The sequence below is a fragment of the Maribacter forsetii DSM 18668 genome (genome assembly GCF_000744105.1).
In the GTDB taxonomy this organism is placed as follows: domain Bacteria; phylum Bacteroidota; class Bacteroidia; order Flavobacteriales; family Flavobacteriaceae; genus Maribacter; species Maribacter forsetii.
The window spans coordinates 634,387-692,057 of sequence record NZ_JQLH01000001.1 but is presented as its reverse complement, the minus strand read 5'-3'; the positions used below and the strand labels follow the sequence as shown (position 1 = coordinate 692,057).

General features: G+C 34.1%; 40 protein-coding genes (2 of these 40 only partly in view). 22 read left to right on the top strand and 18 right to left on the bottom strand.

The window, feature by feature from the left end:
• The 12 genes from P177_RS02890 to P177_RS02835 form a co-directional block, all read left to right on the top strand.
• Window positions 1-938 carry the 3' portion of a GumC family protein gene (locus tag P177_RS02890; RefSeq protein WP_036151642.1) on the top strand. The gene continues 1,363 nt to the left of window position 1, outside the view, so 938 of the gene's 2,301 nt are visible here — the last part of the coding sequence; its start codon lies off the left edge, out of view; it ends in the stop codon at window positions 936-938.
• Between the two features lie 67 nt (window positions 939-1,005).
• Entirely contained in the window at window positions 1,006-2,379 is a 1,374-nt protein-coding gene (locus P177_RS02885; RefSeq protein WP_036151637.1) for a lipopolysaccharide biosynthesis protein, read from the top strand.
• A 48-nt stretch (window positions 2,380-2,427) separates the two neighbouring features.
• Window positions 2,428-4,059: a hypothetical protein gene (locus tag P177_RS02880; protein ID WP_157486435.1), complete on the top strand. Its 1,632-nt coding sequence runs from the start codon at window positions 2,428-2,430 to the stop codon at window positions 4,057-4,059.
• Between the two features lie 257 nt (window positions 4,060-4,316).
• Window positions 4,317-5,558: a WcaI family glycosyltransferase gene (locus P177_RS02875; protein WP_036151633.1), complete on the top strand. Its 1,242-nt coding sequence runs from the start codon at window positions 4,317-4,319 to the stop codon at window positions 5,556-5,558.
• A 21-nt stretch (window positions 5,559-5,579) separates the two neighbouring features.
• The gene (locus P177_RS02870; protein ID WP_036151632.1) at window positions 5,580-6,560 is read left to right on the top strand and encodes a glycosyltransferase family 4 protein; all 981 of its coding nucleotides are present in this window, start codon (window positions 5,580-5,582) and stop codon (window positions 6,558-6,560) included.
• On the top strand, window positions 6,561-7,229 hold the full coding sequence (locus tag P177_RS02865) for an acyltransferase (protein ID WP_036151631.1): 669 nt from the start codon (window positions 6,561-6,563) through the stop codon (window positions 7,227-7,229). It abuts the gene before it with no gap.
• Between the two features lie 16 nt (window positions 7,230-7,245).
• On the top strand, window positions 7,246-8,424 hold the full coding sequence (locus tag P177_RS02860) for a glycosyltransferase (protein ID WP_036151628.1): 1,179 nt from the start codon (window positions 7,246-7,248) through the stop codon (window positions 8,422-8,424).
• Window positions 8,421-9,560: a polysaccharide pyruvyl transferase family protein gene (locus P177_RS02855; RefSeq protein WP_036151626.1), complete on the top strand. Its 1,140-nt coding sequence runs from the start codon at window positions 8,421-8,423 to the stop codon at window positions 9,558-9,560. Before P177_RS02860 ends, P177_RS02855 begins: the two co-directional genes overlap by 4 nt.
• 4 nt (window positions 9,561-9,564) lie before the next feature.
• Entirely contained in the window at window positions 9,565-10,974 is a 1,410-nt protein-coding gene (locus P177_RS02850; protein WP_036151624.1) for a Coenzyme F420 hydrogenase/dehydrogenase, beta subunit C-terminal domain, read from the top strand.
• Complete coding sequence (locus tag P177_RS02845) at window positions 10,971-11,525, top strand: LbetaH domain-containing protein (RefSeq protein WP_245232994.1); 555 nt, start codon at window positions 10,971-10,973, stop codon at window positions 11,523-11,525. Before P177_RS02850 ends, P177_RS02845 begins: the two co-directional genes overlap by 4 nt.
• A complete protein-coding gene (locus tag P177_RS02840; RefSeq protein ID WP_036151622.1) occupies window positions 11,525-12,430 on the top strand; it encodes a glycosyltransferase family 2 protein in 906 nt (301 codons plus the stop codon). Before P177_RS02845 ends, P177_RS02840 begins: the two co-directional genes overlap by 1 nt.
• A gap of 198 nt (window positions 12,431-12,628) precedes the next feature.
• On the top strand, window positions 12,629-13,543 hold the full coding sequence (locus tag P177_RS02835; protein ID WP_036151620.1) for a hypothetical protein: 915 nt from the start codon (window positions 12,629-12,631) through the stop codon (window positions 13,541-13,543).
• 58 nt (window positions 13,544-13,601) lie between these two features.
• Here P177_RS02835 and P177_RS02830 read toward each other — a convergent pair whose 3' ends face one another.
• Complete coding sequence (locus P177_RS02830; protein WP_157486433.1) at window positions 13,602-15,869, bottom strand: hypothetical protein; 2,268 nt, start codon at window positions 15,867-15,869, stop codon at window positions 13,602-13,604.
• Window positions 15,870-16,337: 468 nt separating this feature from the next.
• Window positions 16,338-17,129 carry a WecB/TagA/CpsF family glycosyltransferase gene (locus tag P177_RS02825; RefSeq protein ID WP_084684614.1) on the bottom strand — a complete coding sequence of 264 codons (792 nt, stop codon included), beginning with the start codon at window positions 17,127-17,129 and terminating at the stop codon, window positions 16,338-16,340.
• Window positions 17,130-17,631: 502 nt separating this feature from the next.
• Here P177_RS02825 and P177_RS19285 point away from each other — a divergent pair.
• A complete protein-coding gene (locus P177_RS19285) occupies window positions 17,632-19,026 on the top strand; it encodes a right-handed parallel beta-helix repeat-containing protein (RefSeq protein ID WP_167333090.1) in 1,395 nt (464 codons plus the stop codon).
• 46 nt (window positions 19,027-19,072) lie between these two features.
• Here the strand turns inward: P177_RS19285 and P177_RS02815 are convergent, their stop codons facing one another.
• The 8 genes from P177_RS02815 to P177_RS02780 all read right to left on the bottom strand — a co-directional run bounded on the left by P177_RS02815 (window position 19,073) and on the right by P177_RS02780 (window position 35,116).
• Window positions 19,073-20,008 carry a hypothetical protein gene (locus tag P177_RS02815; RefSeq protein ID WP_051941686.1) on the bottom strand — a complete coding sequence of 312 codons (936 nt, stop codon included), beginning with the start codon at window positions 20,006-20,008 and terminating at the stop codon, window positions 19,073-19,075.
• Window positions 20,005-20,889, bottom strand: a complete 885-nt coding sequence (locus tag P177_RS02810) for a glycosyltransferase family 2 protein (RefSeq protein ID WP_036151615.1) — start codon at window positions 20,887-20,889, stop codon at window positions 20,005-20,007. The genes P177_RS02815 and P177_RS02810 overlap by 4 nt, the downstream gene beginning before the upstream one ends.
• Window positions 20,890-20,912: 23 nt before the next feature.
• The gene (locus P177_RS02805; protein ID WP_036151613.1) at window positions 20,913-22,280 is read right to left on the bottom strand and encodes an oligosaccharide flippase family protein; all 1,368 of its coding nucleotides are present in this window, start codon (window positions 22,278-22,280) and stop codon (window positions 20,913-20,915) included.
• On the bottom strand, window positions 22,280-23,542 hold the full coding sequence (locus P177_RS02800; protein ID WP_036151611.1) for a hypothetical protein: 1,263 nt from the start codon (window positions 23,540-23,542) through the stop codon (window positions 22,280-22,282). Before P177_RS02800 ends, P177_RS02805 begins: the two co-directional genes overlap by 1 nt.
• A gap of 44 nt (window positions 23,543-23,586) precedes the next feature.
• The gene (locus tag P177_RS02795) at window positions 23,587-25,902 is read right to left on the bottom strand and encodes a GumC family protein (protein WP_036151608.1); all 2,316 of its coding nucleotides are present in this window, start codon (window positions 25,900-25,902) and stop codon (window positions 23,587-23,589) included.
• 117 nt (window positions 25,903-26,019) lie between these two features.
• Complete coding sequence (locus P177_RS02790; protein WP_084684612.1) at window positions 26,020-26,808, bottom strand: polysaccharide biosynthesis/export family protein; 789 nt, start codon at window positions 26,806-26,808, stop codon at window positions 26,020-26,022.
• Window positions 26,809-27,009: 201 nt separating this feature from the next.
• On the bottom strand, window positions 27,010-27,702 hold the full coding sequence (locus P177_RS02785) for a 4'-phosphopantetheinyl transferase family protein (RefSeq protein ID WP_051941684.1): 693 nt from the start codon (window positions 27,700-27,702) through the stop codon (window positions 27,010-27,012).
• A 40-nt stretch (window positions 27,703-27,742) separates the two neighbouring features.
• Window positions 27,743-35,116 carry a hybrid non-ribosomal peptide synthetase/type I polyketide synthase gene (locus tag P177_RS02780; protein ID WP_084684610.1) on the bottom strand — a complete coding sequence of 2,458 codons (7,374 nt, stop codon included), beginning with the start codon at window positions 35,114-35,116 and terminating at the stop codon, window positions 27,743-27,745.
• Between the two features lie 526 nt (window positions 35,117-35,642).
• On the opposite strand from P177_RS02780, the gene P177_RS02775 reads away from it, so the two are divergent.
• Together P177_RS02775 and P177_RS02770 are read left to right on the top strand one after the other, a co-directional pair.
• Complete coding sequence (locus P177_RS02775) at window positions 35,643-35,810, top strand: hypothetical protein (RefSeq protein WP_157486432.1); 168 nt, start codon at window positions 35,643-35,645, stop codon at window positions 35,808-35,810.
• A gap of 228 nt (window positions 35,811-36,038) precedes the next feature.
• Window positions 36,039-36,470: a hypothetical protein gene (locus P177_RS02770; protein WP_036151605.1), complete on the top strand. Its 432-nt coding sequence runs from the start codon at window positions 36,039-36,041 to the stop codon at window positions 36,468-36,470.
• 7 nt (window positions 36,471-36,477) lie between these two features.
• On the opposite strand, the gene P177_RS02765 is transcribed toward P177_RS02770, so the two are convergent.
• Together P177_RS02765 and P177_RS02760 are read right to left on the bottom strand one after the other, a co-directional pair.
• A complete protein-coding gene (locus tag P177_RS02765; protein ID WP_036151603.1) occupies window positions 36,478-40,434 on the bottom strand; it encodes a non-ribosomal peptide synthetase in 3,957 nt (1,318 codons plus the stop codon).
• A 421-nt stretch (window positions 40,435-40,855) separates the two neighbouring features.
• The gene (locus P177_RS02760) at window positions 40,856-41,110 is read right to left on the bottom strand and encodes a hypothetical protein (RefSeq protein WP_157486430.1); all 255 of its coding nucleotides are present in this window, start codon (window positions 41,108-41,110) and stop codon (window positions 40,856-40,858) included.
• Between the two features lie 952 nt (window positions 41,111-42,062).
• Here P177_RS02760 and gmd point away from each other — a divergent pair.
• From gmd to P177_RS02745, 3 genes are all read left to right on the top strand, one after another.
• Complete coding sequence (gene gmd / locus P177_RS02755; RefSeq protein WP_036151599.1) at window positions 42,063-43,175, top strand: GDP-mannose 4,6-dehydratase; 1,113 nt, start codon at window positions 42,063-42,065, stop codon at window positions 43,173-43,175.
• A gap of 44 nt (window positions 43,176-43,219) precedes the next feature.
• Window positions 43,220-44,311, top strand: a complete 1,092-nt coding sequence (locus tag P177_RS02750) for a GDP-L-fucose synthase family protein (RefSeq protein ID WP_036151598.1) — start codon at window positions 43,220-43,222, stop codon at window positions 44,309-44,311.
• A gap of 121 nt (window positions 44,312-44,432) precedes the next feature.
• Window positions 44,433-45,779 carry an undecaprenyl-phosphate glucose phosphotransferase gene (locus P177_RS02745; protein WP_036151595.1) on the top strand — a complete coding sequence of 449 codons (1,347 nt, stop codon included), beginning with the start codon at window positions 44,433-44,435 and terminating at the stop codon, window positions 45,777-45,779.
• 21 nt (window positions 45,780-45,800) lie between these two features.
• Here P177_RS02745 and P177_RS02740 read toward each other — a convergent pair whose 3' ends face one another.
• The 4 genes from P177_RS02740 to P177_RS02725 form a co-directional block, all read right to left on the bottom strand.
• Complete coding sequence (locus tag P177_RS02740; protein WP_036151593.1) at window positions 45,801-46,667, bottom strand: DUF808 domain-containing protein; 867 nt, start codon at window positions 46,665-46,667, stop codon at window positions 45,801-45,803.
• 616 nt (window positions 46,668-47,283) lie between these two features.
• Window positions 47,284-47,904, bottom strand: a complete 621-nt coding sequence (locus P177_RS02735) for a DDE-type integrase/transposase/recombinase (protein WP_084684608.1) — start codon at window positions 47,902-47,904, stop codon at window positions 47,284-47,286.
• Window positions 47,905-48,072: 168 nt separating this feature from the next.
• Window positions 48,073-48,267 carry a transposase gene (locus P177_RS02730; RefSeq protein ID WP_084684606.1) on the bottom strand — a complete coding sequence of 65 codons (195 nt, stop codon included), beginning with the start codon at window positions 48,265-48,267 and terminating at the stop codon, window positions 48,073-48,075.
• 63 nt (window positions 48,268-48,330) lie between these two features.
• Window positions 48,331-48,666: a transcription termination/antitermination NusG family protein gene (locus tag P177_RS02725; protein WP_036151589.1), complete on the bottom strand. Its 336-nt coding sequence runs from the start codon at window positions 48,664-48,666 to the stop codon at window positions 48,331-48,333.
• Window positions 48,667-48,687: 21 nt separating this feature from the next.
• Between P177_RS02725 and P177_RS20180 the strand changes: the two genes are divergently transcribed.
• The gene (locus P177_RS20180) at window positions 48,688-48,825 is read left to right on the top strand and encodes a hypothetical protein (RefSeq protein WP_036151586.1); all 138 of its coding nucleotides are present in this window, start codon (window positions 48,688-48,690) and stop codon (window positions 48,823-48,825) included.
• A 221-nt stretch (window positions 48,826-49,046) separates the two neighbouring features.
• Here the strand turns inward: P177_RS20180 and P177_RS02715 are convergent, their stop codons facing one another.
• Together P177_RS02715 and dinB are read right to left on the bottom strand one after the other, a co-directional pair.
• Complete coding sequence (locus P177_RS02715; RefSeq protein WP_051941931.1) at window positions 49,047-52,094, bottom strand: DNA polymerase III subunit alpha; 3,048 nt, start codon at window positions 52,092-52,094, stop codon at window positions 49,047-49,049.
• A gap of 772 nt (window positions 52,095-52,866) precedes the next feature.
• A complete protein-coding gene (gene dinB / locus P177_RS02710) occupies window positions 52,867-54,081 on the bottom strand; it encodes a DNA polymerase IV (RefSeq protein ID WP_036151583.1) in 1,215 nt (404 codons plus the stop codon).
• A gap of 364 nt (window positions 54,082-54,445) precedes the next feature.
• Here dinB and P177_RS02705 point away from each other — a divergent pair, with 364 nt between their 5' ends.
• The 3 genes from P177_RS02705 to P177_RS02695 form a co-directional block, all read left to right on the top strand.
• A complete protein-coding gene (locus P177_RS02705) occupies window positions 54,446-55,381 on the top strand; it encodes a hypothetical protein (RefSeq protein ID WP_036151582.1) in 936 nt (311 codons plus the stop codon).
• Window positions 55,382-55,426: 45 nt separating this feature from the next.
• Window positions 55,427-56,788 (top strand): hypothetical protein, encoded by a 1,362-nt coding sequence (locus P177_RS02700; protein WP_036151580.1) that lies wholly within the window; start codon window positions 55,427-55,429, stop codon window positions 56,786-56,788.
• Window positions 56,789-56,962: 174 nt separating this feature from the next.
• Window positions 56,963-57,671, top strand: partial view of a DNA cytosine methyltransferase gene (locus P177_RS02695; RefSeq protein ID WP_036151578.1) — the 5' portion only. 317 nt of this gene lie beyond the right edge of the window; only the first 709 of its 1,026 coding nucleotides appear in the window; its start codon is at window positions 56,963-56,965; its stop codon lies off the right edge, out of view.

The window sequence follows — 57,671 nt, the reverse complement described above, 5'->3', positions numbered from 1 at the left end:
TTTATCTATATCTCTTACAAAAAAGAGAAGAAGAAGTGTTGTCATTAGCTACACCAGTGTCTTCTACAAGAATTGTCAGCTACCCAAAAGCTGGAAAGTTTCCTATTAGTCCGAATAAAAAAATACTCTATTTAACAGGATTATTATTTGGCTTTGTTGTTCCTATTTCACTAATATTTATAAAGGATTCTTTAAACAATAAAATCGTTAAAGCTAGTGACATTACTGAAGTTGTTACTGCACCTTTTCTAGGTGAGATATCTGAAAATAACGATAAGCAAGACTTTAGCACTTATGAAAGTTCATCATCATCAACAGTTGAACTATTTAGACTACTTTCTTTTAATTTAGATTATCTAAAAAAGAAAGAAAACAATCAAACCATTTTGGTGACATCAACGGTTAAAGGAGAAGGCAAAACATACATTGCTTCTAATTTAGCGGTAACCATGGCATCTAACGGCAATAGAGTCGCATTGCTTGCATTTGATCTTCGTGAGCCGCAACTTATGTCCAATTTTGATTTACCAAATTCACCTGGTCTTGCAGATTTTATTATTAAGAAAGGAATGGACGTAAGCCAAATCATACAGCAGCATCCTACTATAGATGGCTTATACTTAATTGGGCCCGGTATGACCAATACCTTTGTTGGACGTTTGCTGCTAAATGACCGCAATGACCTTTTAATGGAAGTTTTAAAAAAACAATTTGATAAAATTATTATAGACACACCACCTATAGGTCTCATATCTGATGCTTTTGCCCTTAATAAGTATGTAGATAGTACCATTTATGTGGTGCGTAAAGATGTCACCAAAAAAGAGCATTTAAGTAAAATAGAAAGTATCTATACCAACCATAAGCTCAACAATACCATGGTATTACTAAACCATACACCAGAAACAGAATCATACGGTTATAGCAATAAAATTTAGTATAGAACAACTATTTTATTCCGTACCGCTATTAAGATTAGTTATTCCCATCATTCTAAAATAATTCATGAGCTTAAAAAAGCGTTTACTAAGTAATGGTATAGCTTCAATTTTTCAGAAAGTTGTCCGTGTACTTGAACAATTATTTCTTGTTCCTTTCTTTATAACTGCCTGGGGTGCTGCATACTATGGAGAATGGCTTACTCTTACAATTATACCAAGCGTCATGGCATTTTCTAACTTAGGCTTTGGCTCTGCAGCAGGTAATAGTTTTGTTTTAACCTATACTTCTGGCGATAAGCAAAAAGCCGCCAATATTAGCAAAACAGGATTACATATAATCACTATAATGATTCTTGTAGCAATTGCAATAAGTGCAATGGTTATTGTTGTTTTAAATTACTTTCATGTATTTGACAAGTCACTAATTGACGGCAAAGAAGCTATTATTGCGGTATCCATTATGATCCTATCTCAGTTGTTAATGTTTTATCTTCAGCTGTTTGAAGCTTTTTATAGAGCTGCCCAAAAAGCGGCCCTTAGCATAAATCTAATTACTACTAAATCAGCAGCGTCTATTGGTTTTGGATTACTGGTTCTGCTTTTAGGCTATGGTATCGTAGAATTCGCCATATCACAATTACTGGTAACTGTCATTTTTATAATTTTCTATGGATTAAAAGGAAGGCAAATTATAGGGTTACACAAAACTTTTAAAGGAGTAAAGGATAAGGTTATTTTAAAATCAATAACCACCAAGGGTTTAAGTTATTTAATGCTACCTATGTGGCAAATCATTTATTTTCAAGGCACCACTTTTGTAGTCAGAATCGTGTTAGGTGCAGAAGCAGTCGCAATTTTTAATACTACACGTACACTAAGCCGATCGGTAAACCAAATTCTATATATGATAGAACCAACGGTATTTCCAGAACTTCAAAATCAAATAGGAAAAGCCAATTGGAAGATGGCCCAGAAAATTTTTAGAATTTCACTCATTGGAGTTTTTCTAGTTTCCCTTGTAGGTTTTATAGGTTTAGCACTATTTGGCTTATGGTTTTATAATATTTGGACACAGAACCAACTTGAAGTTCCCACAACCATGTGGTATATAATGATTTCAGCCATGCTGTTTAACGCGCTGTGGTATGTTACCGAAATGGTTTTTAGGGCTTTTAACGAACCCAAGTTAATGGGTTGGATTGGTATGGGGAGTGCACTGGTTTCCGTGCTTTTTACTTATATATTATCGAACTACATGGGGCTTATTGGTGCCGCTATAGGTGCTGTGCTATTAGATGTTATTTTGGTGTTCTTAGTATTACCGCATGGTTGTAAATTATTAAAATTACCATTGAAAGAATTGGTAAGTAATGGTATTTTAGATTTCAAAGAATTGTATGTCCTGTTAACCAACAAAATTCAAGCACTAAAAAACTAAAGTCTACTTGTAACAAAGTAATACCAGCTTAGCTTAGCCTAAATAAATATGCTTAAAGAAAAAAATCATACCATACGGCAAATTAAAACGCTTCTTATAGCTGTTTTAATGATAGCTGTTATTGGTGAAATGATCTTTTTTCCTTCAACTGCGAATCTATTTGGTTGCATTATGGCAATGATAGCATTAACTGTGTTTCTATTGTTCTTTAACGAACGCTTTATACGTTTATATCCATTTGTGTTTTGCATTTACCTTTCCATGTTCATGTATAGGTTTCTGCCATTGATAGCTACCCTTATAGAAAACAAGCCTATTACTTTTGGTTTTGAAAGACCTTACGAAACTTTTTTTTATGAAATTGTTTTGTTTTTGGTATCATCATTAGCCGTATACCTCGCCTGCCCTATAAACATACATAAACCAAAAAATAACATTATAAAGGAAGGTTTATACAAATTGAAATTTTTTGAAATTACACCTGCAATTTTATGGAGCATGGGTTTTATCGGCTTATTATCAATGATTTATAATATTAGTAAAGGAGATGCTCAAATTGGTGACACATCCGGTAGATTTATTGCAGGATTAACTTATTTAATGTTTGCACCTGTATGTTTATTTTTTCCTTTTTTATTAAAAGTAAACTATACAAAGACTAAATATGTTTTTCTGTACACTGCATTTATTATACTTATAAATTTAGCTTCTAATAAACGACACCTTATAATAACACCCATTGGCACCATAGGTATTCTATTTATACTTCAACTTATTTTTAAAAATATTAGAATTACCCAAATCATATCCCCTATTAAAATAATGGTTGTTGGGGTCTTCATATTTTTAGGTTTAAATCTTTTAAATACAGTATCTACTGCTATGCTGTATACCAGACAAACTCTTTTATATACAGAAGAATTAAGGGATAATGCAGATAAGATGGAGACGTTTGCCTTTACCATGGAAACCCTTCAGAACGAACAGCTCATGCAGCGATTGAAAGATAATAAAAATGAAAATATTCATGGCAACAGTACAATTACCTATGCCCAAGGTTGGACAGAACAGTATGTAGATAATTTTTTACTTGCTAGATATGCGAATATGCGTATAACCGATGAAACCATATACTATGCCCATAAAAGAGGTTTTTCAAATGTCGCGATGCAAGAATCACTAATAAATTCAATTTTATATTTATTACCGTCACCAATTCTAAATTTTTTTGGCATACGACTTGATAAAACAGAAATGGATTATTCAAGGGGAGATTTTCTGCATGGTACAGGCTACGGAAACTATGTGGTAACCAGCCATGTAGGAGATGGTCTTGCTACGTTTGGTCATTGGTATTTTATAGTACAATTGGCTGTTTATTTTTTAATGTTCAAAACAATAAATTGTTTCAGCTATTATACTTCCCAAGGCATATTATATGCACCATTTGCCGTAATGGATGTGTTTGGATTTTTGGGTAGATTTAGAAATGCCCAAGGTATTTTTGGGGACTTAGGTTTTTTAATAAGAGGATTTTTACAAGGCGTTATCACCTATTTGATAATATACCATATTATACGCTTTGTACTTAAAATGATTAATCCTATATACGTACACAACGAACTTTCTACTGAGGTAGAAAACCAAAAAACAGATAAAATGAATTACTCAAGTCTTTAATTATCATTGACATTTCATTTCCCTAAGAACGTATTAAGACTAGATTGTACGTCAATATTTAAAAAGCTAACCCTGCGTATCTTAAAAACGGGTTTTACCACAACTGTAATACGCGTTAAGCATAACATAACTACCAAATTACAACTGCCGATATCTATTTAACTATAAGAATTTAGACCTAAAATCTTATTGAAACCATAATAATTTATTTTTCCACAACTCATTACTATCTCCCCATAACCAATAGAAAAATTAAAATGAAAAAACTACTATTTATAGGTTATAATTTTTCTCCAGAATTAACCGGTATCGGTAAATATTCTGGAGAGATGATGCATTGGCTTGCAGAAAAAGGTCACGATTGCACCGTATTAACGTCATATCCATATTACCCTTATTGGAAAATTCAAGAACCTTATAGAAAAAATCGCTTTTGGTTTAAGAAAGAGGTAATTAACTATAAATCTGAAGGTAAGCTTACCGTTGTGCGTTGCCCTATGTATGTACCCAACAACCCAAGCGGTTTAAAACGAATTATATTAGATACTACATTTAGTGTTTCTGCATTTCTAGTGATTATTCCACTTTTATTTTGCAAATCTTTTAATAAAATAATCACGGTAGCCCCTTCTTTTCAATTCGGTTTACTTGGCGTTCTATATAAAAAAATAAAGGGAGCCAAACACATTCATCATGTTCAAGACATGCAAATTGAAGCTGCACAAGATTTAGGTATGATCAAGTCACCAAAACTATTAAAAGCACTGTACGGAATTGAAAAATATATTTACAACAACACTGATACCATAAGCAGTATTTCTGATGGTATGATAGACAAAATTGAACAAAAAGCTAATAAACCCATTTCCTTTTTCCCTAATTGGACAGAGACCAATACCTTTTACCCTATTAAAAACAGAAAAGATTATAAAAAAAATTGGGGCTTTAAATCATCTGATTTTATAGTACTATATTCTGGAGCAATAGGTGAAAAGCAAGGCTTAGATGCTATTTTAACTTCTGCAAAAAATTTAGTAGCCCATCAAGATTTGCAATTTATAATTTGTGGAACCGGACCCTATAAAGAAGTTTTAAAAGAAAAAGCCAAAAGCATGAATTTGAACAATGTTCATTTTATGCCTTTACAACCTAAAGACAAGTTTAATATATTTTTAAATATTGCAGATATACATTTGGTCATCCAGAAAGAAAAAGCCAGTGATTTGGTAATGCCCTCAAAATTAACTACCATACTATCAGTGGGTGGTTTAGCACTAATAACGGCAAACCCCAAATCTACTTTACATCGCGTAGTTAGTAAACATAACATGGGTATTTTAGTAGCGCCAGAAAATCAAGAAGCTCTAGACACCGGTATTTTAATAGGTCTTGGTGAATTAGACAATCAAGATATTAAAAATGCAGCTCGTGCCTATGCTGAACAATATTTAGCCATAGATACTATTATGGATAATTTTAACCAAAAAATAACAGCATAAGTAGTAGCTAAATATTGATATATGAAAATAACCTATTTCTTTAGACACCCAAAAATTGGTTTTTCCATACAACGTGTATTTCAGACCGTCAACAAAGGTGTTTCACAATCTCAAGAAATTGAAGAGATTTTTCTCCCTGAACAAAAATCAGATATACTTTCTATAATAAAAAATGGACTATATGCTAAAAAAAGACAGGGTAATATAAATCATATTACCGGAGATGCCCATTATCTTTTATATTTTCTAAAACAAAACAATACAATTGTAACGGTACATGATATTATGTATTATTCTTACTTGTCCGGTTTCAAAAAAAAAATATGGAAATTACTATATATAAATTCTTTAAAGAGAGCTGCCAAAGTAGTTTTCATTTCTGAGTTTGCTAAAGAGCAAGTTTTAAATGAGATTAAGTTAAAACCTAATCAATACTGTGTAATTCCAAATCCGGTATCTACGGATTTTCAATATTCCCAAAAAACTTTTAATGAAGATAAGCCAGTGATATTACACATAAATGGGAACCTAGAACGAAAGAACTTAGCTAGAACCATTCAAGCATTACACAACATACCATGTCATTTAAGAATTGTGGGGAAATTAAGTGAGCGTAATACTGCTTTATTAAATCAAAGTAATATAGATTATAGTAATGTTTTTAATTTAAGTAATGAAGAGGTAGTAAAAGAATATGAGAACTGCGACATTATTAACTTCCCATCCCTTTTTGAAGGCTTTGGTATGCCCATTGTTGAGGGGCAAGCAGTAGGTAGACCAGTATTAACCTCTAATATTTTACCTATGAAATCTGTTGCAGCTGAAGGTGCAGTCTTGGTTGATCCAAAAAGTGTAGAATCCATTAGAAAAGGTTATGTAAAAATTATAGCTAACGAGGGTTTCAGAAACAGCTTGGTAGAAAAAGGTTTGTTAAATGTAAAAGCTTTTCAATTGAACACAGTTACTGCTATGTATCTTGATCAATACAAAAATTTGAATTAAATGAAGAAAATTCTAAGTCTAATTATAGTCGTATTACCTTGGAAATTAAAAAGATTTCTACTGATAAAAATATGGAAATACGAAATTGACCCTGCAGCTAAAATCGGTTTGGCCTATATATTCCCAAAACATTTAAAAATGGCAAAGGGTAGTAAAATTGGACACTTTACCGTTGCCATCCATTTAGATTTACTTACAATGGAGGAAAACGCCTCAATCAGCCGTTCTAATTGGATAACTGGTTTCCCAAAAAATTCAAAATCAAAACACTTCCAACATCAGATAAATAGAAAATGTGAGTTGATTATTGGTAAAGAATCTGCTATTACCAAACACCATCATATTGATTGTACCAATCAAATAAAAATTGGTAACTACACTACCATTGCCGGTTATTATTCACAATTTTTAACCCACTCTATTAACATTTATGAGAGTAGACAAGATAGTGCCCCCATACAAATAGGGGACTATTGTTTTGTAGGTACCAATAGTGTTATTTTAGGTGGTTCAATTTTGCCTTCATATTCGGTTCTTGGAGCAAAATCAATGCTGAATAAAGTTTATTCAGAAGAATACAATCTATACGGTGGTTCACCAGCAAAAATAATAAAACCTATATCACAATCTGCCAAATACTTTCAACGAAAGAAAGGCTTTATTGTTTAGACCTATATATTAAGAAATGAATATATTACAAGTAGTACCAGGTATGGACCCAAAAGGGGGAGGAGTCTGTCAAGGCATTAGAAATACCTTACCAGAGTTTACAAAGCACGGAATACATAACGAGGTTGTTTGTTTTGATGATTCAAATGCTCCATTTATAGCAAAAGACCCTTTTAAAATTCATGGATTGGGCAAAGCCAATAATCCATGGGGTTATAACAAAAAATTTATTCCATGGATGCTCGATAATTTTGAACGTTTTGATGTTGTAATCGTTCATGGCTTATGGCTCTATCAAAGCCAAGCTGCCATAAAAGCCATGTTGACCTACAGAAAAACCAACGGGTCAAAGCCAAAAGTTTATGTAATGCCACATGGTATGCTAGACCCTTATTTTCAAAATGCCGATGATAGAAAACTAAAGGCATTTAGAAATACAATTTATTGGAAATTATTTGAAAATAAAGTAGTCAACCAAGCTGATGGAATTTTATTTACTTGTGAAGAAGAACTATTATTGGCAAGAACCACCTTCCCTAATTACAAGCCTAAAAAAGAAATTAATGTAGGTTATGGTATTCAACCACCGCCCGTTTTTCATGAAAACATGAAAAAAGCATTTGCGAGTAACGTACCCCAATGGAACGGTAAACCTTTTCTTTTGTTTTTAAGTAGAATACATCCTAAAAAAGGGGTAGATATGCTTATTACTGCTTATCTAAAGCTAGAAAATGAATTGGACGATCTACCGCAACTGATTATAGCCGGACCTAATGATCATTCTTATGCCAAAGAAATGCAAAACATGACAAAACCTTCAAAGAATATATTATTTGCAGGTATGCTCAGTGGTGGCGCAAAATGGGGCGCATTTTATGAAAGTGAAGTTTTTGTTTTGCCAAGTCATCAAGAAAATTTTGGTATTGCCGTAGTTGAAGCCTTAGCCTGTAAAACACCTGTTTTAATAAGTAATAAAGTAAACATTTGGCGCGAAATTGAAAAAGGAAAAGGAGGTATAGTTAAAAATGACTCAGCTTTAGAAACTTTGAACTTATTAAAAGAATGGCTTTTACTAGACGAAAAAGCGAAACATCAAATGACCATTAATGCTGAAAGTATTTATAAGTCTCACTTTACCATTGAAAATGCCGCCAAGCAATACTTAAACGGAATAAATATTAAAATTACCAAATGAAAAAAACTGGAATTATTACCATTTTAAATGTTAACAACTATGGTGCAGAACTACAGGCATTTGCCTTACATCATAAACTCAAAAAAATGGGATACGATAATGAAATCATCAATTATCTATACTACAAAAACCCCTTATATAAGAGCGAAGTAAAATCAAGTCCATTAATAAAAACATCATTTAAAAATAAATTGAAGGATCTTGCCATTAAATGGATAGATAAATATAGTGCCTATAGATATCCTGAAATTGCAAAAAAAAGAAAAGAGCGTTTTTTTAATTTTCATAAAGAGCACACCGCATTATCAATAACATATAAAAGTTACTCCGATCTGTATAGTGCAAAACATGAGTATGACAATTATATAGTTGGTAGTGACCAAGTCTGGAATCCAAACAACGGCACTAATTTGGAACCATATTTTTTGACTTTTGCACCAAAAAAAGCCAACAAAATTGCTTTTGCATCTAGTTTTGGGGTAGGAGATATCAATGAAAGTTATTTTCCAAAATATAAAGAATGGTTAAATAATTTAACTCATATAGGTACTAGAGAAACGAGTGGAGTTACACTGATTAAAAAAATAACAGGAAGAAATGTTGCCCACGTTGTTGATCCAACCTTACTATTAACAAAGAAAGATTGGGAAAGCTTAATGGTACCTTATAAACATGAAAAACCTTACATCTTGTTATTCATATTTAAGAAAAATAGATATGCCGAAGAATTAGCATATAAAATACAGAAAAAAACAGGTTTCAAAATTATTCGTGTTTGTAAAAATGAGATGCCCTTAGAGTCTGATGATAAAATATTAAATATAAGAGATTTTGGACCACTAGAGTTTTTAGGCTTATACAGTAGTGCAAGTGTAGTTCTTACTACTTCTTTCCATGGCAGTGTTTTTTCTTTAATTTTTGAAAAACCCTTCTATACTATTACTCCAGCTAGTAAAAACAATAATAGTAGACAGGAAAGTTTGATGAAGGTAGTTGGACTCGAAAATCGTCTTTTGAGAGAGGGTGATACTATTAATTTAGAAAAGTTAACTGATATAGATTTCGAATATGTAAAAGAAAAATTAGGTGAACAAATTAACTTTTCAATAGATTATTTAAAGAAATCTCTAAAATAATATTATGAGTTCAGATACTAGAATTAACACCTTAGAAAATGTTGTTGATGGAGGTTTTTGTGTAGGATGTGGGGCATGTGCCTATAGTGCCGGCACAGGTATGAAGATTAATAAATATGGTGAATATACACCTGATTTAGACGCGATAAATGAGAAAGATCAAAAAACTCTAGAAAAGGCCGAATTTGTATGCCCATCTTTAAATCCTTCCTATAATGAAGATGTATTAGCCACTGAATTTTTAGCTAATGAAAACTCAAATAAGAGTGAATACATAGGATACTATGAGAACGTATACGGAGGTTTTGTTAAAGAGGCCGATTATAGGAACAGAGGGACATCGGGTGGTTTTGGAACTTGGATTGGTGCGGCATTGTTTCAAAAAGGTATGATAGATGGCGTTATTCACGTAAAAGAAACTAAGAGAGAAAATCCTTTAGATCCATTTTTTAAATATGGTATAAGCACGACTTTAGATGAAATTCAAAATGGTGCAAGAACAAAATATCATGTAATTGAGCTTTCTGAAATTTTAAATTTAATTCGGGAAAAACCTGGGAAATATTTACTTATTGGAGTGCCCTGTATGATAAAAGCTGTTAGAAGGGTACAATTAACGGATCCATTCGTTAAAGAATCTATTAAGTATACTTTGTCATTGGTTTGTGGTCATTTGAAGAGTATCAATTGGACCTTATCATTGGCTTGGGGAAAAGGAATAGTACCGGAAAAGGCAACGAAGTTCAAATATAGGACAAAAGGAGAAGGTATATCAGCTAGAGCATACGTCTTTACCGCGTATAGTGATTCTCAGGAAATCGCGGAAGATTCAGCAAAAGTAATCGGAGGGAAGTTTAATCAAGGAGCACTTATGTTAGAGGCATGTAACTTTTGTGATGATGTAGTAGGTGAAACTGCGGATATAACTGTAGGTGATGCTTGGTTACCACAATTTGAGATTGATGCTCAGGGAACTAATATGCTAATTGTAAGAAATCGAGAAATAAATAAACTCTTACAACAAAGTATAAATGAAGATAGAGTCAATTTAGTAGATTTAACCGAGGCGGATGCTAAATATGCACAGGCTGGAGGATTTAGACAACGTAGAGAAGGATTATCTTTCCGTCTAGGGAAAATGGACAAGCAAAACAAGATGCGCCCTGAAAAAAGAATTAAAGCAAACTCACACGCATTAACAGAATTGCGAAAGACAATCTATACAATGAGGGAAGGCGTTACCACGGTATCAAGAGAAAGCTTTGTAAAAGCACTAGAGAATAACGATTATAGTATATATAATAAGAGATTGAAGATTTATCTTAAAAGACTTCGATTATTAGAGGTTGCAAGTTCTGCTCCTAGATATATAAGCAAAAAAATAGCTACGCTGCGTTTAAAAAATAACATATGAGTGATTTGCATAATATGACGGATACGCGGCATAAATTTTCTCTATCCAATAAAATTGGTAGAATAATTTGGGCAATTATTTGTTTTATATTATTTAAACCTTTTTCAATTCGTATTTTCCGTAAATGGAGAATTTTTATTCTCAGAATGTTCGGAGCTAAGGTATCTTGGAAATCAACAATTCATTCAAGTGTAAGAATTTGGGCACCTTGGAATCTTGAGGTTGGAGACTATTCATGCATTGGGCAGAGAGTTAATTGTTACAATCAAGGTCGAATAACATTAAAGAATAATGTTACTATTTCTCAAGACAGTTCGTTGTGTGCGTCAAGTCATGACTATACTAAAAAATCACATGCTTTATTCTTAGCGCCAATTATAATAAATGATTCTGTTTGGGTTGCGGCAGAGGCTTTCGTTGGCCCAGGAGTAACATTGGGTTCTGGTGCACTGGTTGGAGCTAGGGCTGCAGTTTTTAAGAATGTAGAGCCGTGGTCAGTAGTAGGAGGCAACCCTGCAAAATTGATAAAAAAACGCGAAATTAAAGCCTAATGAATTCTATAGCAACAATTATACTGACTTACAACGAAGAACAACATATTGAACGTTGTATTAAAAACGCGCAGCAATTTTCTGAATCTATTTTTCTAGTTGATTCTTTTTCTTCTGATCGAACTGTTGAAATTGCAGAATCTTTAGGAGCCAAGGTTTACCAGAATAAATGGGAAAATAATTATGCCAAACAATTTAATTGGGGGCTTGAAAATTTACCTATTACTACTGAATGGGTTTTTCGTTTAGATGCCGATGAGTATTTAATGGGTGACCTTATTGCTGAAATCAATACACAGTTACCCGTTTTAGAACCTAGTGTATCAGGTGTTGTTTTTGAACGAAAAATGTTTTTCCTAGATACATTGATGACCAAGGGAATGTTGCAAATGAATATGTTGCGTTTGTTTAAGTATCGACATGGTTTTTGTGAAGAGCGCTGGATGGATGAGCACATTATACTTACAGAAGGAGAAAGCATATTATTTAAAGGTTATTTCGTAGATCATAATCTAAACCCCTTAGGCTGGTGGATTCAAAAGCACAATAATTACTCCATTAGGGAAGCCGTAGATTTATTGGATTTAGAATTTCAGTTATTGGAACCAAAAACCGAACAAGCAGCAAAATACGCCTTGTCTTCTGATGCACAATCTAAACGAAACAAGAAAAAGAAGTACGCTAACATGCCCCTATTTTGGCGCTCCTTCATTTATTTCGTTTATAGATATTTTTTCAAATTTGGTTTTACACAAGGTAAAGAAGGTTTTTTATGGCATTTTTTACAAGGCTGGTGGTATCGTACTTTAGTGGATGCAAAGGTATATGAGATTAAAAAAGCTTGTGGAACAGATGTAATTAAAATGAAAAAATTTATTAAGAAATCTTATAATCTTAATATTTAAATTGCCAAAACAAACTTAGTTAGTCTAACTTATAAATTACTATTCACCCCCTATTGACACTTATGAATTGATTTTAGAATTTATTTTTTCCTTAAACATATAACTGTCATTTTTTTAGCTTCAGCATAATTATTTCCTAAACAAAATCATCTCACTTTGCAAATAGTAATATGAATTAGAAATCTCTTATTTATTAAAATGAAGAAAATTTATAAAATTCTTATCTCTTTACTGCTACTCACTTTGATAATAGAATTTAGTCTTCGCATTTTTCTAGGATTTTGCGATGCTCCACTCTATATTGCCGATGAAAATTATGAATATATTGCTGCACCAAACCAAACAGGAACACGATTTGGCAACAATTATCATTTCAACTCTTTTTCTCAACGTAGCAACGAACCTAACCCAAACAAAACAAAAATTCTAGGTTTAGGCGACTCTGTACTATTTGGGGGCGTACAGTCTGATCAAGACAGTATTGCTACTTCAATATTCAACCAAACACTTACAAATTATCAAATGTTGAATATTTCTTCGGGTAGTTGGGGACCTGACAATTGCTCGGCATATTTAGCTGAATACGGCTCTTTTAATGCAAAAGCTATGTTTTTGGTAGTAAGTAGTCATGATGCGTATGATGTTATGGATTTTCAACCTGTAGTTGGCAATCATACCTCTTACCCAGAAAAACAATATAAATTGGCTTGGTGGGAACTATTAAATCGTTATGTAAGCCCAAGACTTAAACATATATTTTCAAAGAAAACAAAACTAGACCCAGACGAGGTGGCTGCACAAGGCATTCAAAAAAAGGGATTGAAATTCAACCCCGGTTTTAATGAATTAAAAAAACTATCAGATAGCTTAAACATTCCACTAACGGTGTATTTACATGCCGAAAAAACAGAATTAAATAACGGCAATTACAATACTCAAGGAAATGAGATAATAGAATGGGCTACTAAAAACAATGTAAGCCTAATAAAAGAACTAGATTACAATTTTAATGATTTGGACTATAGAGATGTTATCCATTTAAATGATAGCGGACAAAGAAAACTAGCTAAAATAATGATAGACTTTTTTGAAGATAAACTATCTAAAAAATAAAAATTGAACTTCCCAATTTAGTAATAAACCTAATTACAACCAGCTGTAACGATACCAGTTACCAATCTGATACACTTTTTCTACTCAACTCTATGGTTACCTTGATTTCTCCTGTATTTTTAAAATCTTGATTACTGAAAAAATAAATGTTTTGACTTTCATTTAAAACAGCTTCATCATTAAAAACATTTGTAGTAGTTGATTTTGCACTGAGAATATTAGCCGCTAAATTATCTTTTTGAGTTGTGGAAAAACCAATTGATGCTTTAGTGCCCTCTGCCAATTCTTCTAAAACATTTACTTCTATTCTAGAAATAGAAAAACCGGAAGGAATAGAGGTATTAAGTAAATACTGATTTCCTTGACCTAGAGAAATAAACTCACTTCTTACCCAAGTATCGGTTTCATTTACATTTACCTGTTCTGCAATAAATTTATTGTCCACATCAGTAACCTTTGCGTAATTTGAATTAGGGTTTACTTTTCGTGCAAAAATTAACCTAACCTTCTTCTTTAACGGATCTTCATCTATTTTACGCCAACCATTTACAACTACTTCATAATGGTTATTGCTACTACTATCCAAAATATCATCTAAATGAAATATAACACTAGCATAATCATTAATAGATGAATGTTGTTCTAAATTTAAGGTTGAATTAATAATAGTATTCTCTGATCCAAAAATTCCGAAAGGCCCTGGACCCGTACCTATAAATTCTTTAACATATATCTGCAAATTATCAATTGTATTTGAATTTCCATTGGGGTAATTCCAAGGATAAATTTTTGCTATTTCAGAATTATCTTTTACCACTATATCATTAAAAGTACAATTAGTCATAGTACCTTCTACAAATCTAGCATTGTGAAAACCCCAGGAAGGCTCAAATATTTCTGAAGTAGATTCTGAATATATATTCTTAAAAACCCCATTGGTTACCGCTCCAATATCCCAAACACCATCTCGTCTATAAGACTTATAATTTTCTACCCTAGCATTTAAAACACCTTCTACCAATTTTAAAGAATTACAATATCCTGCACTACCTCTAACCTTTGAAGTACCAGTATAATTCCCATAATCTATGGTATTGACTATATCAACATTTTCAGTAATATGCCTTTCTGATGTATCTGGATTTAAATAGAATAAATGTGGTGGTGGCATCCAATATAATCCTCCAACCCCGCTACCTCCTATACTTGAGCCATCTAATGATTGTACATCTGAATATCTATAAGAAGTTATACCATCTGTTTTAAACCCGTTTACAACACCTTGAATACCCATTATAGCACCATCTAAAGTAAAATCTTTAAAAGTGATATTTTCTGGAATACCGGTAGGGCTATCATAAGAACTAATTGTTTGATTAGAATTATACTGCTCTTTAAGTTTAATTCCCCACAGTATAAATTTATCGGCTGTTTCTCCTTTAGCTTTTAATGTTACATTTTCAAATAGTACATTTTTTGCCGCTTCTAAACTAAAAATAGATCTCCACGCAATTGGGGATCTAGACCATGGATTCCAAGAAGGGAACTGTACATTATGTGAAGTAATCATGTAATTCTTTAATTGATTTAGATTAGCTTCATGCATTGCATTATCCCAACCCCAATTGGCATCATAAGTTTGGTCATACAAAAATGTGATTTTCTTTATTGTAATATCTTTTGTAAGTGCCATATAAAAGGCAGGCGATAATAAATTATTAATGATAATATTTATATCCTCATTAGCTCCTTCAATCCAAGTATTATCATCTAAGAATATAGACTTCGCTCCTAATTCTTCAACATCTAAAAATATATCTTGGTCAACCAAAAGTTTACTTCCTATATTTTTAGCTTGCTTTAAAGTTTCTACAAATATATCTCTATCATCAGTTTTACCATCCATTACAGCACCAAACCAATATGGAAATATATATTCGTTTTTAAAATCACCAGATAAATTAACGTCTTTTAAAATTGCCTCTCTATTATTAGAGAAAATTGCACTTGCATTTCCTGTTATAGAACCATTGGTAAGAGAACCACCATTAAAGTTAAGCAAAACTTCAGATGGCAAATGAATAACCTCATTGTTTAAATCAAATGTAAAAGTGATCTCCCAATTAGCATTTGCATAATCTTCAGGTATTTCTTTCCAATCGAAATTCTGGGGTATTACAATTGTTCTCTTAGATTCATCAATTTCGTATTGATATATTATAACCTGTTCATCCTCATTGATTACATATTCTGACAATAAGTCTTTATCCTTACTGCACGAATTTGAGGAGAAGCACAAGCATATTAATACCAATTGTAACAACATTGATTTTTGTTTTAAAAGTAAAGGACTTTTTTTAATTTCTGCTAACAGAAAAGAAGTTGGCATCTTCAACCGAAGATTATTATGTTTTAAATTTAATTTTTGTAAAAAACAATACACTATACAATATATTTTTATGGGACTAAGGATTACATAGTATTCTTAAACAAATTGAAAGAATTAACCTACATTGATAACATAAAAACTACGTATAAAGTATTTGAATAGTTTATCTAAAATTAATTTTATTGTTTAATTCATTTATCCATCTTTTATCTACCTTTTTGTCAATAAATTAAGTTAAAAGACAACTATTAAATAGCCTTTGATTACTACCGTATTTAGTAATCTGGTCGAAAATGAACTAAAAGCATGAAGTGTAATAATAAACAAGCTTAAAAACTCAATCTATAGATTAAGTTTTTAAGCTTTATACATGGTGTTTAAATTTTAATAATTTCTAAAAAAGAATTATTCGAAGTATTGCTTTTTATTAGAATAATCAATATCTAAAACTGGATTATGATTCTTTGAAAACTTCGCCCTCACCAAATGTATTGCATAGACCACACCATAATAGAGATACCGTTTAGACATTCGCTTGGGTTCTTTTACTAAACGCCCCAACCATTCTAAGCCTAAATCTCTCCAAACTTTGCTTGGTCTTTCTACCGTACCTGCATAAAAATCAAATACAGCACCTATAGAACAAATGATTTTAGCATTGAGCGCATTTTTATGTGCATGGCTCCATTTCTCTTGTTTTGGAGCGGTCATACCTACAAAAAGCACATCAGGATTAAAACTATTAACCGCCTCAATCATACTTAGATTCTCTTCTTCAGTAAATTGCGATTTAAAAGGTGGCGCATAACTAGCAAATTTTATATTTGGATATTCGCCCTTTAAACGAGACTCTATTTTAGCCAAGGTGTTACTGCTTGCCCCTAAGTAAAAACAAGATCCATAGTTTTCATTTAATCGTTTTAATTGATACTCATGAAAATCTGCTCCTGCTATTTTTTTTATGGAAGCACCATTCAACCATTTTGCAGCTAATGTTATGCCAACACCATCAGGCAGAATAACATCACTACCCAACAACGCTTTTTTAAATTCAGCATCTTCTTCAGCTATACAATAAGAATATTGATTGATTGTACTTACCAAAAGTTTAGATTTTAATGGTAAATTATCAAGTGTAGCCTTGTAAATAGGATAACCAAGGCATAACACCTTTGAGTCAACTTCAGTAAGCATCATAAATTTATAAAAAAGCCCTAATTATAATTTTGTTCTCCCTAAACATGTACGCAATGTTCGCATCAATCTTCAACAACAATTATAACTATATCGGGGGTTAATGGTTGTTCAGACAAATATATTTATTTGGCATGCAACCACAGATTACTTCTGTTAACGTGTAGTAAATTATAGTTATAGCGCAGCTTAAAACATATGCCCTTACACTATCAAAAAAATCAATTACCAAACTTGTAGTATTATTCAAACAACTGTTGTAAGTCGGTGATCCGCAGAAATTTTTAACTTTTATTATACAAGTTGAGGGCTGCATTTTACATTTTAAAATTTATCTTAGCATTCTTAATCATTTAAGAATTAACACATAAGGGATTCTAAATTTTTATTCTGCTTATATTTCCCCCAAATCATATTCTGAATAACGATTTTTAAAGACCCAATTGCTCTTGTAGAAATTTTAATGGCTTTCAATTATAAAGGCATTAATGAATACTTAAGAATTATGATAAGACCTACTTCATTAAAAAACACATTTTACTTTTTTGCTACCATACTATTCTATGCATGCCTATTTGGATCTTGTGCCTCTGAAAAAGACCATGTAGAAGATGGGAATACCTCGTATGAAGAATCAGAAGAACCAAAAGTTATCAATTTTAGTTTTTTAACTACAGATAATAATGGCTTATCCACCGATATTGCTGCAACCCTTGATGAAGAAACAAAAACTATATATGTAGAGCTTGATCCTTTATTGCTCAATATAGACCAACTAATACCTACCATTACCTTATCACCTGGATCTACGGTTAGCCCTATATCAAAATCTGAACAAGATTTTAGCCATGAAGTTAACTATACCGTTACTGCAGAAAACGGTACAACAACTGTTTACAAAGTTGTACCGAGTATCATAGGGAATATTTGCACTTCTAATCTAATAGATTCCGGTCCAATTTTAGTACATACGAACAACCAACGCATAGAAAACCTTTATATTAGAACGTCTGATCAACATGGTATTGAAATTAACAACCATACAGGTGTGGTAATCTCTAATTGTATTATTGAATATACAGGAGGTTTTATGGGAATTAAATTTACAGCTGCCGATAATTTAACCATAAAAAATTGCTCTATTAAATATGTAAATGCCCCTGCAAAAGGACCTTTAGAAGATTCAGAAAGAAACTGTATTGAAGGAATAGCTTCGCAAAATATCGTTATTACAAACCTAAGAGTGGAAGACGGATCAACCGGTATACGATTAAACCAATGTGATGATTCGGTTTTAAGATATATTGAAGGGCATAATATGAGAGGACCTTTTCCACGAGGTCAACTGGTGCAATATGACAAATGTGTTGGCGGACTATTAGAGAATTTTTCTGTCATTAACGATCGTGATGTTGCATGGACCGAAGACAATATAAGTGTCTACAAAAGCGGCGGACAACAAATTAAAAAAGGATTGATCGTTGGTAATAACAGCCCTACCGGTGTTGGTGTATTGTTTGAAGATCAAAATACTGAAGGAGCACGTGGTGGTTTTGGCGGAATTGTAGAAGACGTAGATTTTTTAGAAATGGGTAACGGAGTGGTCTCGTCTGTTGAAGGTTCTAAAAATGTAACTTTTACTCGAATACGTGCCAAACAAATCATTTGTGGCGATTTAGGGCAAAATAGAGGAAAGTCAACGTCAAACTCTTTAATTTTTGCCGCATTTGGCACTACTGCCAATACCGGTGGTAATAGTATAAACGACTGTATTGTATATAATTCATGTAACCCAACGAACATTGTTTGGCCAGAACACAACTTTGACGTAATAGACTTTAGAACAGATGTAGATTTTGAACCCAGAAACCCTATTGTCCTCAACTTTGAATGCCCTTGAGAAAATAAAAATATAACCACCCATTAAGTTATATTTTCATTTAGAATTACCCAACATTTGAATAACCCGGAATTCTTAAAAATGCCAATATCTTTCTTCGAACAATTGTAGTTCTAAAAAAGAATTTAAAATACCTTCGATCAGCTTTCACATCTCTAATAATAAAATTAGGATGCTCTAACGGAAATTTAATTTCAAGAGCTTCATTCTTTTGTCTTTCATCATTAGCACTTATGGTATGTGTAGCGTCTTCACCAAAACCAAGGTTTTTAATCATATTTTGATTTGGAATAATTGAAAGCCCAGAATTAACTAGTTTCGTATAGTCCCACTGATAGTCCCACCAAGTAACCTCTTTAGCATGTATTGTCTTTTCAATCTTACTAAGTCGGTATTTCTTTTCAATGAAGTTAGAGAAGTACTTATCAAAATACCCTTTCTTTTTAAGTTCAGGATAGGTAGAGACTTCATAATCATAGTGCTTCCATGCTCTACGCCAGCTTGCCCAACCCCATTCGTGACTAAAATAAGAGAAGTAATACGAGTAATCTGAATCTGAAACATATCCGTTTTGAAAATTAGAACCACCAATATGCATTATTTGGTTGTTATCTCTATATTTTTCTAACAGTTCTGAACAGAATTTAAAAAAGCTTTCTGATGGTAAACAATCATCTTCTAGAATAATACCTGCTTCTTCATTTTCAAAAAACCAATCAATAGCCGTTTTAGGTCCCTGTCCACAGCCAATATTTTCATCTCTAAACAATGTTTTAACTTCACACTCCCAATCCACTAAATCTACAATAGCTCTAGTTTCTTTACAGCGCTGATCATCTTTACCATTACTTCGTGGTCCATCGGCCGCAACATAAAGTTTTTTAGGTTGCGCCTTTCTTATCATTTCAAAAACCTTTTTAGTTTGCTCAGGTCTATTAAAAATGATAAAAAGTACAGGTGCTTGTGGTGTGGTTGTTCTCATTTTAAATAGTCTTCATTTTTAAACAATTGCCAAATTATTGGGAACAAGGTTTTACCCCACAACAATATAAAAGCTTGTGGTAGGTGTAATGGAAAATGTGTTTTAATAAAATGTAAATATTCTTTATACGATAATCCGGTAGGGCTATACAAATACTTTATTCTATCTTTTAAATTACTCTTTTGAGTTAGCCAATTTACGCCATGATCATTGGTACAATAACCGCAATAAGCACTTGAAATATAGCTGTTAACACCATTTTTTAAAGCCTTTAAAGTATAGTCAAAATCTGCAATACCGTGGGTATAACTTTCTGTAAGAGAACCAATTTCTTTGTATACTGAATTTGGAACCAACATAATATTTGCGTTCCCTAATTCGCATTTCTGAGGAAACTCATTATTTGGTATTAACATTTTACTTTTAAAAGTTAGTTTATTTAAAAGTTGATGACCTCCATAAGATATCTTCTTTGAATCTGGATCTAATGTAGGTCCTATAACAATACTCTTGGGCTCTTTTATTAGTTTTAAGTCTCTAAACAATCTTGAAATAGTATCTTCAAAAATGATGGTATCATCATTTAACAGTAAATAGTAATCTGTATTGTTTTCATGTTCGTTGGCATATTTCCAAGCTTTACGCATACCTCCTGCCCAGAAAAGATCCCCTGAACCTTGAATGATTTGAAGGTTCTCAAATTTTCCCAGTAAATATTCAGTTGTACCGTCTGTACTACCATCATCCACCAAAAAAATCTTTAATTCGTAAGCATCATCCAAAGTACATTTAGACAGTGCTTGCAAACAGCTATACGTTTTCATCTTACGATTATGGCACGTAAGCAAAACGGTAATTATTTTCTTTTCATTAGTTGACATCTTCTCTAATTTATTTCAACTTTTTAAGCTGGTAACTTTCTATTCTTTCTCATTTCTACATACACTTGGTATGGAGCCACTATTAATCCGTTAACGTTGGTAACTACTATTGCCATACATATTCCAAATATTCCATATCCCATTTCAACCGATAAGAAATAAGCAATAGGCACAAAGAATATGATTACGAAAATGGAAATATAAAATTGTAAATTTACCTTGCCCATACCGTTTAGCACGCTAATAAATATTTCTGAAAAACAATTAGAAAGCACTATGAGCACAACACCCAATGAGGTTATGAATGGTATCGTAATAATATCACCGATCCATAAATTATAAATAGTTGGTGCTATCAATAATACAATAATGCTACCCACAGCAATTACAGCCCAAATAAGTAGTAACTTCTTTATTAGTTTCTTTATCCAAGTATAATCATTGTTTACCTGGGCATTGGTTACCGAACTCCAAACCGGACTCAATATGATACCAAATATTAAAGAAGCAACGCTAAACAGCTTAAAGGCTATATTAAACTCGGTTACCTTTTCTGGTGTAAAATATTTACTTATTAAAAAATTACTAGTTTGAAATTGCACCATATATGCAATGTTCAAAAAGAAAAACTTTATACCAAGAGAGAAAATAGACCCTAATGTGTCTGCCGTAGGTTTTTCTATTTTTTGAATTAAATCTCGTCTTTGAACGATAAAGAAATAAGCCGTGAATAAAAATATGGAAAGCACATTACTACCCATAACCACAAAACCCAAATTAAACAATGAAGGTTCTGAAAATTCCCGTAAGTACAATATACCTATTAACCCAAGTGCATTACCTACCAAAATTGTTCTCGCAATCATTGCCGGTTTTTGTAATGCATACTGTACAGGGTTATAAATTTGAAAAATGAATTGTAAACTAAAAAAGGATATCAACAAAAACACCAACTGCTGTAATTCTGCTCGGTATGATGCATCTACGCCCAGAAATTCATCCCATTTAATTTGATCCGTAAATACTACATTGAGTATAAAAATCACTGTTGAAATAAGTATTAAAACCGCAGCTGTAGTATGTATTAATTTTCGCTGTTCCTTAATATCATCTAAGGCAACAGCTTCTGCAAATTTATTTCGCAATCCATTACCAAAACCAATATCCAACAAGGTAAACCAGGTTAGTACAGAACTAAGTGTTAACCAAATACCGTATCGTTCAGCATTTACAAAATTTATGACCAAAGGAACAAACAAAAAGTTTATACCTGTACCCAACCCTCTTAAAATCAATGAAGAAAAAACATTCTTGACCAACAAATTAGTCCTAGAATTCCCTTGAAAATAAGATTGAATTATTACCCGTATGGAATTAAACCTTTTTATCATTATAAATTATTAGGTTTTTGCAATTCTAAATATTTTGTATGGTAATTAAAGGATAAAGCTGAAAAATTCTGATTTTTAAATGCTGGTAAAAATATAAATAGAACACATATAGGCAGCATAAGTATAGGTTCACCAAAACTTAAAATTATCAATATCAATATAGCGTAGGCAACGTACTCCATTTTTCTTAAATAAACCTTACACAGTTTGCCATATCGGTAAAGCAAGACAAAAAGCCCTACCACACCAAACTTCGTGATAAAATCCATTATACCATTTGATATATTGACATTATATTCATTAATATAATATTCATCGTACTGGTTACTGACCCCTAGAAAAAGTTTCCAATTGAATTGCTCATAAAGAAAAATTACACTTGCAAATCTATTCAATGGTATTTGTCTTTCAACATCTTCATAATAGACGGATAACTGCTCCAATTCTCTTAAATCCCTAATATCCTGATCGTAAATTTCAACAATCTTCTCTCCTAAAAAAGGCACATTAGGTATGGCAATCGCAAAGACTAACGCAAAAACGATTATAGCCATCTTACTACCCTTATTAAGTACTCGGTATCTTAGAAAAAATAATAGAAACACACCTAAATAGGCAGTAGTAGAAACTGTCGTTAAAATTGCCAGTGTGATGATAAAAGCCTCCTTATTTAGTTTGAAGTCATTAATTAGAAAATTGAATAACAACGCCAAAGTCAAAAACGAACCAAAGGCCCCAGGTTCCCAACAAAAGCCAGAGTTTCTATAATAATGAATATCATCAAAAGTGAAAAATATAAAGTTTGTATATCTAAACGATTCATCATCTACGGTTACACTCTCAAAGGCGGTACCAATTGCCTTTACTATAGCACCATTCTGAACCATTTGAAGTGCGTAGAACACAAGAGAAACAATAGCTAAATGCGAAATTACTTTCACCAGGTAATACAGGGCTTTCTCTCTTAATATCACACAAAACAAATACGCCGTTAAAACGTATTTAAAAAAATAAAATACATCGCTGGTAAAATAGTCAGACGGTAATTTGTTCAACTTAAAACGGAACATTATGTAAACAAAATAAATACCGACGCTTATTAAAAAAAACTGAACATCTTTTTTCTTGAACCTTTTTAAATGAAAGGCAACAAAAATCATAAACACCTCTAAACCAAACCACGCCACATTATATTCAACTAAAAAATTGGCTTTAGAAGAAAACAACAGGAAAAGTAAAACTACAAGGTAGTATAAATTCATTCTGGTTTTTTACGTGAGGTTATATGACTTAAGTCTTTCAAAATTTACTTGGCAGAAACATCGTTCATTACCACCATTGGGTTCTTGAACTTTTTATTTGTTCTAACGTCTTCTATTATGCCTAAATCTTCTAACTTAGAGTGTTTTTCACGTACCATATACAAACAACAGTCTGTATATTTAGAAAGCGCAAGAGTATCTGCCAACTTACCTATTGGTGCAGAATCGATTAAAATATAATCGAATTCTTCTCTCAACTGTGCCATTAACTCCTCCATTTTCTTTGAACCAAATAATTCTAGTCCGTCAATCTGTTCTGACCCTAAGCCAATAGCAAATAAATTAGCATTGTCTTTGACCGGCACCAAAATATCATTTACCGTAATGCTATCATTAGACTGATTAAGATAGTTGGAAACACCAAATTCGTTTTTAGTTTCGCCTAAAGTTTTAATTAATTCTGGATTATGCTTGTCTAATTCTAAAATCACAACTTTAGAACTTGATGACGCTAGTGCTACACCCATGTTCGAGGAGAAGAATGTTTTTCCTTCACCTTTAATTGCAGAGGTTACCAACACAGTCTGTGCTTTCTTTTTAGATAGAATAAAATCTAAGTTCATCCTCATCATTCTAAAACCTTGAGCCAGAGCACTTACTTCATCCCCTTTTTCAATTAGATTTTTACCAGATGTATTATGGGCAATTTCACCAATTATAGGAACGCTGGTTCTTTTTTCAATATCTTTTTTACCCAACACTTGGGTATTCATAAAATCTTTTAAATGAATTATTCCAACAGGTAGGGCAAGGGCTAACAATAAAGAGATTAGCACGTATAATTTCTTACTGGGAGAACCAGATTCGTAGTCGGTAATTGCCTTATCAATAACTGTAAAATTATCTTGCTTGGCACCTACCATTAGGGCAGCCTCTTCTCTTTTTTGAAGTAGATATAAAAACAGGTTTTCCTTTATACCTTGTTCTCTACTTATTTCAAGTAATTGACGTTGCATTGATGGTATTTTCTGCTTTTTTTGTGCAAATTTATTAGACCTATTTCTAATACTACCAATAGTACTTCTTAAGCTCTGCTTAGATGTAGAAAGGCTACCCAAAATATTACTCTTTAGTTGAGATAATTGATCTCTTATATCAATCATTCTAGGGTTATTTTCCGGGACCGTTCTTTCTAAGCTTTTTCTATCAATCTGTAATCTGTTGTAACTATCGATCAAGTAGGTCAAATTAGGACTAGATACACTCAATGAATTTAATGTAGCCCCTTCGTTTCCTCTCCTTAAATTACGCTCTATATCACTTAACACCTTAAGTTCAATTTCTGACTCTGCCAGTTTACGGTCATAATCAATTTCTTGTTCAGAAAAAGAAGTAACATCAAATTCAACGTTGGCCAGTTCATTCTCCGTTTTAAACTGAGCAACGTTCATTTCAACTTCGCTAAGTTCTGCAGAAAGCGTGTTTAAACGGTTATCTATAAATTTTACATTGTTCAATGCCAATATATTCTTCTGTAAGAATGCTTTTTGGCCGTACATTGCCACCAAACTATTTATTATATCTTCACCCTTTTCAGGATTTGATTCTTTCAAAACAATATTTATAACCGAAGCATCTTTATTTATCACATAAATTTCTAAAGCCTTTTTCACATAATCGTGAGCCAATTCATCAATATCCCTGAATTCAACCGTAAACTCTGAGTTCTCTGAGGTAACATTTTTGTTTTCTACTATATGAAAGGTTCCATAAGGCTTCTCTATCTTATAGCCATAGTTATATCTATTATAGCCATAACTAGAGCTCATAGAACTTTCCTCATCTGATGAACCATCAAACTCTTCTGAAATACTAAAACTATCTTCCCCTTCTAATTTTATCTTAAGGGTTGTATCATAAGCTAAAGGAAATATAGTATCAACAACAATCTTAAAAGGTAGCTCAGGTCCATATAATTCAGTCTCAGGGAAAACACCTGGAGCAATAAATTTGCATTGCAACGACAAACTATCCAATACAGATCGCATTAAATGAACAGAAGTAAGCACTTCAATTTCGTTATTTACTTTTTCTGAATTGCTGAACGGGTTGTTGTTCACCAAGTTATTACCAGAGGCATCAATATTAGAAGTTTCGTTCTTTAATAATATTTTACTGGTTACGTCATAAGAAGTATTGACAAATTGCAAAGCAATAATTGCCAATACCATGAAAACAATCAAAGAAATCAGAAATAATTTCCATGATTTAAGGTATTTGCTAAATAGTGCTTTCAAATCAAAATTTTCTTCATTATCTCTAGAAGACAGTTGTGAATCGAAATATTCCTTTTCAGTCATTACGTTCAATTTAATGTGATCATTAGACTACGGTTACCATAACTACTTATACGCTATAAAATCTTAGCGACTAAGAAAACCGTAAGCCTTAAATTTTTGTTTATTTTGGAATGAAAACTAGAAACTAGCTATAGAAATTACCGCTAATGATAATGAACCTAAGATGATAGAGAACCATTGCGTTGCATTAGAAGTATTTCTAACTTTTCTATCGTTAGGCTGTACATAAACGATATCATTAGGCTGTAGATAATAATTAGGTGAAGTAAACAATTCATCTGAGGTCAGATCAATTCTCTTAGTACTTTTAACACCATCTTCTTCGCTTATCAACAAAACATTATTTCTCTGTGCGTATATAGTCATATCACCGGCCATACCCAAAGCTTCAAGCAATGTCACTTTTTCATTAGGAATGGTAAAGACCGAAGGTTGATTCACCTCACCTAAAACAGACACCTTAAAATTCATAAACCGAATATCCACTATTGGCTCCATAAGCAATCTTTTCGAAATCAATTCTTCTCTGATATATTCTCTTAACTCTTTTTTAGTTAAACCAGAAACTTCTATTTTCCCTAAGACCGGGAAACGAATAAAACCATCTTGATCAATTAAATAGCCAGGAGCTTGAACACCACCAGCATTATTTGCAATATTGAACATCTCTGTCACCTCAGCATTTAAACTCGTAATATTTATACTCAATAGATCGTTCTTCTGTAAAATTGGCTCTAAAGGCTCAAAGTAAGAGGCAAACGTATTATTACCTACTTCATTGAAGTAAGAGGATTTTTTAGCGCTACCACAAGACGTAATTTGCAATGCTACTACAAGTAACAAAGAAAATTTAAGCAAGTTAACTTTTGTATTTTTAAGGTTAATTGGGGAAAATTCAGCTTTCATAAAATAATAGTTTGTAGCTTATAGTTAATTTACATAGTGAACATCAAAATTAATTCAAACAGAAATCTGTTTCATCTTAATTCCGATATCCTAGTTTATATAATCGTCGTAATAAAGAAATACCGTAATTCTAACCTAAATAGTGTGCAGGTAAAATTAAGCAGAGAGCACTTTAACGGCCTGCAGCGATGTTTACCCTTATTATAGAAAAAGCTTAAAACTGTTTACTGACATAAAATCCGATAATATGGTAGAGCTGATTTTAGTTACGGTCATGTTATCATTAAAAATTAATTGCTCTGTGGCCATATGGCATTTGTATTCTGGATCTAGAACAATCTCCTTTAAATGGTACGGCGTATTACCTATTAGTGTAAAATTATTGGCAATATCAAAAGAATTTAAAGGAATATGCAACCCAGCCCCATTAGATTTGACTACGGCTTCTTTTTGGGTCCAAAACGTAAAAAACTGCTCTAGTGCATTTGCCGATGCATTGATTGATTCGTATTCTGTCTGGGAGAATTGATCTTTAAAATCTTGAATATTGATATCATTGATTTTCTCCACATCAACGCCAATCTCACCCACAGATGTAATTGCGCAAACAATTACATCCTTAGAGTGTGAAATGTTGAATTGAATAGACGAATTTTCTAAAAAGGGCTTTTTGTCCTTTGAGAAACTGATCTTGAGGTCATCTACATCTACTTGATACAAATTCTTTAATCCGTAAGCTAAGAGCAACCTACCTAATACGGTCGATTTTGCATCTTGCCAACGTTTATATTTAGAGTACTTACTTACAAAATCAGCCGAAAATCGATGCTCTGCATTAACAAAAAAAGAATCGTTGTCGTCATCGGTTAAATAAGTATACAGTACATGCGTCATCTAAATAGTCATATCTATTATTTAAACTATACTTATTTTTTTAAATATCAATTTTCATGTAACCACCCTCTTGGCTAGCATCTGCAACATACCAAGCTGGCTGGCCTTTTTCATCCCTCCCTAAACGAGCACCAGGAACCGGAGGTGTATTTAGTTTTTCAAAAGACGATTGCGAGCTAGCAACATGATTACCGTTTACACTTTCTTTAGAAAGAATACCTACAGCCACCAATTCGTCTATTGAAGACAATAAGGTATTCATTAAGAAATCTACATCATCACTCGTATACGCAGTGGTCAAGAAACAAGGGAAACCGTCCCAAATATGAATACCTTTTTCACGCATACTAACGAATAGTAATTCTGAATACGGAATGTCTTTCTTGAATTTCAATCTCCATAGAGAACCAAAATAAGTAATTTCTATAGGGAGTCCGTCTTTTGCAAAAGCAGCATTCAAGTTTTTAGCCATACGTTCTGTCATAGCAGATACATTTGCTTGCAGACTTGGACCTTGTTCTTTCATATGAAGTAAGGCTGCCTTTGAAGAAGCCAATGCTAATGGGTGACGAACAAAAGTACCAGCAAAATAAGTAACGCCTACTTCAGGGTACGAATCATCTCCATATTCCCAGAATCCACCATCTAGGGCATCCATGTATTCTTTTTTACCTACAATAGCACCAATGGAAACTCCGCCACCCATAACTTTACCATAGGTAGCTAAATCTGCCTTGACATCAAATAATGCCTGAGCACCACCTGGGTGCATTCTGAAACCTGTAATAACTTCATCGAAAATAAAAGCAATCTCTTCTTTAGTAGTTAGTTCTCTTACATTCTTTATAAATTCAATAGGCTGAAACTCTGGTCTACGACTTTGAACAGGCTCTATAAGTACCCCTGCAATTTCATGAGCTCTATCCTTTATTATTTGTAAACTTTCTTCTGTACCATAATCAAGTATCAACATATTCTGTACAGCTTCTGGCATAATACCCGCAGCAGCCGGAAACGTTTTTTTCTTTTGGGAACCTCTTACAATACCCTCATCGTTAATACCATGGTAAGCACCTGTAAATGCAACGATAAGCGAGCGCCCGGTAACCGTACGTGCAATTCTCATAGCTCCAAGAACCGCTTCTGATCCCGTATTACACAAAGCAGCTCTATCATGACCTGTAAATTCGCATAAAAGTTCACAAACCTCACCCGCTAAAGGGTGTTGAGGTCCAACTTCATAACCTAATTCAATTTGGTCATGCATGGCTTTTTTAATGAAATCTGGTTGATATCCAAAAAAGCAAGAACCAAATCCGTTTAAAGCGTCTATATATTCATTACCATCCACATCCCATAGTCGGTTACCAGAAGATTTACCGATCACTACAGGATATACTAATTCTTTAGTCAATGGTTTAAACCCAGATACTACTCTAGGATCTGCCATTTTAGCTCTATTGTCTTGAGCATAATTTTTACTGCCAATGGTTTTGGCATTGTACTTTTCTGTAAGTTCTTTTAGGTACTGTGATTGCGCCTGATCCAATCCCGTTGACTGCTTTTCAATTCTTGGTGATGCACCAAACGGTTTTTTATGTTCAAGTTTTTCTTGTTCTGAACGAGAATCTAAGCTAGCCGATCCGTTTACCACTTTTGCCTGCACAGGTTTTGGGGCAGCAACAGGTTGTGGAGCTGGAGCTGGAGTATTGCCTTGCAGCAACTGAAGTTGCCTACTTAATAAGTTAAGCTGTTCACCTATTAAGCCTATAGCCGTTTGATTGGTAGCGGATGTATTATAATTAGCAGGAACAGCTTGTTGCACAGGATTAACAGCGGCAACTGGCTGAGGAGCCGCTTCTACAACCGGTTGTGGTGCCATTACATCTGACGGTAAATTCTTATCTAAATAATTTGCTAGAAGCTCAGGCGTATTAATGTCTTCATTTAGCTGTCTAAATGTAATCGGAATTTTAAATTCTTTTTTACAGGTAATAGCCATTTGTGTTAGAATTAAAGAATCTAATCCTAATTCTAGAAAGCTACTGTCTTTGTCGGCAACTTCAAGCTCAATTCCGTATGAATTTGAAATTAGTTCTGAAATCTTGTTTAAAATAGACACGTTTCTCATTGGTGCGGCACTTTTTGGTTTTTCTATTATTCTAGTTATTGGCTGATCGGCATTCAAATGGATTCTTTCTTTAGGTAAAGAAACCAGAGGGTCGATCCAGCATGGTTTACGGTCAAAAACATAGGTTGGTAATCTAAGTTTTTGCCTTTGTTGGTTATTATAAAAGGCATTCCAATCTACGGTAAGACCAGTTAGCCATAATTGACCTAAAGCTTTTAATACCCCGTGATAAGAATTCTCTTCTTTTTTAGGGATAGGTAATGAAGCTAAAGATTTAATATTTTTTGCGCCTTTGTTCTGACGACTTAAGGTGGTAAGCGTATTACCCGGACCCACTTCTAACAATACCACATCTTCTAACTTCACTATGGTATCCATAGCATCTGAAAAACGTACGGTATCTCGTAAATGGTTCGTCCAATACACAGGATCAACAGCTTCTTCATTTGTAAGCCAAGTACCTGTAACGGTAGATATTATTGGTAATTGCGGAGAATTTAAATTGATATTCTTTACCTCTTCACCAAATTCCTCTAAAATAGGATTCATCATAGAAGAATGAAAGGCATGACTTGTTGCTATTAAACGATATGGTAAACCTTGCTCTTTTAACAGCTCACTAAATTTCGTTATCTCATCATCTTCGCCAGATACTACGCATAGCTTTGCTGAGTTTACAGCTGCTATAGATAATGTCTTAGGAAGAATTTTTTCTAGGGATTCTTGGTTAATCCTCACGGTAAGCATACTCCCTTTTGGAAGTCCGCTTACCAATATACCTCTCATTGAAACTAATTTCAGGGCATCTTCTAAACTGAAAACTCCCGCTAAATGAGCTCCTACAAATTCGCCAAGACTATGTCCGCATAATACAGTTGGTTGTATTCCCCAACTCATCCATAATTGTGAAAGCGCATATTCTATGGTAAATAAAGCAGGTTGTGTATAACGGGTATCTTTTAACTTATTTTCCGCTTCCTCAGAATTGGCATCCTGAAAAATGATTTCCCTGATATCTACCTTTATAGTATTTAACAATAAATCGGCACAAACATCTACAGCTTCCCTAAAAGTACTTTCCCCTTCATAAAGGTCTTTGCCCATATTTAAATACTGGGAACCTTGACCCGGAAGTAGAAATACGATTTCACTTGGCACCGTTTTTACAATTGAAGATTGTGTAGCCTTTAAGTCAGTATTTACTAAAACCTCAGAAGCAGTTTTTGCATCATCGGCTAAAATAAATCTGCGATTATTGAAACTAGCTTTGGTGGTACTTAAAGTATAAGCAACATCTGCCAAATTCAATTCTGGCTGACTATCAATATGTTCTTTTAATACACTTTCAAAACCTGTTAAACTTGTAGTTGTTTTTGCGGAAATAGGCATGATTTGTAATGGACGTTGAAATTTGGAAGTCTTTTGCTCTATTTCATACTCCTCTACCACCACATGCACATTGGTACCACCTACGCCAAAAGAACTTACACCAGCTCTTCTAACACCCTCAACATTCCAATCCGTCAAAGTATTATTAACATAAAACGGACTGTTTTCAAAATCTATTTCCGGATTCGGTTTTTCATAACCTAAAGAAGGCGGTATTACTTTATAATTGAAAGCTAGAATAGTTTTTATCAATCCTGTTACACCGGCAGCTGCAGTCAAATGACCCATGTTACTTTTCACAGACCCGATTCCGCAGAAATTCCGCTTCTCTTGTTCTCCAAAAGCAAGGTTTAATCCGTCTATTTCTATAGGATCACCTAATGGTGTAGCCGTACCATGTGTTTCAATATAACTTATGGTCTCTGGTGAAATATTAGCATCGTTAATAGCCGCTGCTATAGCATTCGCCTGACCCTCTGCACTAGGTGCCGTAAAACTCCCTTTATGTCCACCATCATTATTGATACCAACACCTTTTACAACTCCGTAAATAATGTCGCCATCTTTCTTCGCTTCTTCTAAATCTTTCAGTATAATAGCACCCGCACCATCACTAAAAACGGTACCTCTTGCTTGCGAATCAAAAGGTCTACAATGACCATCTGTACTCAACATAGATCCTTCTTGATACAAGTGACCGCTGTTCATTGGGGCAGTAATACTGGACCCACCTGCAACAGCAATTTCACATTGTCCGTTACGTATGGCTTCCACCGCTTCGGCAATTGCCAATAACGATGTAGAGCAAGCGGAATGTACACTTACCGCCGGACCTTTTAAATCTAACTGGTATGCCGTTCTTGATGAAATATAATCTTTTTCGTTTGCCGTATCTAACTGCAATTGACCAATAGTTTCTACGACTTCGCTATTAGGCAATACATTCTTTTTGTAATATGTATTTGTACCCGTACCGGCATAAACCCCTACTCTACCTTTATAATGTTCAGGTAAATGACCAGACTCTTCAAGTACTTCCCAAGCCAGTTCTAAAAATAGACGTTGCTGAGGATCCATTGCTTCCGCAAATTTCGGAGTCAGCCCAAAGAAACGGGCATCAAATGTTTTCGCTGACGGTACAATACCTCTTGCAGCAACATACAAAGGATCTTTTCGTGTTGCCGCAGGAATGCTCTGATCTAATTCTTCTGGGGAAAAGAATGAAATTGTTTCTTTTCCGTTCTTTAAAACATCCCAAAATTCATCAATGTTATTAGCTCCTGGAAATCTGCCTGACATAGCAATAATTGCTACATCCTTAGATGAATTGGCATCCTTTTTCTTATACTTAAATTCCAGAGGTGCATTCTTCTTATTTCCATCAAGAAATAATGATAGAGATGCTATAGTTGTATATTGATATAATTTGGTTACGGGTATACGAATACCTGTGGTTTTCATCATGGCATTAGTGACCTTTTGTGCCATAAGCGATGTACCGCCCATCTCAAAAAAGTTATCATCTAAACCAATGCCCGATATACTTAATTCTTTCTCCCAAATAGCAGCAATATTCTTTTCTACTTTGGTCCGTGGCTTTCTAAAAATCACATCTGAGCTTGACCTTTCATAAGAAGGTTCAGGTAATTTAGTTTTATCAATTTTATCGTTGGCATTGGTAGCAAACTCATCTACCCACATAAAGAAAGCAGGTACCATAAATATGGGTAACTTTTCTTCTAATCCCGATTTTAACTCACTTATTGACGGTTTCTCACCATTTGCCTGCATATATGCAACCAATCGTGTTTCACCATCTTTATTGGTATTGGCTAAAACAACCGCTCTTTTAACGCCCGAAATTTCATTTAAGGTAGATTCAATTTCCCCTAGTTCTACACGGTGACCACGTATTTTTACCTGATGATCAATTCTACCAACGAATTCAAAGTTTCCATCAGACAACAAACGCACTAAATCTCCTGAACGATACATTTTCTCTCCTTGTAAAAAAGGATTTGCGCCAAACTTTTGTTCGCTAAGTTCTGGTCTGTTTAAATAACCACGTGCCAGACCATAGCCAGAAACACATAACTCTCCAATAACACCTATAGGCTGTAATTGATCTTGAGCGTTTACAACAAACGTAGATAATGTACGTATAGAATTACCAATATTAGAAACATTGGTTCTAATGTCTTCATCATCAATCATTTTAAAGGTTACAAATACCGTAGTTTCCGTTATACCATATCCGTTTACAAACTGTATTGCTGGGAATCTCTCATGCCATTTCTCTAAATATTTAGGAAATAAAGACTCGCCACCAAAAATGACATATCTTAATTTTAAATCGACTTCGCCATCAGGTAAGCTACCCATGATATTTAAGAAAGAGGATGGAGTTTGACTTAAAACGGTAACCTTCTCTTTAATAACCAAAGACATAAATTCATAAGGATCCTTAATTACCAAACTTGAAGGAACAATCAATTTTCCACCAAATAAAAGTGCTCCGTAAATTTCCCAAACCGAGAAATCAAAACAGTAGGAATGGAACATGGTCCACACATCAGTTTCATTAAAATCGAATAGCTGATTATCATGCACGAACAAACTAACAATGTTTGTATGCTCTAACATTACCCCTTTGGGGTTACCCGTTGTACCAGAAGTATAAATGATATAAATTAAATCGGTTGGTTTTAAATCAACGCTTGTAATTTCTCCTGTAGAATAATCATCTATTGTTGCATTAAATTCTTCTATTGCAGCTGTGTCTACCGTAAAGTCACAGTTACTATCTTCTTTTATGTATTCTTTTCGTTTATTAGGGTAATTAGGGTCAACCGGTACATATGCAGCACCAGCTTTCATAATACCGACCATACTTACAATAAGCCATTCGCTTCTTTCAAGAATCAAACAAGCCAAATTCCCTTTTACGGCTCCTTTTTTCTTTATTAAATAAGTTGCAAATTGGTTGGATAATCTATGAAGCTCGTTATATGTTAAACTTCTATCTTCATAAACTACAGCTATTCTATTAGGTGTCTTTTCTGCTTGTTCATTTAATAGATCAACAATTGTTTTTTCTCTTGGGTAATCTACATAAGGTGCGTTGAAATCATTCAATATGGTAGAATGCTCCTTTTCTAAAAGCACATCAATATATCCAATAGCCGCAGATGGTTGTTCCATTATACGTGGAACCACATTTTTAAAGTGTTGCATGAACTGTACAATCACATCTTTATCAAAAACATTTTCGTTAAAAACTATTTCAAATTGTATATATTCATCACTAACATTCAATAATACTTGAATATTTGAAATAGAGTCAACCGTACCTTTAAACTCAATGACATCAGTTGCACTATTTTCATTTGAAATAGCAGCTTTATAATTAATGGACAACACAAAGTCCAGAAGTGCATTTTCACCGTTCTCCTTTACAAGATTAAAATCTTTGATTAATTTATCGGTCGGGTATGGATTTGCTTTATTTGAAGCAAGTATTTTTTTTGTTTGATTGCTTAGCGTATTAAAGTCTACAGTTGGGTCTATTGTATTTCTAAAAAGAGATAAATTATTTTTTACATCTTCATCAATAGCTAAGCCAAATGCGATATCTGATTGATTGGTGTACCTCTGCAAAAGAACGCTTAATGCGGTAACTAAAAAAGATGTTTGACCACCGCTAGCGGTATAGGCTTTAATTTTACTGGTTACATCAGCAGAAAATTGAGTACGCAGCAACGACCCCTGACCCACGCATTCTTTTACCGTAAGCTTTCTACTTGGCAGATCCAATAATTTTATATCATCTAACAAAATATTCTTCCAGTATGCTACCGTAGAATCATTTATTAAAATTTCTTTTTTGGCTTCCATTATAAATTAATAATTAGGTATAAACTTATGGGGGAATGTTATTTACAAATCTGTTATATTAAATTTCAATACAACCGTGCTCTTCAAGCACATTTTAATGAATATTCTTGAACAAATATTGTACATGAACAATGAAGTAAAATTACTGAATATCATAAACATTTCCATTTTAAATAAATAAGGTATTTGCCATTATATTAAAAATGCAAACTTATAAAAACCTGAATAACAATATTTTACATCAAATAATTACACTAATATTGACATGAAGTATTATTTAATACAGCAAAATTTCATCGAAAAAAAATGACGTTCTTCGAACCTGAAACATGAAGAAATAATATGAGCGTATACATCAGGTTCATCTACATATTTCTTCGGTCAATGACCGAAAAAAAATATGCATTTATCGGAACGTATTATAAAATGGGTTCGACATATTGGTTAATATTGTATACCAATTCTTTTTTGACTTAAAATGAAAAGTAAAATTGTAATTCTTGTCGGTAATATTTTAATATTTTTAATGCCAAAGAAAGCAAAAGAATTTGCATCAAACGGTATGACAATTACTGATCAGAAGTCGATTAGTTTTATCAATCTTTTCATGCGTAAGTCTCTTTTAAAGAAAGCCGAAAAAAAACAAGACTATGTTAAGCTTTCAGAGTTTCACGAAGCGTACTGGAAAAAGTAGGGTGCCAACTACTTTTCTGCTAACGATGATGCTTTTGAAAAATCGTTTCTACCCGAATGTACTTTTCTATTCGATTTATTAGAGTTAAAATTATCTATGGAGAAACACAATTTCAACACCATGGTAGAAATTGGCTGCGGAAATGGATAAGTACTGAACTATTTAAGTACTAAATTTCCAACTATTGATCGCTTTGTAGGTATAGACCTTAGTCAACAACAAGTATCTATGAACAAAGATACTTATGTAGCAAATAAAAAACTTGAATTTGTAGCTTCTGATGGTTTTGAATGGGCAAATTCCCATGCCACGGAAAATATGATTTTTGTAACCTCTAGAGGTGTGTTAGAGTACTTTACAGAACCTAAACTACAAGAATTCTTACATGGATTAAATGCCTTGGGCAAAACAATCTTTATAGCTATTGAACCTAATGGAGTAAATCATAATTTAGAAACTGATAAAACATCTCAACCTTACGGATATGAGCGCTCATTTTCACATAATTATGAGGTTTTATTCAAAACCGCCGGCTTTAACCTATGGCATAATACTAAAAAAGACAAGGACTTAGATTTTTACTTAAGGTATATGGCTGCAGACAACTACAGTAATGTAACAGCTAAAGCCTCTGTTCTTTCCAAAGCTCTAGCAAACTAGTTTAGCCTTAATTATTAATATCCAAAACCTTTTGTAAGGTTTCCGCCAAGACTTTATCATTTGGCGGACTAAACATACTTAAGTGATCTCCTGGTACGTAATGTAACTCAATTCCATCCTTGGCAAAAGATTTCCAACCAAGATTTACACTATCGTGCGTATAATCAATAACATCTTCAATTCTAAATAAGTCCACCTTTATGGACAATGGTTTTAAATGATACCTATCTACGACCTTATTATGTGCTATAATTCTGCTTTCATATTCCCAATCATATGCTGTTTTGGCTTCTGCAGTTTTATCTTTCTTTAATCTTAAGTACAACTTCTTCAAGTTAGTTTTAGTGACTCCTACCCTATATTTAAACCCCTCTACGTTTGATAATTGTTTTAAAACATGCAAGGTTTTATTAGCCAAATAATTACCGTAAGCCAACTTTTTACCTATACTCGTACTCTTACCATAATGGGCATAAGCATACGTATCTAACAGAGCTAAAGCAGAGATCTCTTCTCCTTTTGCCATTAATTGTTTTGCCATTTCAAAGGCAATAATACCTCCAGAAGAATAACCAGCCAACTTATATGGTCCTTTTGGCTGTGTTGCCAGAAGAGCTTCATTATAGTGGGCGGCAATTTCTTCTACAGAGGATAATAGCGACTCTTTACCATCTAAACCTTTTGCCTGAAAACCATAAATGGGCTGATCAGGGTTCATATGATCTTTAAGTGTTTTAAAAGAAAGTATATTTAAACCTGCACCATGAACTATAAACAATGGCGTTATAGATCCTTTTGGCTGAATTGGCACCATAGAATCCCAGGTAATCGTGTTTTCTTCTATTTTTAATAAACTTGCCAGACTTTTAACGGTTGAATATTCAAATAGAGATGATAATGGTAAACGTTGACCAGATTTCTCTTCTAACCGCGTCATCACTTTAGCAGCGATCAGCGAATGCCCTCCTAGTTCAAAGAAGTCATCGTTTAAATTAATGGTATCTATAAACAAGCATTCTTTCCAAACATCTGAAACTAATTTTTCCGCTTTAGTAAACGGTTGAATGACCTCCTCTTTATTCGCAACAAAATTCGTGTCTTCCGGAAGACTTTTTCTATCTAATTTTCCATTTAAGGTAACTGGCAATTCATCTAATTTAATATAATCATGAGGCAACATAAAAACTGGTAATTCTGCCGCTAATTCATTTTTCCAAAGCATGACATCACTATCCCAATCATCACCCTCATAAACCACGTATGCCTTTAACCCATTGTTTCTAACATTGGTGGCAGCAGATTGTATTCCTTTTAATTTACTTAAAGAATGTTCAATTTCGCCTAGTTCAATTCTATGTCCACGTACTTTAACTTGTCCGTCTTTACGACCTAAACATTCAATTTGACCATTAGGTAAAAGTTTACCTATATCTCCAGACAAATACATCTTGGAACTAGCCCCGGTCTTGAATGTATTATTTACAAAACGTTCATTGGTCAATGCTACCTGACCCAAATATCCATTGGTTACTCCATCACCGCCAATTGCAATCTCACCAATCTCCCCTTTTCTTACAGGTTTACCATTAACGTCTAGAATATAAATACCGGTATTTGCAACGGGCTTACCAATGGTAATTGGATCATCTTGTTCAGAAATTTTTGTTAGTATACAACAAACTGTGGTTTCCGTAGGACCATAAATATTCCATACCTCATCACATTTTTCAAGTAATTTCAGAGAAAGCGGTTTTGAGACCGGTTCACCGCCAATAAGTGCTTTAATGTGTAACGGTTTTTTCCAACCAGAATCCAATAATATTTGCCATATAGTAGGCGTTCCCCAAATAACGGTGATGTTATCTTCAATTGCTTTTTGTAATAAAAGATGTCCGTCTTTTCTAGTTTCCTCATCAACCAACACGACACTGGCACCATGAACCAACGGCAAGAAAATCTCCATTACCATGGCATCAAAAGATATAGTGGTGGTGGCAAATATTTTATCATCTGGTGTAATACCAGGTTCTTCCCCCATTGAATACAGAAGGTTCACAACATTATTATGTGTTACCTGAACCCCCTTGGGCTTTCCTGTAGATCCAGAGGTGTATATAATGTACGCGCCTGCATCAGAAGAAACGTTCACATTTAATACGGTATCACTAGTTTCGTTAGCTTTTATTCTAATATCCTCAATAAAAATAGCGCTAACACCGTGTGCCAACTTTTCTTTAGATTTATCACAAATAAAGAAGGTAGATTCCGCATCTGAAATCATTAACAACGTACGATTGTCCGGGTAGCCAGTATCAATGGGTACATACCTGGCACCGCATTGTAAAATAGCAAATAATGTTGCAATTAAATCTGGTGATCTTTCAAGTGATATTGCAACAGTATCTCCTGGTCTTAAGCCTTTTTCCCACAAATAAACAGCAGTACTATTTACTTTACGTTGTAGCGCTGCGTAGGTTACTTTTTCCTTCTTAAATTCTAAAGCAATTGCAGTTGGCGTAGTAGTAGCCTGTTTATATAACAAGTCATGAAGGGTTGTTTTGGGATATGCCAACTCTTTACCCTTTACAATACTGCTTTCATCTGTTAGGCTCAGTATTTCAGACAACTTGGTATTGGGTTGTGCAATCAATTTACTTAAAATAGTATTGAAAGTTGTGCCCATTTCATAAATGGTACTTTCTTTGAATAAGTCGGTATTATAAGACCATTCTAGCACTATATTATCTTTTGACCCAGTCGCGTTCAAGAACAGCTCAAACGTTTCATGTTCTCGCTCATTACTATGATATTGATACGTAAGACCTTCAAAAGTAACGCCTTCGTCCAAATCCATATCCACATTAAAAACAACGGGCACTAGTGGTACTCTGCCAGGAATTCTAGAAATGTTAAGCTTCTTCAACAAACTACCAAATGATAATTCTTGATTTTCAAACGCATCAAAATTGGCAGATTTTCTCTTCTTTAAATATGTTATAAAACTGTCGTTGATATCAAGGTCACTTTTCATGGGCAGCAATTTTACACAATGACCTATTAAATGTTTTGCACCCATAGACGACTGCCCTGCAACCGGTAAGCCAAGAACAATACTATCTTTCTGTGTAGTCTTATAAAGTAAGAGCTCAAAAGCTGCCATTAAAGTTAGTACCAAACTAGTATTTCCTTTAATACCTGTTTGCTTAATCCCTTTAACTATATTTTTATCTAATAATTGATTGATTCTTGCCCCATTATAGGTTCTTTTATTAATCTCTTTAAAATCTATAGGAAGATTTGTTTTAGGAATATTATTGTGATAAAGATGTAACCAATATTTTTCGGTTTGATCAAATTCAGCACTTGATTTTATTTCATTTTGATGGGCAACATAATCAGTATAAGGTACGGCATCAGGCAGGTTGTGTTGTACATTCTTAACTCTTGCAGAATACAAAGCACCTAATTCCTGCATTATAATACCTAAAGACCAACCATCACAAACAATATGATGTGTGGTCATAATAAACTGAAAATTGTAAACATCTGTTTTAAGGATAGCAAATCTTATGAGCTGCTCTTTAGTTAAGTCAAACGCCTTACCAATATCTTGTTTCGTATAGTTCTTTATTGCAGTTTCTTTGTCCAGAGTCGGTAAATCAGAAAAATCTTGTAAATCTATATTGGCGATGATAGAAGAAAATACATTAATGAATTTTCCATCAGGACTAAAGACAGATCGCAGAGATTCATGCCTATTTATTAGCATATCTACAGACCATTGCAAAGCCGCAACGTCAAGCTTTCCTTGAAACGCTATTGTTAATGAAAGGTTATAGGCCTTATTTGCATCATCACCACCAAAATAACAAGAATACCAAATTTCTTCTTGTGCATCTGTAGTATGCAAAATATGCTTTAATTCTGGTCCTTCAAAAGGGTTAAAATATGTAAGTACTTCCAAGACTCTTTAATAATATAGGTTAGTGTATTTAAGAATATGGGGGCTCGTACATCTAAAACGTATAACAACAGTTTAAATAATACCGCTATAACGCTGTATTGAAGGTACGAAATTCTTTATTTACAGGGATAAATATATTTATATTCCACGGAAAACGAATTTAGTTTCGCTAATGTGTAAATAAAAAGAGTTGTCTGTTTCAATGATACAAAAAAAGACGTTTTATAAATCCACAAAATTCATGGACAACGAAGTAATTACCTCTGTGGAAAAATAAAAATAAATACCTATATAAATTAACGGGATTTAAACTTCAAGTAAAATAAGACATAAAAAAGTTCTGAGTTTATTATTAAACTCAGAACTTTCTTATTTATACATCAATTGAGTAGTTATTATACATACTACCAATTCTAATTACTTAAACCTTCAACAATCTTTCGGTCATTAATTTAGCGTACAGAATTTGATTTTGTTCTATAGAATTGAATGTACTTTGAACTTTTACATTCTTAGATATTTCACGAGCCAATACCTTATTGGCTTCATTAGTTTTAGCACCTTTTCTTACCTTAAAATACGGTTTTAGGTGCATGTAGCAATTCTCAAGAGAAACTAACTTTTTCTTCTGACAAGGAGACATTAGTTTCCCGTTTAAAATGTTAGATATCATCATACGGTGGTTTAAATTGATAAAATAACGGGGAAAAACAATAAAAATTATAAATCTAAGTGCAGCTTTCTTTTCTAATAAATCAGCAAAGAAACTTTAAGATTAGATGAAATAAACTTAAGCTAAATATCAACAACTTCCCTTAAAAAATGTATAATTTATTAAATTTTAACATTATTTACAGTTATTTCATAATAATAAAAGATGCATACACGTACAAAACAAGTACACCAAACTTATAAGTATGCTACTTATCAAATTAAACAGAACAAAAAACAAAACAAGCTATTTACATGTCCACGCACACCAGAGAATTTAATCAATTGTTCAAATTCACCATTATGCTCAAAGCTAGTAAGACAAAGACTACAATGAGATTTTGTGAAAACTATTTCAATTAAACAATAGTTTTCTAAATGATTTAAAAAAGAGCATTAAATTCCACAAAAGCTTTATCCATTATCAACAAAGAAATGTTGCATTCTTGAAGGTTTCAATAGCTTAATTTTATATTATCATGTAAAATAGATACTTCAAACACAGTTTATCGAATAAATCAATAGTTGGCCTAAGGTTTAATTTTTTTGAGCGATATTACTTAAATAATATTCTAAATTTGCCTCACAACCATTAACCATAGTTAGTACGATCATTAATGATTTTTTTCAATGATAATTGATACAAACTTTTAAATAATTATAATCTAGGTAGTGGTAAGGTTTATATTTACTATTAAAAACTAGTTATAATAACTTTAAAAACAAATGATTCTCCACACTCCTTTAAACTTCTCAAGTATTCTTACGGTTAAAACAGAAATTCATTTTCGAATGATTGGTTTTGTGGGTGCATTTAATCAATACAGAATTTTAAATCTATTATTATCTAAATTTCAAATAAAGCATTTAGATAATCAATGAAACGATAAAACATTATAAATCCATTTTACAATAGTATGAAAATAGCATTAATCACTGGAGTTACAGGTCAAGACGGCGCTTATTTAAGTGAATTTTTATTAAAAAAAGGATATGAAGTTCATGGATTAAAAAGAAGAGCATCTCTTTTCAACACGGATAGAATAGATCATCTTTACCAAGATCCACATGTAGAACATAGAAATTTTGTTCTTCATTATGGTGATATGACAGATAGTACCAATCTTATTAGATTAATACAAGAAATACAACCAGATGAGATTTATAATCTAGCGGCAATGAGCCATGTACATGTATCGTTTGAAGTACCTGAATATACGGGTAATGCAGATGGTTTAGGTACATTAAGGATTTTAGACGCCGTACGTTTGTTAGGTCTTGAGAAAAAGACCCGTATTTACCAGGCATCAACTTCAGAATTGTATGGAAAAGTACAAGAGGTTCCACAATCGGAAACTACTCCTTTTTACCCACGTAGCCCGTATGCAGTAGCTAAAATGTATGCATTTTGGATTACCGTAAACTATAGAGAAGCCTATGATATGTTTGCTTGTAACGGTATTCTTTTTAATCACGAATCTCCAATTAGAGGAGAAACTTTTGTTACTAGAAAAATTACAAGAGCAGCTGCAAGAATTGGTTTAGGTCTACAAGACAAAATTTACTTGGGTAATTTAGATGCGCAACGAGATTGGGGTCATGCCAAAGATTATGTTCGTATGATGTGGATGATTCTTCAAGCAGACGAAGCAGAAGATTGGGTAATTGCTACCGGTAAAACAACACCTGTTCGTGAGTTTGTAAGAATGGCATTCGCAGAAATGGGAATTGAAATAGAATTTAAAGGCGAAGGTGTAGATGAAAAAGGGTATGTGAAATCATGTTCTAATCCAGATATACAAGTAGAAATAGGCAAAGAAGTTCTTGCCGTTGATCCTAAATATTTTAGACCAACAGAGGTTGAGCTATTAATTGGTGATGCAACAAAGGCAAACACCAAATTAGGCTGGATCCCTGAATATGACTTACAAGGGTTGGTAAAAGATATGATGACACATGACTTAAAATTGATGCAAAAGGATCAATACCTTAAAAAAGGTGGATATGTAACTTTTAATTATTTTGAATAATTCCACTAGAATTATTATAATTTTATTGAAGGTAAAATTTTGAAATGTTAGATAAAAAAGCGAAAATATATATAGCAGGTCATAGAGGCCTTGTTGGTAGTGCAATAGTTAAAAACCTTGAAAGTAAAGGGTATTCGAATTTAATTTTTCGAACACACAAGGAGCTAGACTTGACAAATTCCAACAAGGTTGCTGAATTCTTTGAAAATGAAAAACCCTCTTATGTTATTCTTGCAGCTGCCAAAGTTGGCGGTATAGTTGCGAATAATACGTATAGAGCAGATTTCATTTATGAGAATCTAATGATTCAAAATAATGTCATACACCAAAGCTATGTACATGGTGTACAAAAATTACTCTTTCTAGGTAGCACATGCATTTATCCTAAGAATTGTCCACAACCTATGAAAGAGGATTATTTGTTGACCGATGTTTTGGAATATACAAATGAACCTTATGCTATCGCTAAAATTGCGGGCATTAAAATGTGCGAAAGTTACAATTTACAGTATGATACGAATTTCATTTCTGTGATGCCTACAAATTTGTACGGTCCTAATGACAATTTCGATTTAGAAAAGTCACATGTCCTGCCAGCGTTAATACGTAAAATGCACTTGGGTCGCGCGCTTGAAAATAATGACTGGGACGCGATCTCATCAGATTTAAATGCGTTACCAATTGAAGGTGTCAATGGCGATGCTTCTAAAAATGAAATTCTTTCAATTTTAGATAAGTATGGCATTACATTGAAAGATAATGTCGTTCATTTAGAAATATGGGGTTCTGGTAATCCTATGCGAGAATTTCTTTGGAGTGAAGACATGGCAGATGCATGCGTTTTCTTAATGGAGCAAAGAGACTTTAAGGACTGTTATGCCCAAGACAATAAAGAAATACGTAATACGCATATCAATATAGGCACTGGTGTAGATATCAGCATAAAAGATTTAGCTGAACTTATACAGCAAAAAATAGGTTTTAAAGGCGAACTATATTTTAACACAGATAAACCAGATGGAACACTAAAAAAACTAACAGATCCCTCAAAATTACATGACCTTGGATGGAAACATACCGTTTCATTATCTCAAGGAATAGAACAAGTATATTCTTGGTACACCTCTAAGAAATAGTTGTCATTTACCTACAGATTTCTATCAAACTTAAATTTACTATGATCGATAGCCGTAAGACTATCGATCAACGGTAATAACCTATCATTAGCTATTAAACTAACCATTACTAAAAGCTTAGATGAAGAAATCTAATTTCATTATTCCTGTATCATTTGTGGTACATATACTGTTCATAAATTTGACACTTTATATGTATGTACCAGATACTTATAATACTATTTATAGTATACTCTACTATAATTTAACATGGCTGATTACCACTTATAGTCTAAATTTTTACCCTACTGCAAGAAGAGATGGTTTTATGACCAATCTTAAAACCTTTGTTGTACTATTTATTATTTACGGACTAGTTTATTTTACTTCTTTCGTCTTTTTCGGAATCTACGCTTACACACCTCTTTATTTAGCATTGGCTTATTTACAGATATGTGTTCTTCTTACATTGTTCAGGGTTATATTTTACTGGGCTAAAAAATTATATAGAACCAAAGGGTTCAACAGCACAAGAGTGGTGGTCATTGGCAAAGATAAAAACCTTCAAAAGTTAAGACGTATTTTTGATCATCCAGAGTACGGTTATCGTTATATGGGTTATTTTGACAATGTAAAATCTAACCATCCTACCTGTTTAGGAGATATAGAAAGCTCTTTTAATTACATCTTTGAAAATGATATTGAAGAAGTCTATTGTATGGCCTCAAAGTTATCTAAAGCAGAGATACAGTATGTAATGAAGATAGCGGACAACAGTCTTAAAAGAATAAAGATCATTCCAGATAATAAAGAATTGTTTTCCAGGGCAATGTCATTGGAGTTGTATGGAGAAGTTCCTATCTTAAATTTAAGAGCTTCCCCTTTAGATTTAGATTACTCAAATCTCATTAAACGAATTTTTGATATTCTTGTTTCAAGCTTTGCCATAGTTTTTATTCTATCATGGTTAACGCCATTAGTATATATATTAATGAAGATCGATTCTAAGGGACCGTTATTTTTTAAGCAACAACGCCATGGCGTCAACAGAGAAATATTCCGGTGTTATAAGTTCAGGTCAATGACCAAAAGTGATACTAGCGACACCAAAATGGCTACTAAAAATGATGTTAGGGTAACCAAGTTGGGTAAAATCTTAAGAAAGACCAGTATTGATGAACTACCTCAGTTTTTTAATGTTTTAATGGGAGATATGAGCGTTGTTGGCCCAAGACCGCATATGGTGGTACACACTCAACAGTACGAAGGTTCTGTAGACAAGTATTTAGTCCGTCATTTCTTAAAGCCTGGCATCACAGGTTTGGCGCAAATACAAGGCTGTAGAGGAGAAATTGTAGAAAGAGCCGATATTGTAAACAGAGTACGCTACGATATTTTCTATATGGAAAAATGGTCATTGGGCTTAGATGCCAAAATAGTATTTTTGACCATCTATAATGCCATAAAAGGAGAGGTCAAGGCCTATTAACGGTACCCATTAGAAATTTATCTACTTTTTAAAAAGTTTCTTAGTCCCTTCAAAAAGTAAAAGTGCTATAAAACCTACAACTAGTCCGGCTAAGAATTCAATTATAATACTGGGTACGTTAGGTAATATATGATGCATAAAGTCAATATTATGCACAAAAATACCTCCAGAAACCAATAACAGGGCAAGCGTTCCAATAACAGATAAGGCCTTTATTACCTTTGGTAAAGCATTTACAAAGAAGCGACCAATACTGTCAGAAATACTATTTTCTTCTTCATTAAGGTTAATAAGGCTAGTACCAAATTCATCCATACGTACAATTAGTGCCACAATACCATATACCCCTACAGTTGCAATTAATGCGACTACGGAAACCACCATAATCTGTGTAACTAAAGGCTCGGAAATTACAGCGCCTAAAGCGATGATGACGATTTCAATCGATAAAATAAAATCAGTTACTATGGCAGATTTTACTTTTGTCTTTTCCAATTCTAGAATTTCTTCTTTGGTCATTGGCTGAATACTGGCCGCAACATGATCATGTTCGTGTGGCACAAAGAATTCATATATTTTCTCTGCCCCTTCAAAAGCCAAATATATACCACCAAGTATTAAAACTACGGTTACCGCCCAGGGCAGAAAGGCACTCAATAAAAAGGCTATAGGTAGAATGATAATTTTATTCAATAAAGAGCCTTTAGAAATTGCCCATAACACCGGTAATTCCCTTTTAGAGACAAACCCAGAGGCTTTCTCTGCATTTACGGCTAAATCGTCACCTAATATACCAGCCGTCTTCTTAGTGGCTATTTTACTCATTGCCGCTACATCATCTAATAATGCCGCTACATCGTCTAAAATTGCAAAAAATCCCGAAGCCATGTAATTCTAATTTTGGTCAAAAATAAATTAACCAAATGGTTTATGGGGAATCTAATGGTAAAAAAGGTGATCCATTTTCTAGTTTGTACACATAGAAACTAGAAAATGATTTATTAAACTTCAATCAAATCAGCCTTTTTAATATTACGCTTAAGAAAAAAACATTAGGTAAAGTGAAGTTTCCCTATCAGCTAGAGTAAATTATCTATATTAGCTTAATTCACCTGTTGCCAATTAAATTCATCGCTTTGTAACCATAGCACATTACTAGGCACATTCGATCTAAAAATATTATTAGAATCTATATACACGTCTTGTATTGACAAAGTCACATTTGGATTTTTTTTAATGATATACATTCTGTCCGTAGCACTACCGGGAGCTGGCAAAAATAACACACTATTTCCAGCACCATTAATAAAAACAGTATGGTCTGTCTCATTTAAACCTGTAGGCTTCCCCTTTTTAGGACACCTCTAAATTCGATAAATAATTATTATTTAGGTCAGATTTGATGAAGAATTTAAATTCTTCATCAAATCTGGGCATGAATTCTTTAGGTGATATATTGCCTAATGATTTATGCGGATGGTTAAAATTATAATCCTCACGTCAGTTATCGTTTATCTTTTGAAGTTGATAAATGATAGACATCCAATATATCTTCTCTAAAAAAGCGATTAAATCGTTCTATATATCCGTTTTGCATTGGCTTTCCCGGTTGTGTATATTTAATTTCTATAAAGTTCTTTTTGCACCAGTTCATAAAAGTCTTGGAGGTAAACTCCGGACCGTTATCGCACCTCACGTATTTAGGTGCTCCTATTTCATCTTTTAAACGCTCCAATGTTTCGATTACGGCTCTCGCTGGATAAGAAAGTCCTGCATCTATTGCTAGAGCTTCACGGTTACAATCATCCAAAACATTGAATACACGCAACTTTCTGCCATCGGTAAGCGCATCGCTCATAAAATCCATACTCCAACACTCATTCAGTGACGAAGGTGTTTCCAAAGGTTGTTTTATTCGTTTGACCAAACATTTTTTATGTTTACGGCGTAGACCGAGTTTCATTTCGCGGTACACACGTAACACTCGTTTTCTGTTCCATTTTAAGCCTTCACGACGGATCTTGTAATAATATTCGTCAAAACCTCTAGTTGGGTACGATTCCGCCAACGTCGTTAGCTTATCGATAACCTCGCTATCATCTTTCTTACTTTGGTAATACCACATCGACCTACTCAGTCCTACAACTTGACAGGCACGGATAATGGGAACTGCGAACGTTTTGATAAGATACTATACACGAACTCTCTTGTCGGAAGACTTTAGAACTTTTTTGACAATACATCCTTGAGCATCTTATTATAAAGACTCACATCGGCATACATCTGTTCAAGCTTATTGTTCTCTTCTTGAAGCTCCTTTAAAACGTTTAAGCTGTTGTTGTTCCATACCTCCGTACTTCTTGCGCCCATAGTAGAAAGTGCTTTTATCAATTCCTAATTCCCTGGATAGATCACCTACGGATCTTGCTTGTTCGTTTTCCTTAAGAGATTTAATAATCTGGCTCTCGCTAAATTTGCTGTTTTTCATCGTGACAGTTTGAATTTAAAGTTAGTAAGTTCGAATTATGTACTGTCCTATTTTTAGGGAAGCCTACACTTCTTTCTTTACCGGGCAGTAAATTTCAAATCCGTGACGTTCCAAAATTTCAGCAACTTGCTTCTCTCGTTTTGTTTTAACGACTAAAACAAACCATTTTAATGAATTTATATGAGTTGAATTACCTTGCTGCATTAAAAAAGGGGACTGGTTAGTTGCTTTAAAATTATTACATATTGGCACTGTGTATCTACCATAATGTATTGTGAAATGATAACGATGTTTACGGGTAAATATTGCTATTCTATCATAAGCTAAAAGCATACCAAAATCAATTTTTAAAACATGTGAAAGATTATTTAAGCTACTTTTTAATTCAAAAACATTCAAACAATCATGTAAATTGTTCCCATGAAAAAACTAATACAATTCTTTGGTGCTTGGTATGGTGCCAAAAAAATAGGCGGTGGTAAATGTGGATGTATTGGAACCTTTTTTGTGTTCTTGATATTATTTTGGTTATTGGGATATGTGTTTGAGGCTTTTTGAGATTGGTTGTTAGTTGTTGGTTGTCGGTTGATGGTTTTTGCGCTGGACGCTAAACGCTGTGCGCTTTTCGCCTCGCGCTGAGCGCTTCACACAACAATTTCTTTTACGCTTCCCTCGTAACGCGATAACCGGGGTGCTTTTCAACTCGTGCTTAACCCTTAACAAGGTGATTATTTTACGCTGAGCGCGTGTCGTATTGCGCATAGCGAACGGCGCTTCCTCTATTCTCTAACTTCTATATTCTCTTCTCTCGCTCCTGCTTTCTCACCCGTTTTCTTTTGATCAAAAACCTTAACACTGGTTTTCATATCGGCATATCTTGGGTCTTGAATATAATCTTGTTTTTGAAGTTTAATAACCTCTATACTTAAAAAGCCAAACTCGCTAACTACCTTACCGTAGAATCTATAAATTCCTCTTCCCCTGAACATATATTTTTCTGCTACAGGCGGAAACAGCACGGTATCAAAAACTTGCCCTTGTTGATCTAACAGCGTGGCAAAGAACATGGCTTTACCTTTCTGTGTTCTGGTTCGCTTTACCGTTATTAAATATCCGTAGATATCAATATTCCTATTTAAATACCGCTCTAAATCTTTACTCCCAGAACTATTTAATGGTGCTTCTACCAAAAGCTCAAACGGACTGCATAAACTAAACCCTAACAATTCTAATTGCGTAAAAGCCACTTCTAAATTGGTACTGTACAATGAAGGAATCTGAAAATGCTGATGCCGTGGTGCAAATAATTTCGGGTGGTCTATCTTTTTGGTCTTATTCAAAAACAAATGTGCTTTCCATAATAGTTCGTGTTTATTGGTTTCCGTAAATCGAAATGCATCAATTCGTATTAAAATACTGACTTGTTCTATGGAGATGATCAGTCTATCCAAAAAATCTTCTAAGGACCTAAAATCATCATGTAAATATCTTTCCTTTAAAATACGTTCCATCACCCGTTGTTCCAATTCCCGTAAATAACCCAATCCTAAAAACAGATTTTTTCCATAGATACGATTATCCGCATTACTCCTATTTACGCAAGGCGGATGAATTGTTGCCCCTAACATACGGGCTTCGTGCACATAGAATTCGGGCTTATAAAATCCGCCACCATTATTGAGCACCGCCACCATATATTCTAACGGATAGTAGGCACGTAAAAACAAACTTTGGTAACTTTCTACAGCGTACGATGCCGAATGCCCTTTGGCAAATGCATAGCCTGCAAAACTTGCTACCTGATTCCAAATTTCTTGAATGAGCTTTTCTGCATATCCCTTTTTACGGCAGTTATCCATAAATTTATCCTGCACTTTTTGAAACTCCTCCCGTGAACGGAACTTACCACTCATACCACGCCGTAGCACATCGGCTTCGCCCAAATCTAAATCGGCAAAATGATGGGCTACTTTTATCACATCTTCTTGGTAGACCATAACTCCGTATGTCTCTGGCATAATTTCTAACATTACCGGATGCGCCAATTCTTCTGCCCTACCCTTGTTACGATGGCGAAGAATATATTCGCGCATCATTCCGCTTTTAGACACTCCTGGGCGAATAATAGAACTTGCCGCTACGAGACCCAAATAGGTATCTACCTCTAGTTTTTTCAACAGCATCCGCATAGCGGGAGATTCCACATAAAAACAACCCATGCACTGCGCAGTTTTTACCAAATTATTGACTTTCGGGTCTTTTTTAAATGCCTTGACATCATGAATATCAAACTTGGCAAATTCTTCTGGTCGGTCGCGTTCCAAAATATCTAGCGTCTCTTTTATTTTTGAGAGTCCGCGTTGTGCAAGAATATCAAACTTAAAAATACCGACATCTTCGGCAATCACCATATCAAACTGTGTGGTGGGAAATCCTTTTGGGGGCATATTGGTTGCCGAAAACCAGTGAATGGGTTTTTCGGTAATTAGAATTCCGCCTGCATGAATACTCAAATAATTGGGCATGCCATGCAATAGTTGCGTGTATTTCAATACCAAAGCCGATATATTATCTAATCTACTCGCCTCAACATTACCATTACACAATAGATCTATTTCATCTTTTGGCAGCCCGAATACCTTGCCTAGCTCTCTGATTACTCCCCTAGATTGAAAAGTAACATAGGTCCCCAAGAGCGCAACATTTTCGAATCGGTTAAAAATATACTGCGTCATCACCGGTCTGTCGCGATGCGAGAAATCAATATCGAAATCGGGCGGATTTACACGATACAGATTAATAAAACGCTCAAAATACAGGTCCAGCTCCATGGGATCTACATCGGTAATAAAAAGCAGGTATGCCACAATACTATTGGCACCGCTACCCCTACCCACATAAAAGAAATTCTGCTTTCTGGCATGAGTGATGATATCCCAATTGATAAGAAAGTAAGAGACAAAATTCATTTCTTTAATGAGGTACAGCTCCTTCTCCAAGCGGTCCAATACCGCCTGATTTATATCAGGATACCTGAGCGGTAAGCCTTCTTGACACAGTTGTTCTAAGAATAGTTCATCTTCTTCTGTACTTCCTAAATACTTGCTCAAATTTTGAGGTTCCCGGTCTGTAGTAAAATCGAAATAAATGGAACAAGCATCCATTAACCGCTGGGTGTTTTCAAGTATAAAACTATGTTCAGAAAAATACGCCGCCAAATTAGGTATCGCGTACATGTGTTCATCATCACGAGCCTGCTCTGTTACCGACAACATACTCAGCAAAGTGTTATTATCAATGGCACGTAGTAAACGATGTGCATTAAAATCGCGCTTATTTCTGAATGTTACGGGTTGTAATAGCACAATTTTATCTCGCTGCTCCAATAATTTTGAAAACCGAAGTCGCTTTAGCTCGTTAACAGAAACCCCTATAAACTCATGTTCGGCAAAAGTTTTCTTTTCATGCTGAAGTACTTTCTCAAACGGATAGATAACGAACACCTCTTTAAACTGCGGAGCGATTTCTGGAATTTTCTTTTCGTTGTGAATGTGATGCGACAAGAAATCATTGAGTTCTAAAAATCCTTCATTATTTTTGGCAACACCTACAAAACAAGGTTCTACTCCGTTTCTGAAATCGATTCCCAAAATAGGCCGCACATCATATTCAGACGCTTTACGAACAAAATTTAAACAAGCAGAGGTATTATTAATATCGGTCAGTACTAATTGCGTTACCCCATGATCTTTTGCCAATTGCAAAAGCTCAATCTCCGAGAAAGTCCCGTAGCGAAGGCTGTAGTATGTGTGGCAGTTTAGGTACATTTTTGGTTGATGGTTCTCCGTTGTTGGTTGTTCGTGTTTGCGCTGTTCGCTTGACGCTATGCGCAGTACGCTATTTTTTTGCGCTTTGCGTGTGGCGCTCAGCGTGCTGCGCATTTGGTTGTTCGTATTTGCGCTAGGCGCTGTTCGCTGTTCGTATGACGCTTGACGCTATGCGCAGTGCGCTTTTTTACGCTTTGCGTGTGGCGCTCGGCGTACTGCGCAATGCGCTCCCTCTCTTCTCTACTTTCTATATTCTCTTTTCTAACATCTAGTCTCCCTTTACATTTCACTTCGGTTACGCTCAGTGAACGGGTGTCGTCTTTGCGAGGTATTTTCACCGAAGCAATCTGCCGAAAATGGGTACTAGGGATAATCATTGTCACCCCAATTCAGCAAATCACTTCGTCGTGCCTCCTCTTTTTAGTTGTTCGTTGTTCGTTGTCGGTTGTTCGTTTTTTTCGCTGTTCGCTGTTCGCATGACGCTATGCGCAGTGTGCTTTTTTTTGCGCTTTGCGTGTGGCGCTCAGCGTGCTGCGCATCGCGCTCCCTCTCTTCTCTATATTCTATATTCTTTTTTCTCCTTTCTTAAACAATACTTCACTTCGGCTACGCTCAGTGAACGGGTTTCAAAACCCCTCAACAACAGACCGTTAAGAACCATCAACTGTCAACAAACAACCAACAACTAAAAAAGGTCTCGACTGCGCTCGACCGGACATCACCCCCAAAACATACAGCCAAAAACCAACAACTAACAACCGACAACCAACAACTAGATTTTTCTATGCGCCAACACAACAGGCGGCAATCCGTTGAAAGGGTTATGCATTCTTCCTATTGTTTTTGCTCCCATACCCGATGCTCGCAGCACACTTTTGTCACCGTAGCGTTTACGAATGTTGTCCATAGCGTTGTAAAGACTTAGAATTTCTTCAGTATCATCAAACAGGTTGATCTGATAATTGCCCGATACTAAATGACTAAAACGTATACCAATTAATCGCACTAACAACCTACGGTTATATAAGGTCTTGAACAGATCTAAAATTTTAGGTATTAGAATATGGTCTCCGCTGGTATAGGGAATCCGCATTTGCTTTGAATAAGTATTAAAATCCGAGTACCTAATCTTCACTGAAATACAAGCCGTTAACTTATCTCCACGTCGTAATTGATATGCCAAATTTTCGGTCATTGCGATAAGAATACCACGTAGTCTGTTTACATCAATAGTATCTTTATTAAAAGTGCGTTCCGTGGAGATTGATTTTCGCTCGCAAAACGGAATTACAGGCGTATTATCAATTCCATTAGCACGCTTCCATATTACTCCGCCATTAGCACCCAACACCCTTTGCATTACCTCCATGGGCATTTCTTGTACCGTCCGGACTTGTCGCAGGCCCAGGTTCCGTAAAGTCTGGTAAGTCTTATCACCCACCATTGGTATTTTTTTAATGGATAACGGAGCCAAAAAAGGTTTTTCCAACCCCTCATCTATCTTTAATTGATTGTTTGGTTTCGCCTCGTTCGTGGCTACTTTAGAAACTACTTTATTAGCTGATAATCCGAAAGAAATAGGGAGTCCGGTTTCATTGATAATCTTCTTCCGCATTTCTGATGCATATTGGTAGCAACCAAAAAAACGATCCATACCAGTGAGATCTGCATAGAACTCATCTATACTCGATTTTTCAAATACGGGTACGTACTCTTTTATAATTTCGGTCACTATATCTGAGTGCTTACTATAGTCACCCGCATTACCACGAATTACGACAGCATCGGGGCAAAGTTCTCGCGCCATTTTCATAGGCATACCAGAATGCACTCCGAAGCCACGGGTCTCATAACTACACGCCGCTACTACTCCGCGATCTCCGGTACCGCCCACTAACAAAGGCTTATGCTGCAACTCACGATTATTTAATCGTTCTACAGAAACATAAAAAGTATCTAAATCGATATGTAAAATGGTTTTGCTCATAACTATCCTTCAAAATTCGGGATAGCTAAATTATGGATTATTTCCAATTATTAGGATTATTTCCATTTTTTAACATTGAAAAATTATGAACATTAAAAAAACCTGTCACCCAACTAACGGTGACAGGGTTCAGAACAAACCACTCCATTAACGCAATCTAATGCAGAAGCTAGAAGTATCCAATGCAGCATCATTGATCAAGGTTGCGGTAGAAAAGAAACTGATTTAGCCTCCTAAACCTAAAAAAGGCGCAAAAGGTTATATTATTCGCTATAATTTTTCGTTATATGCCATACATCTTGTAGATTATACAGGTCTTGAACTACTAATTATTCAAGACAATCTTTGAGATAAGACATTACTTATGCGCCAAATCCATTTTATACTTTCATCTGCACTATTACTATTATCAACTCATAGTTTTTCGCAAGATGTATCTACAATAAATATTGTTTCCCCAAATGAAAATACTGCCTGGAATATTCCAGACAAAATTGCATTACAGTGGAATACCGTAAAAATTGACACCAGTAAATCTATTCGCTTTTTTCTGGTACGTAATGAAATGGTAGTGCAAGAATTGGGTTCTTTTAAGAACGACGGTTTTGAAGACGGAATAGAATTGGCAAAAAACATAGGATCTGGCAATAGGTACCAAGTAGTTGCCATAGAGTTGTTCCCAGATGATAAGTTTAACATTGCTAAAAAGGTTACCCCCTTTTTCTCGATTATTAATGCAGCATCTGACGAAAGAAAGAAAAAACAACAACTGGCAAATGTTAATACAAAAACATCCAAGAAAAAACGGTCAAGATCTAAATCTAAAGCAAAGAAAAAAGTAAAAGAACAGATAACAACCAAAGAAACTGCTGTTGTCCAAATCAATAACAATCCTGAGCCAAATACTGAAAGCAAAACAGATAAGAAACTTGATAACAAACCTGAAGTTAGAGATAGCTTTGATGGTAGAAAAATTTCATACACCAAAGAATTTGCTTTTGAATCTGAAAATATCACAGTTAAAATTTGGGATCACGGCAGGCAAGATGGTGATATCGTTTCTATTTACCTAAACGGTGTGCAAGTAGTTAAAAAGTACTATTTAACCTATTGGAAAAAAGAATTTAAAATTAAGTTAGATCCAAATAAACCAAACGATTTATTTCTTTATGCACATAATTTAGGAGACTCGCCCCCAAACACCGTTTCGGTTGAAATATCAGATGGTGAAAAATCTGAAAACATAGTATTGAACTCAGACTTAAAAAGTTGCGAGGCAGTAATGATTAGTGTAAAGTAATTAAAACTGCGTATTATTACGTTCTAACAACCAGTTAAAACATAAATGCCGTTTAATTCATTTTTTGATGAACCTGAAAACTATAAAGACCAATTTGGTTTTTATGAACAAGGTGGCTCTCCCTTACTCCTACAAAAGTTTATTGACACCATTGATGAGCAGAAAAATGACATTGAAGAAATCAATATATCATGGTATTTGTACAACAACCAACATTTGCATGACTATTTAAAAGAAGTAGCTGCAGGTGGCATTACTGTGAATGTCATAACTATTCCGCTAGAAGGTTATGACCATTCCAAACCAAAAAATATAGAAAATCTAGTAACGGGAAAGAAGTCTAGCAAAAGTTTCTCTAAATACAATTTAGCTAGAAAGATTTTTGGGGAGATGTATAGAACTACATCACACGAGAATTTCAATCTATATATTTTTCCGCATTTATACGTTAGAAGTGCGCGCGTTAAAAAATTCTCAAGAGGTGCTCTACCCTATTCATTACATATTAAATCCGCTTACATTAAAAAGAAAAGTGGCTATATAATGCTAATGAGCTCCTCTAATTTAGCAGTACGAGATTTAGTGAAAAACGAATCAATGATTAGTGTAGAAGATGAACCATTTTATGAGGAAAATATTGAAATTTTTTACAAGAATTTAATTAGGAACTCCATTCCCATTAAAAACTACAAAGCATCTTTAGATACTACGTGTAACACTTACGAGAAATTAGAATTTGAATATTCAGATTTGGTAGGTATTACGGCACCATTCTACGACAATTCTGCCCATCTTTTAGAGAAGAAAATATCAGAACATATTTGTGCAGCCAAAGAAAGGATTATTGTTTGTGCTCAGCATTTAGCGGCATGCAATTATGAATTTAACGCAAAACATCATTCTACCATTAAAGAGAATGAAACCCGCAAAGGTATATTAGGCGAAGTTATTGGTATGGCAAACAAAGGTGTAAAGATTACTTGCCTATCACAAACGTTTGCTCCTTTAGCTGAAGATGCGGACAAATTTAAAAAGTCAAATTTCCGAAGACCTGCAAACCCTCATAATTTTCAGCAATTTTTCAGTCAGATCGCTAAAACTGAAAATGCAGAATACTTTGTTAATGAAAACATACATTCTAAATATATTATCATAGATAACATACTTATATATTGCTCTTTCAACTTTACGCCCACCCAATTTATTTATTTAGACAATGTAAAAATCCCAAAATTCAAAAACATGCCAGATTTGAGTTATAGTGGAATTCATTGTGAAGTAGGTATGCATCTAGTAATTAAAGACCAAACTACCGTTAAGGCTTTTGAAAATAATGTAGCAGATATTATACGTAAGAAAGAAACCATCCAAGTAGCTAACTTTGGGGACAAGTCCACGAGCTATTAAATTGAAAACATAATTGATATTTAGACACTAGCATGGAAACTTTTAAATCTAGATTATCGAGTAAAATAGATGGTTGAATTAAAAGCGTTTTGTAATTCTAAAATGTATTTTTGTGTGATGTTTTTTCGATGGCTTATTTGAAAAACATAGATTAAAAAGAATAGCATAAAAAAAATGAATATAGTATCCTTTTTTGCGGGAGCAGGTGGTTTAGATCTTGGTTTTGAACAAGCCGGTTTTAATGTCATTTGGGCAAATGAATATGATAAGGATATTTGGGAAACCTACCAGAAGAATCACCCTGATACTACATTTGACAAAAGAAGTATAGTTGATATACCTGCGGATGATGTACCTGATTGTGACGGAATTATTGGAGGTCCACCCTGCCAAAGTTGGAGTGCAGCTGGGGCTGCAAGAGGCATTCAAGATAAAAGAGGACAGTTATTCTATGATTTTATAAGGATACTTGAAGCAAAACAACCCAAATTCTTTTTGGCAGAAAACGTGAGCGGAATGCTTATTGGCAAACATAGTACTGCACTTGATGGAATTAAAAAACTGCTAAAAAATGCAGGTGTAGGTTATGACCTATCTTTTAAAATGCTCAACGCATCTGACTATAATGTACCGCAAGACAGAAAAAGAGTGTTCTTTATAGGCATTAGAAAAGATTTAGGTTTCAAATATGAATTCCCTACCGAAACCTTCCCAAAAATAACACTAGAATCTGCCATAGGTGATTTAGATAAAAAAGCCATTCCCGCTTTAGAGTTCAATAACACCAATGGCAATAAGTGTACTATACCTAATCATGAATATATGATAGGTGGCTTTTCTACTATGTTCATGTCTAGAAATCGCGTCCGTAATTGGGACGAGC

Bases quoted from the DNA above. Each gene is read 5' to 3' on its own strand.
- P177_RS02845 (WP_245232994.1), top strand. From the start codon at position 10,971: ATGAGTGATTTGCATAATATGACGGATACGCGGCATAAATTTTCTCTA.
- P177_RS02800 (WP_036151611.1), bottom strand. From the start codon at position 23,542: ATGAATTTATACTACCTTGTAGTTTTACTTTTCCTGTTGTTTTCTTCT.
- P177_RS02730 (WP_084684606.1), bottom strand. From the start codon at position 48,267: ATGAAAAACAGCAAATTTAGCGAGAGCCAGATTATTAAATCTCTTAAG.
- P177_RS02850 (WP_036151624.1), top strand. From the start codon at position 9,565: ATGAGTTCAGATACTAGAATTAACACCTTAGAAAATGTTGTTGATGGA.
- P177_RS02815 (WP_051941686.1), bottom strand. From the start codon at position 20,008: ATGAGAACAACCACACCACAAGCACCTGTACTTTTTATCATTTTTAAT.
- P177_RS02790 (WP_084684612.1), bottom strand. From the start codon at position 26,808: ATGAAAGCTGAATTTTCCCCAATTAACCTTAAAAATACAAAAGTTAAC.
- P177_RS02750 (WP_036151598.1), top strand. From the start codon at position 43,220: ATGTTAGATAAAAAAGCGAAAATATATATAGCAGGTCATAGAGGCCTT.
- P177_RS02715 (WP_051941931.1), bottom strand. From the start codon at position 52,094: ATGTACCTAAACTGCCACACATACTACAGCCTTCGCTACGGGACTTTC.
- P177_RS20180 (WP_036151586.1), top strand. From the start codon at position 48,688: ATGAAAAAACTAATACAATTCTTTGGTGCTTGGTATGGTGCCAAAAAA.
- P177_RS02865 (WP_036151631.1), top strand. From the start codon at position 6,561: ATGAAGAAAATTCTAAGTCTAATTATAGTCGTATTACCTTGGAAATTA.
- P177_RS02855 (WP_036151626.1), top strand. From the start codon at position 8,421: ATGAAAAAAACTGGAATTATTACCATTTTAAATGTTAACAACTATGGT.
- P177_RS02770 (WP_036151605.1), top strand. From the start codon at position 36,039: ATGAACAAAGATACTTATGTAGCAAATAAAAAACTTGAATTTGTAGCT.
- P177_RS02860 (WP_036151628.1), top strand. From the start codon at position 7,246: ATGAATATATTACAAGTAGTACCAGGTATGGACCCAAAAGGGGGAGGA.
- P177_RS02875 (WP_036151633.1), top strand. From the start codon at position 4,317: ATGAAAAAACTACTATTTATAGGTTATAATTTTTCTCCAGAATTAACC.
- P177_RS02835 (WP_036151620.1), top strand. From the start codon at position 12,629: ATGAAGAAAATTTATAAAATTCTTATCTCTTTACTGCTACTCACTTTG.
- P177_RS02805 (WP_036151613.1), bottom strand. From the start codon at position 22,280: ATGATAAAAAGGTTTAATTCCATACGGGTAATAATTCAATCTTATTTT.
- P177_RS02785 (WP_051941684.1), bottom strand. From the start codon at position 27,702: ATGACGCATGTACTGTATACTTATTTAACCGATGACGACAACGATTCT.
- P177_RS02775 (WP_157486432.1), top strand. From the start codon at position 35,643: ATGCCAAAGAAAGCAAAAGAATTTGCATCAAACGGTATGACAATTACT.
- P177_RS02840 (WP_036151622.1), top strand. From the start codon at position 11,525: ATGAATTCTATAGCAACAATTATACTGACTTACAACGAAGAACAACAT.
- P177_RS02830 (WP_157486433.1), bottom strand. From the start codon at position 15,869: ATGTTGTTACAATTGGTATTAATATGCTTGTGCTTCTCCTCAAATTCG.
- P177_RS02760 (WP_157486430.1), bottom strand. From the start codon at position 41,110: ATGATGATATCTAACATTTTAAACGGGAAACTAATGTCTCCTTGTCAG.
- P177_RS02810 (WP_036151615.1), bottom strand. From the start codon at position 20,889: ATGTCAACTAATGAAAAGAAAATAATTACCGTTTTGCTTACGTGCCAT.
- P177_RS02700 (WP_036151580.1), top strand. From the start codon at position 55,427: ATGCCGTTTAATTCATTTTTTGATGAACCTGAAAACTATAAAGACCAA.
- P177_RS02795 (WP_036151608.1), bottom strand. From the start codon at position 25,902: ATGACTGAAAAGGAATATTTCGATTCACAACTGTCTTCTAGAGATAAT.
- P177_RS02740 (WP_036151593.1), bottom strand. From the start codon at position 46,667: ATGGCTTCGGGATTTTTTGCAATTTTAGACGATGTAGCGGCATTATTA.
- gmd (WP_036151599.1), top strand. From the start codon at position 42,063: ATGAAAATAGCATTAATCACTGGAGTTACAGGTCAAGACGGCGCTTAT.
- P177_RS02745 (WP_036151595.1), top strand. From the start codon at position 44,433: ATGAAGAAATCTAATTTCATTATTCCTGTATCATTTGTGGTACATATA.
- P177_RS19285 (WP_167333090.1), top strand. From the start codon at position 17,632: ATGATAAGACCTACTTCATTAAAAAACACATTTTACTTTTTTGCTACC.
- dinB (WP_036151583.1), bottom strand. From the start codon at position 54,081: ATGAGCAAAACCATTTTACATATCGATTTAGATACTTTTTATGTTTCT.
- P177_RS02705 (WP_036151582.1), top strand. From the start codon at position 54,446: ATGCGCCAAATCCATTTTATACTTTCATCTGCACTATTACTATTATCA.
- P177_RS02780 (WP_084684610.1), bottom strand. From the start codon at position 35,116: ATGGAAGCCAAAAAAGAAATTTTAATAAATGATTCTACGGTAGCATAC.
- P177_RS02735 (WP_084684608.1), bottom strand. From the start codon at position 47,904: ATGTGGTATTACCAAAGTAAGAAAGATGATAGCGAGGTTATCGATAAG.
- P177_RS02870 (WP_036151632.1), top strand. From the start codon at position 5,580: ATGAAAATAACCTATTTCTTTAGACACCCAAAAATTGGTTTTTCCATA.
- P177_RS02880 (WP_157486435.1), top strand. From the start codon at position 2,428: ATGCTTAAAGAAAAAAATCATACCATACGGCAAATTAAAACGCTTCTT.
- P177_RS02885 (WP_036151637.1), top strand. From the start codon at position 1,006: ATGAGCTTAAAAAAGCGTTTACTAAGTAATGGTATAGCTTCAATTTTT.
- P177_RS02825 (WP_084684614.1), bottom strand. From the start codon at position 17,129: ATGATGCTTACTGAAGTTGACTCAAAGGTGTTATGCCTTGGTTATCCT.